The sequence below is a fragment of the Flavobacterium sp. 120 genome (genome assembly GCF_003633605.1).
GTDB lineage: Bacteria > Bacteroidota > Bacteroidia > Flavobacteriales > Flavobacteriaceae > Flavobacterium > Flavobacterium algoritolerans.
In genome coordinates, this window is the sequence record NZ_RBKZ01000001.1 from 2,018,505 (window position 1) to 2,076,175 (window position 57,671).

The 57,671-nt window shown below is 33.9% G+C and carries 54 protein-coding genes (2 of these 54 cut by a window edge); 37 read left to right on the forward strand and 17 right to left on the reverse strand.

All coding sequences use genetic code 11. The annotated features are described in order from the left end of the window. Nucleotides 1-2,050 carry the 5' portion of a TonB-dependent receptor gene (locus tag C8C87_RS08620; RefSeq protein WP_121342315.1) on the reverse strand. 902 nt of this gene lie to the left of the window's left edge, so only the first 2,050 of its 2,952 coding nucleotides appear in the window; the start codon lies at nt 2,048-2,050; the stop codon falls past the left edge of the window. Nucleotides 2,051-2,711: 661 nt separating this feature from the next. Here C8C87_RS08620 and C8C87_RS08625 point away from each other — a divergent pair. The 4 genes from C8C87_RS08625 to C8C87_RS08640 all read left to right on the forward strand — a co-directional run bounded on the left by C8C87_RS08625 (nt 2,712) and on the right by C8C87_RS08640 (nt 8,149). Continuing rightward, nucleotides 2,712-4,496 carry a DUF885 family protein gene (locus C8C87_RS08625; protein WP_121342316.1) on the forward strand — a complete coding sequence of 595 codons (1,785 nt, stop codon included), beginning with the start codon at nt 2,712-2,714 and terminating at the stop codon, nt 4,494-4,496. Between the two features lie 167 nt (nt 4,497-4,663). After that, a complete protein-coding gene (locus C8C87_RS08630; RefSeq protein WP_121342317.1) occupies nt 4,664-6,823 on the forward strand; it encodes a S9 family peptidase in 2,160 nt (719 codons plus the stop codon). Between the two features lie 223 nt (nt 6,824-7,046). Continuing rightward, entirely contained in the window at nt 7,047-7,481 is a 435-nt protein-coding gene (locus C8C87_RS08635) for a DUF6526 family protein (protein WP_121342318.1), read from the forward strand. A 98-nt stretch (nt 7,482-7,579) separates the two neighbouring features. After that, nucleotides 7,580-8,149: a pentapeptide repeat-containing protein gene (locus tag C8C87_RS08640; RefSeq protein WP_121342319.1), complete on the forward strand. Its 570-nt coding sequence runs from the start codon at nt 7,580-7,582 to the stop codon at nt 8,147-8,149. 158 nt (nt 8,150-8,307) lie between these two features. On the opposite strand, the gene C8C87_RS08645 is transcribed toward C8C87_RS08640, so the two are convergent. From C8C87_RS08645 to glyA, 6 genes are all read right to left on the reverse strand, one after another. Next, nucleotides 8,308-8,805, reverse strand: a complete 498-nt coding sequence (locus C8C87_RS08645; protein ID WP_121342320.1) for a GNAT family N-acetyltransferase — start codon at nt 8,803-8,805, stop codon at nt 8,308-8,310. 18 nt (nt 8,806-8,823) lie between these two features. Beyond that, the gene (locus tag C8C87_RS08650; protein ID WP_121342321.1) at nt 8,824-10,620 is read right to left on the reverse strand and encodes an ATP-binding protein; all 1,797 of its coding nucleotides are present in this window, start codon (nt 10,618-10,620) and stop codon (nt 8,824-8,826) included. Nucleotides 10,621-10,630: 10 nt separating this feature from the next. Continuing rightward, nucleotides 10,631-11,083, reverse strand: coding sequence for a response regulator (locus C8C87_RS08655; protein ID WP_233206883.1), 453 nt, complete (start codon nt 11,081-11,083; stop codon nt 10,631-10,633). Nucleotides 11,084-11,112: 29 nt separating this feature from the next. Next, nucleotides 11,113-11,673 carry an AraC family transcriptional regulator gene (locus C8C87_RS08660; RefSeq protein WP_121342322.1) on the reverse strand — a complete coding sequence of 187 codons (561 nt, stop codon included), beginning with the start codon at nt 11,671-11,673 and terminating at the stop codon, nt 11,113-11,115. Nucleotides 11,674-11,871: 198 nt separating this feature from the next. Beyond that, nucleotides 11,872-12,465 (reverse strand): tRNA-(ms[2]io[6]A)-hydroxylase, encoded by a 594-nt coding sequence (locus tag C8C87_RS08665; protein WP_099715146.1) that lies wholly within the window; start codon nt 12,463-12,465, stop codon nt 11,872-11,874. A 124-nt stretch (nt 12,466-12,589) separates the two neighbouring features. Continuing rightward, the gene (gene glyA, locus C8C87_RS08670) at nt 12,590-13,864 is read right to left on the reverse strand and encodes a serine hydroxymethyltransferase (protein ID WP_121342323.1); all 1,275 of its coding nucleotides are present in this window, start codon (nt 13,862-13,864) and stop codon (nt 12,590-12,592) included. Nucleotides 13,865-13,972: 108 nt separating this feature from the next. On the opposite strand from glyA, the gene fahA reads away from it, so the two are divergent. The 12 genes from fahA to argH all read left to right on the forward strand — a co-directional run bounded on the left by fahA (nt 13,973) and on the right by argH (nt 27,466). After that, entirely contained in the window at nt 13,973-15,256 is a 1,284-nt protein-coding gene (fahA, locus tag C8C87_RS08675; RefSeq protein WP_099715144.1) for a fumarylacetoacetase, read from the forward strand. A gap of 155 nt (nt 15,257-15,411) precedes the next feature. Further along, nucleotides 15,412-16,596, forward strand: a complete 1,185-nt coding sequence (locus tag C8C87_RS08680) for a hypothetical protein (RefSeq protein ID WP_121342324.1) — start codon at nt 15,412-15,414, stop codon at nt 16,594-16,596. A gap of 470 nt (nt 16,597-17,066) precedes the next feature. Then, entirely contained in the window at nt 17,067-17,684 is a 618-nt protein-coding gene (locus C8C87_RS08685) for a GNAT family N-acetyltransferase (protein WP_121342325.1), read from the forward strand. A 4-nt stretch (nt 17,685-17,688) separates the two neighbouring features. Beyond that, nucleotides 17,689-18,882, forward strand: a complete 1,194-nt coding sequence (locus C8C87_RS08690) for an argininosuccinate synthase (RefSeq protein WP_121342326.1) — start codon at nt 17,689-17,691, stop codon at nt 18,880-18,882. Then, nucleotides 18,875-19,852 (forward strand): N-acetyl-gamma-glutamyl-phosphate reductase, encoded by a 978-nt coding sequence (gene argC, locus C8C87_RS08695; RefSeq protein WP_121342327.1) that lies wholly within the window; start codon nt 18,875-18,877, stop codon nt 19,850-19,852. Before C8C87_RS08690 ends, argC begins: the two co-directional genes overlap by 8 nt. A gap of 75 nt (nt 19,853-19,927) precedes the next feature. After that, nucleotides 19,928-21,064: an aspartate aminotransferase family protein gene (locus C8C87_RS08700; protein WP_121343334.1), complete on the forward strand. Its 1,137-nt coding sequence runs from the start codon at nt 19,928-19,930 to the stop codon at nt 21,062-21,064. 88 nt (nt 21,065-21,152) lie between these two features. Beyond that, nucleotides 21,153-22,349, forward strand: a complete 1,197-nt coding sequence (locus C8C87_RS08705; RefSeq protein ID WP_121342328.1) for a glutamate-5-semialdehyde dehydrogenase — start codon at nt 21,153-21,155, stop codon at nt 22,347-22,349. A gap of 150 nt (nt 22,350-22,499) precedes the next feature. Further along, on the forward strand, nt 22,500-23,261 hold the full coding sequence (proB, locus tag C8C87_RS08710) for a glutamate 5-kinase (RefSeq protein ID WP_099715138.1): 762 nt from the start codon (nt 22,500-22,502) through the stop codon (nt 23,259-23,261). 69 nt (nt 23,262-23,330) lie between these two features. Then, nucleotides 23,331-24,278, forward strand: a complete 948-nt coding sequence (locus C8C87_RS08715) for an N-acetylornithine carbamoyltransferase (protein ID WP_121342329.1) — start codon at nt 23,331-23,333, stop codon at nt 24,276-24,278. After that, nucleotides 24,268-25,053, forward strand: a complete 786-nt coding sequence (gene argB, locus C8C87_RS08720; protein ID WP_121342330.1) for an acetylglutamate kinase — start codon at nt 24,268-24,270, stop codon at nt 25,051-25,053. Before C8C87_RS08715 ends, argB begins: the two co-directional genes overlap by 11 nt. Continuing rightward, nucleotides 25,050-26,126: a M20 family metallo-hydrolase gene (locus C8C87_RS08725; RefSeq protein WP_121342331.1), complete on the forward strand. Its 1,077-nt coding sequence runs from the start codon at nt 25,050-25,052 to the stop codon at nt 26,124-26,126. Before argB ends, C8C87_RS08725 begins: the two co-directional genes overlap by 4 nt. A 59-nt stretch (nt 26,127-26,185) precedes the next feature. Continuing rightward, nucleotides 26,186-27,466: an argininosuccinate lyase gene (argH, locus tag C8C87_RS08730; protein ID WP_121342332.1), complete on the forward strand. Its 1,281-nt coding sequence runs from the start codon at nt 26,186-26,188 to the stop codon at nt 27,464-27,466. Between the two features lie 85 nt (nt 27,467-27,551). Here the strand turns inward: argH and ytxJ are convergent, their stop codons facing one another. Then, entirely contained in the window at nt 27,552-27,941 is a 390-nt protein-coding gene (gene ytxJ, locus C8C87_RS08735) for a bacillithiol system redox-active protein YtxJ (protein ID WP_121342333.1), read from the reverse strand. A gap of 143 nt (nt 27,942-28,084) precedes the next feature. Here ytxJ and clpB point away from each other — a divergent pair, with 143 nt between their 5' ends. Continuing rightward, entirely contained in the window at nt 28,085-30,688 is a 2,604-nt protein-coding gene (gene clpB, locus C8C87_RS08740; protein WP_121342334.1) for an ATP-dependent chaperone ClpB, read from the forward strand. A 130-nt stretch (nt 30,689-30,818) separates the two neighbouring features. Here the strand turns inward: clpB and C8C87_RS08745 are convergent, their stop codons facing one another. Continuing rightward, on the reverse strand, nt 30,819-31,286 hold the full coding sequence (locus tag C8C87_RS08745; RefSeq protein WP_121342335.1) for an OsmC family protein: 468 nt from the start codon (nt 31,284-31,286) through the stop codon (nt 30,819-30,821). A 203-nt stretch (nt 31,287-31,489) separates the two neighbouring features. On the opposite strand from C8C87_RS08745, the gene C8C87_RS08750 reads away from it, so the two are divergent. From C8C87_RS08750 to C8C87_RS08765, 4 genes are all read left to right on the forward strand, one after another. Beyond that, nucleotides 31,490-32,359, forward strand: a complete 870-nt coding sequence (locus C8C87_RS08750) for a DUF808 domain-containing protein (RefSeq protein ID WP_121342336.1) — start codon at nt 31,490-31,492, stop codon at nt 32,357-32,359. Nucleotides 32,360-32,822: 463 nt separating this feature from the next. Beyond that, nucleotides 32,823-33,566, forward strand: a complete 744-nt coding sequence (locus tag C8C87_RS08755) for an FRG domain-containing protein (protein WP_121342337.1) — start codon at nt 32,823-32,825, stop codon at nt 33,564-33,566. Nucleotides 33,567-33,737: 171 nt separating this feature from the next. Continuing rightward, nucleotides 33,738-34,262 (forward strand): hypothetical protein, encoded by a 525-nt coding sequence (locus C8C87_RS08760; protein ID WP_121342338.1) that lies wholly within the window; start codon nt 33,738-33,740, stop codon nt 34,260-34,262. Nucleotides 34,263-34,415: 153 nt separating this feature from the next. After that, nucleotides 34,416-34,820, forward strand: a complete 405-nt coding sequence (locus C8C87_RS08765) for a putative quinol monooxygenase (RefSeq protein ID WP_121342339.1) — start codon at nt 34,416-34,418, stop codon at nt 34,818-34,820. A gap of 74 nt (nt 34,821-34,894) precedes the next feature. Here the strand turns inward: C8C87_RS08765 and C8C87_RS08770 are convergent, their stop codons facing one another. Further along, the gene (locus tag C8C87_RS08770; RefSeq protein ID WP_121342340.1) at nt 34,895-35,176 is read right to left on the reverse strand and encodes a hypothetical protein; all 282 of its coding nucleotides are present in this window, start codon (nt 35,174-35,176) and stop codon (nt 34,895-34,897) included. A gap of 318 nt (nt 35,177-35,494) precedes the next feature. Here C8C87_RS08770 and C8C87_RS08775 point away from each other — a divergent pair, with 318 nt between their 5' ends. Beyond that, nucleotides 35,495-36,382: a carbon-nitrogen hydrolase gene (locus tag C8C87_RS08775; RefSeq protein ID WP_091170395.1), complete on the forward strand. Its 888-nt coding sequence runs from the start codon at nt 35,495-35,497 to the stop codon at nt 36,380-36,382. A gap of 76 nt (nt 36,383-36,458) precedes the next feature. Here C8C87_RS08775 and C8C87_RS08780 read toward each other — a convergent pair whose 3' ends face one another. Continuing rightward, on the reverse strand, nt 36,459-37,985 hold the full coding sequence (locus C8C87_RS08780; protein ID WP_121342341.1) for a choice-of-anchor I family protein: 1,527 nt from the start codon (nt 37,983-37,985) through the stop codon (nt 36,459-36,461). A 186-nt stretch (nt 37,986-38,171) separates the two neighbouring features. Here C8C87_RS08780 and C8C87_RS08785 point away from each other — a divergent pair, with 186 nt between their 5' ends. Then, complete coding sequence (locus C8C87_RS08785) at nt 38,172-39,212, forward strand: agmatine/peptidylarginine deiminase (RefSeq protein ID WP_121342342.1); 1,041 nt, start codon at nt 38,172-38,174, stop codon at nt 39,210-39,212. An 86-nt stretch (nt 39,213-39,298) separates the two neighbouring features. On the opposite strand, the gene C8C87_RS08790 is transcribed toward C8C87_RS08785, so the two are convergent. Then, nucleotides 39,299-41,566, reverse strand: coding sequence for a M1 family metallopeptidase (locus C8C87_RS08790; protein ID WP_121342343.1), 2,268 nt, complete (start codon nt 41,564-41,566; stop codon nt 39,299-39,301). 172 nt (nt 41,567-41,738) lie between these two features. Between C8C87_RS08790 and C8C87_RS08795 the strand changes: the two genes are divergently transcribed. The 3 genes from C8C87_RS08795 (at nt 41,739) to C8C87_RS08805 (ending at nt 43,853) form a co-directional block, all read left to right on the forward strand. Then, complete coding sequence (locus C8C87_RS08795; protein ID WP_121342344.1) at nt 41,739-42,590, forward strand: aldose 1-epimerase family protein; 852 nt, start codon at nt 41,739-41,741, stop codon at nt 42,588-42,590. 15 nt (nt 42,591-42,605) lie between these two features. Beyond that, a complete protein-coding gene (locus C8C87_RS08800) occupies nt 42,606-43,154 on the forward strand; it encodes a GNAT family N-acetyltransferase (RefSeq protein WP_099715120.1) in 549 nt (182 codons plus the stop codon). A gap of 147 nt (nt 43,155-43,301) precedes the next feature. Further along, nucleotides 43,302-43,853, forward strand: coding sequence for a DUF3575 domain-containing protein (locus C8C87_RS08805; protein WP_099715119.1), 552 nt, complete (start codon nt 43,302-43,304; stop codon nt 43,851-43,853). A gap of 2 nt (nt 43,854-43,855) precedes the next feature. Here C8C87_RS08805 and C8C87_RS08810 read toward each other — a convergent pair whose 3' ends face one another. Beyond that, nucleotides 43,856-44,086 (reverse strand): VF530 family DNA-binding protein, encoded by a 231-nt coding sequence (locus C8C87_RS08810; RefSeq protein ID WP_121342345.1) that lies wholly within the window; start codon nt 44,084-44,086, stop codon nt 43,856-43,858. A 48-nt stretch (nt 44,087-44,134) separates the two neighbouring features. Between C8C87_RS08810 and C8C87_RS08815 the strand changes: the two genes are divergently transcribed. The 3 genes from C8C87_RS08815 to C8C87_RS08825 all read left to right on the forward strand — a co-directional run bounded on the left by C8C87_RS08815 (nt 44,135) and on the right by C8C87_RS08825 (nt 46,242). Further along, nucleotides 44,135-44,620 carry a phosphoglycerate mutase family protein gene (locus C8C87_RS08815; RefSeq protein ID WP_121342346.1) on the forward strand — a complete coding sequence of 162 codons (486 nt, stop codon included), beginning with the start codon at nt 44,135-44,137 and terminating at the stop codon, nt 44,618-44,620. Between the two features lie 38 nt (nt 44,621-44,658). Further along, a complete protein-coding gene (gene smpB, locus C8C87_RS08820) occupies nt 44,659-45,111 on the forward strand; it encodes an SsrA-binding protein SmpB (protein WP_099715116.1) in 453 nt (150 codons plus the stop codon). A gap of 81 nt (nt 45,112-45,192) precedes the next feature. Further along, nucleotides 45,193-46,242 carry a Fic family protein gene (locus C8C87_RS08825; protein WP_121342347.1) on the forward strand — a complete coding sequence of 350 codons (1,050 nt, stop codon included), beginning with the start codon at nt 45,193-45,195 and terminating at the stop codon, nt 46,240-46,242. Between the two features lie 39 nt (nt 46,243-46,281). On the opposite strand, the gene C8C87_RS08830 is transcribed toward C8C87_RS08825, so the two are convergent. Beyond that, nucleotides 46,282-46,923 carry a protein-L-isoaspartate(D-aspartate) O-methyltransferase gene (locus tag C8C87_RS08830; RefSeq protein WP_099715114.1) on the reverse strand — a complete coding sequence of 214 codons (642 nt, stop codon included), beginning with the start codon at nt 46,921-46,923 and terminating at the stop codon, nt 46,282-46,284. A gap of 144 nt (nt 46,924-47,067) precedes the next feature. On the opposite strand from C8C87_RS08830, the gene C8C87_RS08835 reads away from it, so the two are divergent. The 8 genes from C8C87_RS08835 (at nt 47,068) to C8C87_RS08870 (ending at nt 55,174) form a co-directional block, all read left to right on the forward strand. Continuing rightward, nucleotides 47,068-48,033 (forward strand): Gfo/Idh/MocA family protein, encoded by a 966-nt coding sequence (locus C8C87_RS08835; RefSeq protein ID WP_121342348.1) that lies wholly within the window; start codon nt 47,068-47,070, stop codon nt 48,031-48,033. Nucleotides 48,034-48,121: 88 nt separating this feature from the next. Next, nucleotides 48,122-49,009 (forward strand): 3-hydroxyacyl-CoA dehydrogenase family protein, encoded by an 888-nt coding sequence (locus tag C8C87_RS08840; RefSeq protein ID WP_099715112.1) that lies wholly within the window; start codon nt 48,122-48,124, stop codon nt 49,007-49,009. Between the two features lie 79 nt (nt 49,010-49,088). Beyond that, nucleotides 49,089-50,309, forward strand: a complete 1,221-nt coding sequence (locus C8C87_RS08845) for a DUF1015 domain-containing protein (RefSeq protein WP_121342349.1) — start codon at nt 49,089-49,091, stop codon at nt 50,307-50,309. 33 nt (nt 50,310-50,342) lie between these two features. Next, nucleotides 50,343-50,993 (forward strand): YggS family pyridoxal phosphate-dependent enzyme, encoded by a 651-nt coding sequence (locus tag C8C87_RS08850; protein ID WP_121342350.1) that lies wholly within the window; start codon nt 50,343-50,345, stop codon nt 50,991-50,993. Nucleotides 50,994-51,072: 79 nt separating this feature from the next. Next, entirely contained in the window at nt 51,073-52,434 is a 1,362-nt protein-coding gene (locus C8C87_RS08855; RefSeq protein WP_099715109.1) for an exonuclease domain-containing protein, read from the forward strand. Between the two features lie 27 nt (nt 52,435-52,461). Then, nucleotides 52,462-53,295: an ion transporter gene (locus C8C87_RS08860; protein WP_121342351.1), complete on the forward strand. Its 834-nt coding sequence runs from the start codon at nt 52,462-52,464 to the stop codon at nt 53,293-53,295. A 168-nt stretch (nt 53,296-53,463) separates the two neighbouring features. Further along, nucleotides 53,464-54,381 carry a tRNA (adenosine(37)-N6)-dimethylallyltransferase MiaA gene (gene miaA, locus C8C87_RS08865; RefSeq protein WP_121342352.1) on the forward strand — a complete coding sequence of 306 codons (918 nt, stop codon included), beginning with the start codon at nt 53,464-53,466 and terminating at the stop codon, nt 54,379-54,381. Between the two features lie 52 nt (nt 54,382-54,433). Further along, on the forward strand, nt 54,434-55,174 hold the full coding sequence (locus tag C8C87_RS08870; protein WP_121342353.1) for an acyl-[acyl-carrier-protein] thioesterase: 741 nt from the start codon (nt 54,434-54,436) through the stop codon (nt 55,172-55,174). Between the two features lie 55 nt (nt 55,175-55,229). Here the strand turns inward: C8C87_RS08870 and C8C87_RS08875 are convergent, their stop codons facing one another. The 3 genes in view from C8C87_RS08875 to coaE are tightly spaced (at most 59 nt apart) and all read right to left on the reverse strand, a layout consistent with a single transcriptional unit that may run on beyond the window. Beyond that, nucleotides 55,230-55,946 (reverse strand): response regulator transcription factor, encoded by a 717-nt coding sequence (locus C8C87_RS08875; protein WP_099715105.1) that lies wholly within the window; start codon nt 55,944-55,946, stop codon nt 55,230-55,232. A gap of 3 nt (nt 55,947-55,949) precedes the next feature. Next, on the reverse strand, nt 55,950-57,533 hold the full coding sequence (locus tag C8C87_RS08880) for a sensor histidine kinase KdpD (protein WP_099715104.1): 1,584 nt from the start codon (nt 57,531-57,533) through the stop codon (nt 55,950-55,952). A 59-nt stretch (nt 57,534-57,592) separates the two neighbouring features. Further along, a protein-coding gene (gene coaE, locus C8C87_RS08885; RefSeq protein WP_099715103.1) for a dephospho-CoA kinase crosses the window boundary here: on the reverse strand, nt 57,593-57,671 show its end. 518 nt of this gene lie beyond the right edge of the window; 79 of the gene's 597 nt are visible here — the last part of the coding sequence; the start codon falls outside the window, past its right edge; it ends in the stop codon at nt 57,593-57,595.

Here is a 57,671-nt window from a genome sequence, read left to right on the forward strand (position 1 = left end):
CTACCGTTCCCGATAAAGCGCCATTAAACAATCCGAAATCTAAACCAACATTGGTTTGTGTAGATACTTCCCACTGGATATCTGGATTAGCTAAACGCGCATAAGTAGTTCCTCCAGAAAAAATATCTGTTGGATAAAGCGGATAACTTGTACTTCCTGTCACTGATGTTGTAGACGAAGCTTGTGTAATTTTGGATGGAATTTCCTGATTTCCTGTTCGTCCCCAACCAGCTCTAAGTTTTAGGTTGCTAAATGGTGATGATTTCATAAATTCTTCTTCTGAAATTCTCCAACCGGCAGCAAATGAAGGAAAGTTTCCGTACTTATTGTTACTTCCAAATTTTGAAGAACCATCTCTACGGAACGTAGCAGTCAATAAGTAGCGGTCTTTAAGGCTATACCCTACTCTTCCAAAAAAGGATTGCAGTTCATTTTTAATAGCCGATCCTGATGGTAAATTATCTATTAAATCCAATTCTTGTCCCAAACCAGGATTGTACTTTGGGTCGATACCATTATCTTTAAATTTATCAATACTCCAATGTCTGTATTGCACAAATGTCTTTTGGTACGAATGACCTGCCAAAAGAGAAAAATTATGCTCTTTTAAATCAAAGTTGTAAGTGATATAGTTTTCAATCAGATTATTTTTATTACTGATATAATACGAATCCAGTCTTCCATCCTGTTGCGGTAAAGTACTTGGACGATTTTGTATGTCTCGGTCAGAATTAGAGTTATCAACACCTAAATTTAACTTATAATCCAATCCTTTGATAATTTCAAACGAAGGAGAAATATTCGCAATTATTCGGTTTGTATTTGTCAAGTCTTCATACAAATCAAGACGTATCAACGGATTAAAAACATCTGCAAATATGGAAGGAGCACCATTTTCATCATACGCAGGATACGTTGGATTCAAACTCAATGCAGTACCTATCAAACTTTCTATAGCCGGTCTCTCACTTTTAGTATTGGTAGCATTCAAGTTCAAATCAATCTTAAGCCTGTTGTTTAACAGTTTTTGGGTTAGATTAATTCTACCGGAAATCTTTTTCAGTTCACTGTTTTTCAAAATACCTTGTTGATCTTGGTGACCAATAGAAGCAAAATACGTTAGATTATCAGCACCACCACTTAAATTTAAGTTATGGTTTTGAGAAAATGCTGTTCGTGTTATTTCTTTTTGCCAATTAGTAGATCCACCCAAATCAATTAGCTGCCCACCGATTTCAACTACTTTTGCTCTAAAAGCATCTGCACTATAAACAGGGATTTCTTTGGCCATATTTGAGGTTCCAAGACTTGTTGAATACGTTACTTTAGATTGTCCTTTTTTACCTCTTTTTGTGGTAATCAAGATAACTCCATTAGCTCCCCTTGAACCATAAATAGCTGTAGCAGAAGCATCTTTCAACACATCGATAGATTCTATATCGTCAGCATTAATAAAACTAAGCGGATTTGTTGCTCCGCCTGTACTTGAATTATCAAGAGCAAATCCATCAATAACAAATAAAGGTGTACTTCCGGTACGAACTCCACCTTGACCACGTATGCTTATGGCTTGGTTACTACCTGGTTCTCCACTTGCAGAAGTGATGTTTACCCCAGAAACCTTACCTTGTATTAATTGCTCCGGCGAGGTAACTATACCTCGGTTAAACGCATCACTTTTAACTGAAGTAACTGCACCTGTAACATCTCTTTTTCGTTTTGAACCATATCCCACTACTACCAAATCTTCAAGTTGCATGGCGCTTGCTTGCAATTTTATATCTAATTTGTTATAGTTTTTAATCGTTACTTCTTGTGTTTCTAATCCTATATAAGAAAACTCTATAACATCACCAACAGATGCTTTAATACTAAAACGACCATCAAGATCTGTAACTATTCCTTTTTTATTTCCCTTTACTAACACATTAACTCCTGGTAACGGAAAATTGGCATCATCTAATACTACTCCTGTCACTTCTGTTTGAGCCCAAGCAGCAACAGAGAAAACGGTTAAAAAGAATAGCATCAAAAATCTAATTTTTTTCATCTTTTATCAATTTATTTATAATGGACAAATAGAATCGATATTTGCTAAACTTATGTTAATTACGAAATAACAAAAAGTAAATTTTTCAAAAACAAAAAAGTGTATAACAGTAAAAAAATAAAAAATAAAAGAGGTACAATCACAACTAAACCACATAGAAATTAAGTATTTAAAAAGCATACTAACCGCGATTTTTTTATTATCAAAAGTAGTTGCTACCGCTATTCCCGATTACGAACTCAACGAACGTAAAATCAAATTACATTCACCAATAAACAACTGAAATAAAGGATGTTTGTCATGAATTTCGTTATGATTTTTTAGGTATTGAAGAAGTCTTCAAAAGCTGCTTTTATTCTATTATTTGCATCTAAAAAAAAATGTTCAAACAAAGTACGTCATTAATAATTCTTAGGCACAATTTGTTAAAATCAAATTTAAAACAACAGTAAGACCAAACCTTTTTTAAATAACAGATAGTTAACATTTGTATAATATACCATCCATTTTTGAAGGAAAAAATTGTTATAGTTCATAAAATAAAGCATAAATTAGCGCATACTAAGAACGTTTTTTTTAAGCATACTCACCACACTATCAGATTTTTATAAAAATTAAAATCTAATACACATCATTTAATCATTTTTTAAACAATTCTTACATGAATCTAGTAAAAAGCCTTTTTAGAAAAACGACAGTAATCCTGTTCGTTTTATGCAGTACTTTTCTATTGGCACAAAAACCAGCCAACAATGCTACATTCAATAAATTCCTGGATGATTATTACGAAGAAGGATTGCTATTTGACCCTATTTCTGCCACGTCAAGAGGCGACAACAGATACAACGATTTATTGCCAAACGATATCGCAGAATCGTATCTGAAAAAGAAACACGACTTCACCATAAAATATCAAAAACGGTTAGAAACTTTTGATAGAAAAAGCCTCAATTCCTTTGATAAAATTGCTTTCGATATCGCGAGCCTTCAATTAAAAAAAGCCCTGGAAAGAGAAAAATTCCATTTTGAATACATGCCCTTTAGCCATTATAGGTCACTACCAAATTCATTACCATCTCTTGGTTCAGGAAAAAGTGCTCAACCTTTTAAAACAGTCAAAGATTACGAAAACTGGCTCAAACGAATAGAGAGTTTTACGATATGGGCCGATACTGCCATAGCCAATTTTAATAAAGGTATTGCAATTAAAATGGTGCTTCCAAAAGCATTAGTTGTTAAAATGATTCCACAACTGGAAGCGCAAACTACTACAGATACCCTTAAGAATATTTTTTATGAACCCGCCCGAAATATGCCAACCTCTTTTTCTGCAAAAGAAAAAAAAGCGATACAACTGGCCTATCAAAATGCTATCACCACTAAAATAATTCCTACTTACCGAAAACTGGCTGATTATTTAAAAAATGTTTATTTGCCAAAAGCCAGGACTACGTCAGGCTATAATGATTTGCCCAATGGGAAAGCAATGTATGAATATTTGGTTAGCGTAGGTACCACTACTAATAAAACACCGGATGAAATTTACCAAACGGGACTTAGGGAAGTGGAACGAATTACCAAAGAAATTGATGACCTCCAGATAAAAATTGGCTTTCAGGGAGACAGAACCGCATTTTTCAATCATGCCTTAACCGATCCTTCCTTTTTTCCTTTTACCACTGACGAACAAATATTAGAAAGTTACAGAGCTATCCTTCCCATAATAGAACCCAACCTGAAAAAATTATTCAATATTGTACCCAAAACAGCATTTGAGGTAAGGGCAATTGAAAAGTTTAAAGCGGCTACTTCTGCAGCCAATTATGAAAGAGGCACTACGGACGGCAGCAGACCCGGTTATTTTAATGTTCCCATCGTTGACGCTGCTAAATTCAATAAATTAGGTATGGATAATCTTTTTATGCATGAAGCCATTCCTGGACACCATTTTCAATTGTCCCTTCAACAAGAGAATCAATCGATGCCTAAAATTAGGAAATTTGCTGGCTATTCCGTTTTTTCTGAAGGATGGGCTTTATATACGGAATCACTAGGCGAAGAATTAGGATTGTACACTGATCCTTATCAAAAATTGGCGGCATACAAATCAGAACTATTTAGAGCGATACGATTAGTAACAGACGTTGGATTGCATACCGGAATCATGACAAGGGAAGAATCAATCCAATACATGATGGAAAAAGGAGGAAGAGAGAAAAATGCTTCTGTTTCTGAAACAGAAAGATATATGGCACAACCGGGACAGGCACTTTCCTATAAAACAGGAGAATTGAAAATAACGGAATTGAAAAACAAATATATTAAAAGCTTGGGTCCAAAGTTTGAAATCAAAAAATTTCATGATGCCATTTTACAGGTTGGTTCAGTACCTTTAAGCGTGTTTGAAACGTATATGGATAATTGGGAAAATGAACAAATTAAATAATAACTTGTCCATTTACCTATAAATACTGTTGAGTAGAAATTATACAGATAACCGATTATTATTTTATATTTTTACTAAATAGTTAACCTATCAAACCATTATATAAAAACACATTAGGCTCAATTGGGTTTAAATGAAAATAAACCAATACTTATAAAATCCTATCTATGAGAAAATTTTCAATCGTACTATTTTTTTTAATACAATTACAATCTTCAATCGCTCAAAATGGAACAGAAGCTGTTGCCATTACTGATATGTTAAAAATTAAAACTGTTGGTAACATAACGCTTACAAAAGATGGAAAACGAGCTGCTTTTACGGTGACTTCTATTGAAGCCGATGAAAATAATAAATTAGATTACAAATACCGCACACAGATTTTCACTACCAATACTTTAAACAATTCCGTACCTGTACAACTGACCACAAATAAAGATGGAGCGACAAGACCGGCATGGAGCCCAGACGGTAAACAAATTGCTTTTACGCGTTCTGTAGAGGACAAAACACAAATTTTTATATTATCTATGGAAGGTGGTGAACCCATGCAATTGACAAAACATAAATACGGCGCATCCAATCCAAAATGGTCGCCAGACGGTAAAAGAATACTTTTTTCATCAAGCATCCCGTTACGAGAGTTACTTCAGGATTCTATTTTAAATAAATCGAACGCAATTCCTACTTGGAAAATGGAAAAGCCCGGTTTTGACAAAAATGAACATTTACTAGCGAACAAAGAGAAACCGAATCCTAACGGAAGTTTATCTGAAATAAGAGCTTATTTAGATAAAAATGCAATAGACAAAAAAGCAATTGTCTTGAATAAATTAAACTTCCAAAGTGAATCGAATGTCTCTTCAGAAATGAATTTCAATCACTTCTTTGAAATAAATGTCTCCAAAGATGCTGAACCGCGCTTGCTCACTAAAGGATTTTATAGTTTTAACAATGCAGACTACACGCCAAACGGAAAACAAATAATTGTATCTGGAGATGTAGACACTGAAGAAAATCAGGACCGATCATTAGAAGGTGAGATTTTTATAATGGATACCAATGGCGAGAATTTTAAAATGCTACTAGGGGAAAATGGAAAAAGATACAATGGCGCCACAATATCGCCTTCAGGGAAATGGCTCGCATTCTTGTCCGGCAACACATCTTTTATTAGTGTTCCTTCAGTATCAATAATGCCATTGAACGGCACGGAGAAAGATATTGTAACAATCCCTTTTGATCGTAATAAAACAAATTTTATCTGGAGTAAAGATGATAAATACCTGTACTTTACTTCTCAAATGAACGGTGGCAATGTTTTGCACAGAATTAACCGATTAACAAAAAAAATAGAGGCTTTGTCAAGCGTTGATACTGGTATTTCAAGTTTCGACATTGTAAACAATACGATTGTATTTTCAAAAACTCAAGTATCAAATCCTTCCGAATTATATTTTGCTGATGCTAATCTAAAAAATGAAAAAAAAGTAAGTAATTTTAATGATTGGGTTATCAATAAAAAACTATCCTTTCCAGAAAAGAAAACGTTTATCAACGATTTAGGAATGACTGTAGAATATTGGATCATGAAGCCATCCAACTACACGCAAGGAGAAAAATATCCATTATTGTTAGAAATTCATGGTGGCCCATCAGCAATGTGGGGTCCCGGTGAAGAAAGTATGTGGCATGAGTACCAATATTTTTGCAGTAAAGGATATGGCGTTGTTTATAGTAATCCAAGAGGTTCTGGCGGATATGGATTGGATTTTTTAAGAGGTAATATCAACGATTGGGGCAAAGGTCCGGCTAGTGATGTACTGACAGCACTAGATAAAACCGTTGAAGAAGGCTGGGCAGACAAATCCAAGTTACTCATTACGGGAGGTTCGTATGCAGGTTACCTGACAGCTTGGATTATAAGTCATGATAACAGTTTCAAAGCGGCTTGCGCCCAACGCGGTGTCTATGATCTTACAACCTTTTTTGGAGAAGGAAATGCATGGAGATTAGTTCCAAATTATTTTGGTGGGTATCCTTGGGAACCAAAAGTGAAGGAAATTCTAACTCGTGAATCACCAATAAGCTATGTTCAAAATATCACAACACCTTTCATTATTTTTCATGGTGGCAACGACCGTCGTACCGGTTTTATTCAGGCAGAAATGATGTTTCGCAGTTTAAAAGTATTGAATCGTCCAGTAGAATTTGTAGTACATCCCGGTGCAACTCATGAAATTACCAGAAATGGTGACAACCGTCAACGAATGGATCAAATGCTGCGAACGTATGAGTTTTTTGAAAGATCGATTGAAAAAAAATAAAGCAACTAATTTGTATCTATTACAGTATGAGGATTTAAATCCTAAAAATATAAAAGCCCTGTGCATTATAAAATGACAGGGCTTTTTTGTGATAATCAAGGCTGCTTTTTTATTATCAGACACTGCCAAAACATCTATAATTTTGGGATTTTCATAATTAAAAAACCTGCTGCCTTCAAAATAAGCTGTTTTGACTATCTTTAAAAAACTTTAAAATAAAATCATGGAAACACAATCCTATAAAAATCATATTCGGTATTACCCACCCCATCATTTTGTTTATTATCCCATAATAATGACATTTCTGGCATTCAGCATATATTTTAGTTGCACCACCGAAGATTCATTAATTTGGTCATTTATAAGTGGAATTTTCGTTGTTCTGTTTTGTCTGGCTTTCATGCTACGCCAACATTATGCCTTGACTTTGCAAAACCGAATCGTGCGTCTGGAACTTCGATACCGCTATTTTTCGATTACAGGAAAAAGATTGGAGGATTTTGAGCATCGATTAAATGACGACCAATTATTTGCCTTGCGGTTTGCACCAGATGATGAATTTCCAGCACTTACGCAAAGAGTGCTTAATGAAAACCTTTCGGGAAAGGAAATTAAAAAAGTGATTCAGCACTGGAAAGGTGACTATGAAAGAGTTTAAATTCCAAAATAATACTCTAATTTATCCAATATAACGATTCAGAATTTTGTTTCTTTGTTCCGAAAAACAGCACTAAAAGCTGAATTTAAAACCCATAAATGGCAGAATATTTTCTAGATATTGAGTATAATGATATCACGTACCAAGAGGAAGAAGTCAATTTCAAGGAATTTGAGTGCTGTACGTTTACCAATTGTAATTTCTCTCAATGTGCTTTTGTAGCGGTTACTTTCATTGATTGCATCTTCAATGATTGTACTTTCAGTAACGCCAAAATAAATTATGTAGCCTTTAGAACTGTGACTTTCAATCGATGTGAAATCAAAGATGTCAATTTTGCTATGTGCGATAAATTAATTTTCGAAATTACTTTTAATAATTGCATTTTGGATTTCTCCAAATTTTATACTCTAAAGATGAAAGGAACTTCATTTACCAATTGTAGTATTATTGCAGTTGATTTTATGAGCACTGATTTAACCGAAGTTATTTTTGACAATTGCGATTTATACCGTTCAGAATTTGCGAAAGCAATTGCTAACAAAGCTGATTTCAAAACAAGCTATAACTATACGATTGATCCAAAAACAACAAAGTTAAAAAAAGCAGTCTTTGCTTTAGAAGGATTAAAAGGATTGCTTTATAAACATGAAATTATAGTGCAATAATAGTATTTACTACTTAGAATAGTAGTTTTTTGAGTGCCTGAATTAAGTTCAACAGCTATGCAGACTGCTTCAAAAAATGTATGGAAATATAGGTTTTAAAAGATCCGAAGATTTAGATTTCACGCAATTTTGGATTCAGATTGCTTTAACCAAAGGAATTAAAGCTTCTTTTCCATTTTATAATCTTCCATTTTGTAGCCATGTTCCAATAAAATCTCTTCTTCTGAAACCACTTCAAATCCTATTTTTTTATAAAACGAAATGGCTTTATTGAATTTATTTACATTCAATGAAACTACAACCGATTGATTTTCCTTGGCTAAGTTTTCTACAGCATTAATCAGTAGCTTCCCCGCTCCTTTTCCTTGCGCCTCAGGCAACATATAGATTTTGTGAAGGCGAGTGCATTTTTCGTTTAAATAATTGTGTTCATACGAAGCAAAACCAAGACATACTTCTCCCTCATTTACCAAGAGAAAACGATGTCCTTTTTCGTTTAAATTTTTAAGTAAGGTTTTCTCTGAATAGAACAAATCGAGCATATAATCAATTTGTTCTTTCGATAAAATAGAACCGTAAGCAATTGGCCAGGATTTATAGGCAATTTCTCGAATAGTTTTAAAGTCGTGTATGGCGGCGTCAGCTAGTATTAACATTGTGATTTATTATTGAAATTAAAGCAAATCTCCTTTTGGAATAAAAATATAAAATTTAGCACCTACACCCGGTTTTGCTTTTACTTTTATAAATCCTTTGTGATTATCTACAATTCTACTGCAAATAGCCAGACCAAGTCCCGTTCCTGAATATTTAGGATCCGTTTCCAATCGCTTGAACAATAGGAATATTTTATCTGAATACTCTTGTTTGAAACCAATTCCGTTATCAGAAATTACAATTTTATGGTAATCTTTTTTATTGGCGATTTTATAATCAAGCATTTCTTTTTCTGTAATTTTTTTAGAAGCAATACTGATTTCTGGAGCAATATCTTCTTTACTGTATTTAAGGGAATTTGAAATTAAATTTATAAAAAGCTGCTTCACCTGAAAAGGTATCGCTTTAATTGTAGGCAAATTTCCAATTGTGATAATGGCTTTTTTATCTTCAATATTAGACGATAAATCTTGAAGTATTTCTTCAATAATTTTATTGACATCCGTTTTTACAAAAACCTTATCCCCTTTTATTGTTCTGGAATAATTCACTAAATCAATTAATAAGGTCTGCATTCTATTTGCAGTTACGCGAATTTTTGAGAAATATTCTTTCCCTTGAGAGGTAAGCAAGTCCGATTCCTTTCCTTCTAATCTGGAGATAAACATTTGAATCTTGCGAAGTGGCTCCTGCAAATCATGACTTACAATATTGTTAAAAGCCTCGAGTTCCGTATTTATATATTTTAGTTCTTTATTATTATTTTCAAGCTCGAGTGTTTTATTATACTGGCTTGTAATATCATAATTAACGCCTATTTTAATCAAATCTCCATTACCGTTTTTAGTAAAACTACCAACGCCCATAATATATTTTATATCACCGTTTGGAGTCAAAAATCGGAAAATCGTTGAGGTAGATTGATGGTTAACCAAAGAATCAGTATGTACTTTAGTCACATATTCTAAATCATCCGGATGAATATATTTAATTGAATTTTCTAAATTTGGTTCAAAAGAATTAGGTTCAACTCCCATCAATCGAAATAAATTATCTGAAAATGTATAGGTATTAGTTTCTAAATTAGTCATCCAATGCCCAAAACTGGCTGTCATTTCAGCAGAATTATAGGACTCATTCAGTAGCTTTAGTTGATCATTCGCCTTTTTGAGTTCATCAATATCAACATTCATTTTTTGGAACGAAAGTAATAATATCATTAGCGAAAGAATAACTAATAAAAAAGCGGTAATGATTGAATCTTGTAATTCAAACTGATGATTATTGTTTTCAAATTCCGTTTTTGCACTTTCAGAAAATATAATTTTAGTGACAAAGGATTTCATCATTTCAGTAACATTACTGTTCTCCAATAACATCGCATTTATCGCTACAGGACCAGAATTTTTACTTTGTGCAAGAAGTAAGGTCTTCCTGAATATTTTGAATCTAAGATCAATAAGTCTTTTTAATCGGTCTATATCATTGTATCTGGCAGTATCATTTGCAGTTAACAACCTAAGCTTTGTAATGCTTTCTTCAATTTTACCCCTGCTCAAAAAACGATCTTGTATATAAGCAGCATCTTTTGTGATAATATAACTTCGCAGGCTCGTTTCGTAATTACTCATTACGGATAACAGTTTTTCTAATTCGAGTTGCGTTTCATTTGAATTTGCTATTAATTCAACCGTTGAATCAAGCTTTTTCATTTGGGAATAAAACATCGAGGCTATATAACAAACAACAACAATTGCAATAGCTAAAGCTATTTTAAACACTTGTGAGTTTTTATATAGTCCAAGAATTTTCATTTATTCCTTATTATATGCTAAAGAAAAAAGTCTCGATATTTAAACCTGAGGTATGAAATTGCCAATTCATATTTACAACCTCCTTGATTACTTTTTTTAGTTTAGAAAAATCATTGGGTTTTTTAATGTAGATATTTGCTCCTTCAATAAAGGTGTCTTCAATATCTTTTTCTGATGAAGAGGTAGAATATATGGCAATCGAAACATCTTTAAAACGAGTGTTCGATCTAATTTCTTTCAGACAGTCAATTCCTGTTTTTCCTGGCATATTCAAATCGAGAAATAAAACATGAGGCAACTTAATTTCAGGATGCACTAAATAATCCATTAGATCATTACCATCTTTAAATAGAGTCAACTTATTATTCATTTTAAGCTCTTGTATAGCTTCACTAAAAAAAGTGCGATCATCTTCGTCATCGTCAGCTAAAAGAATATGCATTGAATCTTGGTGTGTAATCATAAAATATAGGGTATATTTTTAATTTTTATTTAATCATTATTAGATAACTCTCTCTTTTTACCTACTATCCTTTTAAACATTGAGGGTGTTAGTCCTGTTACTTTTTTAAATTGAGTTGATAAGTAAGCTACGCTACTATAGTTTAACTCATGAGAAATTTCGGTTAACGTAAGTTTCTCTTCAATTATAAGTTTTTTGGCTCTTTCAATCTTTTGAATAATAATAAAATTCTCAATAGATGTAAATGTATATTCCGAAAAAACATTAGTAATGTAACCGTATCTAAAATTCAGTTTATCCGATAAATATTGAGAAATCGTTATGTTTGGAAATTTCTCTTTTTTATAGACAATCTCAATTATAGCGTCTTTAATTTTTTGGATTAATTGTCCTTTTGGATTATCAATAATCTGAATGCCATACTTTGTTAAACCTACTTGAAGTTCTGCCAAAACATCTTCAGAAACACTATCTCCAATTTCAATTTGTCCTAAATCCAACAGCTGATATTTAATATCGAATTTTTCTAATTGATCTTGTAATATTGCCTTACAAGCAATATTTCCATCATAATTAAAATTGAGTTTCATATCAATAAACAAGTGTTAAGGTTAAAATTAAATCATAAATGTAAATCAAAAAATATTAATCTGGTAACAAATAATTTATTTTAAATACAAAACATTGTCTTCTTTTAAACGCAATAAATATAAATAACTGATTATTAAGCTTCTTAAATCGTTCATTATTTACTAAAAATTAGAACTAAAATCGGCTATAATAAAAAACTACCCATGAATTGTTTCATTTTTACCGTAATTTGTTATAATATTTTCTTCAAATTCGAGCCATTCTCTCCAACGCTTTTCAACGTCAATTCCTACTCCATATTTTCTTGCATAAGTAATAAAAGTAGTGTAATGTCCCGCTTCACTCTCCATTAAATCTCTGTAAAAAACAGATAATTCTTCATCTTGAATGTTTTCCGAAAGTACTTTGAAACGCTCACAACTTCTGGCTTCTATCATTGCTGAAAACAATAACCGTTCCACTAAACTGGAAACTCTGCTTCCATCGCTGCTTTTTTTCATGTACAAATACAATTCGTTCACATATTCATCTTTGCGTTCACGCCCCAATTTCAAGCCACGCTTAATAATGATATTGTGAACTTGCTCAAAATGATCGATTTCTTCTTTGGCCAAAGCCAATAAATCCTTCACTAAATCTTGATGCTCTGAATTGTTTGTGATAATGGTAATGGCATTTGTAGCAGCTTTTTGTTCACACCAAGCGTGATCTGTCAAGATTTCCTCAATGTTTTTTTCTACAATATTGACCCATCTTGGATCCGTTGGTAATTTTAATCTTAGTACAGACATTTATACAATTTGTTTAAAGTTTAAAGTTACATTAAAATAAAAAAAGTTTAAAGTTTAAAAAATTGCGATCACTTTCCGTAAACACAAAACCTTAAACCTTAAACTTTAAACTTTTTTGAACTTTTTAGTATACGAAAATAGCTCTTTCGCTCATCATTTCGTTTACTTCATTTGCTACCGCTTCGATAACATCTTCGTTAGTGTGGTCTACCAATACTCTGTCAATAAGAGCAACAATAGTTTCCATATCTTCTTCAACTAGACCACGAGTGGTAATAGCAGCAGTTCCTACACGAATACCTGAAGTTACAAATGGTGATTTATCATCAAATGGAACCATATTTTTATTTACGGTAATTTCTGCTTTTACCAATGCATTTTCAGCATCTTTTCCAGAAATATTCTTGTTTCTTAAATCAATCAACATCATGTGATTATCCGTTCCGCCAGAAATGATTTCATATCCTCTTTTTACAAAAGCATCCGCCATAGCGTTAGCATTTTTTTGTAATTGTAAAGCATATGTAAAAAATTCATCTTTCAAAGCTTCACCAAAAGCTACTGCTTTTGCAGCAATAATGTGCATTAAAGGACCTCCTTGATTTCCAGGGAAAACAGCCAAGTCTAATAAAGAAGACATCATTCTGATTTCTCCTTTTGGAGTAGTTAAACCAAATGGATTTTCGAAATCTTTACCCATCATAATCAAACCACCACGAGGACCACGTAACGTTTTGTGCGTTGTAGTAGTTACAATATGGCAATGAGGCAATGGATCATTCATCAATCCTTTTGCAATAAGTCCGGCAGGATGAGAAATATCAGCTAATAAAATAGCACCAACACTGTCTGCAATTACTCTGAAACGCTCAAAATCCATATCACGAGAATAAGCCGAAGCTCCTGCTATGATTAATTTTGGTTGTTCTTTAGTTGCAATTTCTTGAATTTTATCATAATCTAATCTTCCTGTTTCCTTATCTACACCATAAAATGAAGGTGTGTATAAACGTCCCGAAAAATTAACTGGTGAACCGTGGGTTAAGTGTCCTCCATGAGACAAATCAAAACCTAAAATTTTATCACCTGGTTTGATACAAGCGTGATAAACCGCTGTATTAGCTTGTGAACCAGAGTGCGGCTGTACATTTGCATATTCAGCTCCAAATAATTCTTTGGCTCTGTCAATAGCAATTTGTTCAACAACATCAACTACTTCACAACCGCCGTAGTATCTTTTGCCAGGATATCCTTCAGCATATTTGTTAGTTAAAACAGAACCAGCTGCTTCCATTACTTCGTCACTTACGAAGTTTTCCGAAGCAATAAGTTCTAATCCGTGAATTTGTCTTTCTTGTTCTTCTAGAATAAGGTCAAAAATTTGTTCGTCGCGTTGCATTTTTTTGATTTTCGTTAATTTGATGCAAAAATACAAAAAAACGTTTGGTTAATAGTTAGATTATAATATATTTGATGAGTAATTTTTTAACAAAATAATTAACAAAATATGCCAATAACAGCTAACGATACCAATAGAAAATCATGGCTAGAAGTACCTGTCAACAGTGATTTCCCTATTCAAAATATTCCTTTTGGAGTTTTCCTTACCAAAGAAAACATTGTAACCGTAGGGACAAGAATTGGAGATTTCGCAATCGATTTGGGAGCTTTACAACAATTAAATTATTTTGAAGGTATTGAACTGACGGATGATATGTTCATGCAGGATACTTTGAATGATTTTATTTCTGATGGTCAAAAAACATGGCGTTTGGTTCGAAACCGAATTGCTGAACTTTTTGATGTGACAAATTCGAAACTACAAGATAATGCAAAAGACAGAGATATAATAATTTTCAAAATGGAAGATGTTGAAATGCAATTACCGGTACTCATTGGTGATTACACTGACTTCTATTCCAGTAAAGAACACGCAACTAATGTAGGAAAAATGTTCCGTGACCCTGAAAATGCATTATTACCAAACTGGCTTCATATCCCTGTAGGATATCATGGTAGAAGTTCTACTATCGTTCCATCAGGAATTCCGGTTCACAGACCAATGGGACAAACGTTACCAAACGGAGAAACCACACCAGTTTTTGGACCTTCACGTTCAGTCGATTTTGAACTTGAAACTGCTTTTATTACTACGGATGTAAATATAATGGGAGAAAACATTGCTGTAACTGAAGCTGAAGATTATATTTTTGGGATGGTTTTATTGAATGACTGGAGTGCCCGCGACATTCAAAAATGGGAATATGTACCATTAGGACCATTCTTGGCAAAAAACTTTGCAACTTCAATTTCCCCTTGGATAGTTACTATGGATGCTTTGGAACCTTTTAGAACCAAAGGACCAAAACAAGAACCTACTCCGCTTCCTTATTTGCAACAAAAAGGAAAACATTCTTTTGACATCAATTTAGAGGTGGCAATTCAGCCTGAAAATGCAAAACCAACAGTAGTTTCGCACTCTAATTTTAAATACTTATACTGGTCAATGTGCCAACAATTAGCACATCATACTTCTAATGGATGTCGTGTAAATTCTGGTGATATGATGGGCTCAGGAACTATTTCCGGCCCAACTGAAGATAGCTTTGGTTCCATGTTAGAATTAACTTGGGGCGGAAAAAATCCAATAAAAATGGGCGACGGAACAGAGCGTAAATTTATCAATGACAATGACACCGTAATCATGAAAGGTTTTTGCCAAAATGGTCAGGTCCGAATTGGTTTTGGTGAAGTTTCCAGCAAATTACTGCCTCCTTTTGTGAGACAATAAAAAATTAGAAATACACTTTTTAAAACCTAACATTTATTCTATTTTTGTTAGGTTTTTTTATGGCATTATTTTTGGATTTTAAAATTCAAAACCCGTAAAACTGCTTAAAAACAGTAGAAACAATTTCGAAAAATCATTTACTTAACTGTAAGCTTATGAAAAAAATTACTCTTTTATTATCCCTGTTTCTTCTTATTTCCTCTTGTGGCGTGAAACAAACCCAAAATTTATTAAGCTCTGGAAATTACGACCAAGCAATTGACAATGCCGTTTCAAATTTGCGAACCAATAAAGATAAAAAAGGCAAACAAGATTATGTTTACTTGCTGGAAGAGGCTTTCGCCAAAGCAAAAGAACGCGATTTAAATGCCATTAATTTATTAGCAAAAGATGCTAATCCTGCTCAATTGGAAAAAATGTACAACACGTATTTACAATTGAATTCCCGTCAGGAAAAAATCAAACCGTTACTTCCTTTGAAACTACTTAAAGAAGGACGAAATGCTATTTTCCCATTTGACAATTATAACGACCAAATCATTGACAGCAAAAATGCCTTATCAGCTTATTTGTATGCTAATGCCAAAAAATTAATGGGAACTTCAGACAAAATGAATTACCGAAAAGCGTATGATGATATGGAATATCTAAACCAAATAACTCCAAATTATAAAAACGTTTTACAACTCATGGATGAAGCTAAATTCAAAGGTTCTGATTATGTTTCGGTTTACACCAAAAACGAAACGAATATGATTATCCCGGTTCGTCTTCAAAATGACTTATTGGACTTTAGCACCTATGGATTGAACGACAAATGGACTGTCTACCACAGCAACAAACAAAAAGGAATTGATTATGATTACGGAATGGTAATTAACTTTAGACATATTTATATTTCGCCTGAGCAAATAAAAGAAAGAGAGTTTGTAAAAGACCGCATTATAAAAGATGGTGTCAAAAAACTGATTGACGCCAACGGAAAAGAAGTTCTAGACGAAAAAGGCAAAGTGGTGATGGTGGATGATATGAGAAATGCAACAGTACGCATTTATGAATTCAGACAGCTTAAATCCTGTCAAATTACTGCCAAAGTAGATTACATCAACTTTAAAAGCAATCAATTATTACAATCTTTCCCAATAGCCAGTGAGTTTATTTTCGAAAATATTTATGCAACATATAAAGGAGACCGACACGCTTCTGACGATAATTATTACTCTTATTTTGACAAAAGAGCGGTAGCTTTTCCTAGCAACGAACAAATGGTTTATGATACCGGAGAAGATTTAAAAGCCAAAATAAAAGATGTAATCAGCAGAAACAGGTTTAGAAACTAATATTTTAAATTAATACTATTACATAAAACTCCTTGATAATTAAGCCTATCAAGGAGTTTTTCAATTTAAAAAATCAACAATACATTAAAATTTTGTTACAAAATACAAATTTAGTGTTGTGTTTTAAAAATATGTGTACTTTTGCACCAATGAATAAAACAAGTTTACATATAACTTCTTTGTCACGGACAAACAGACCCACTACTTCTCCCGAAGTACGGATACTATCCCTATAGTACCCAAAAGCTGTTTCGTATCTTTATTCATTTTTCATTTTTTCCGTTTTGAAATTACCGCTATTTTCCATTGGATTAATATATCCAAAAATTAATACTTATTTATCACTATCGTATTGTAGTTCAATTTATTGCACAACAATCGACTGTTTTAGTATTATATTTGAATTTGGCAAAAATGCATTTCAAAAACAAATACACGAATCATTTTTTAACTCAAAATAATCGCTTGAAATGAAAATTTCTATCATTGTAACTCAGGAAGAACATTATAAGTATTCGCAAGAAATATGCGATACTATTGAATCGTCCGCCTTATTGAGAGGTACTGGGATTGCAAAAAGAACTCCTGAATACATCCAAAAAAAGATGGAAAGTAAAGATGCCGTTATCGCATTAGATAATGGGAAATTTGCCGGTTTTTGCTATATCGAAAGTTGGCAACACGGAAAATTTGTAGCACATTCTGGATTGATTGTACATCCTGATTACAGAAATTTAGGTTTAGCAAAAAAAATCAAATCATTTGTTTTTGACTATTCATTAGAGAAATATCCAGACGCTAAGGTTTTTGGAATCACTACTGGTTTAGCGGTAATGAAAATAAATTCCGATTTGGGGTACAAACCTGTTCCTTTTTCAGAATTGACCAGCGACCCAAGTTTTTGGAAAGGGTGCCAAACGTGCACCAATTATGAAATCCTAAAAAGCAAAGACAATAAAATGTGTTTGTGTACCGGAATGCTTTATGACCCAAAAGAAAAACCTAAAGATCCGCCTAAACACCCATTTAATATCAGAGTATTAAACAGATTAAAATCAATTAAAGAAGCCTTGTTCTTAAAAAAATAATATCATGAAAAAAGTTGTATTAGCTTATAGTGGAGGATTAGATACCTCATATTGCCTGAAATATTTAAAAAACGAAAAAGGATATGAAGTTCATACCGTTCTTATAAATACTGGAGGATTTGATGAAGCTGAACTAGCCGCTATCGAAGAAAGAGCTTACGAATTAGGAAGTGCGCAACATGCAAATCTTACCATTGTAGATAAATATTATGACAAAGCCATTAAATATTTGATTTATGGGAATGTATTAAAAAACAATACCTATCCATTATCCGTAAGTGCAGAACGTGTTTTTCAAGCTATCGAAGCGATTAAATATGCAAAATCTGTTGGTGCTGAAGCAATCGCCCACGGAAGTACTGGTGCAGGAAATGACCAAATTCGTTTTGATTTAATTTTTCAAACCATCGCTCCCGAAATTGAAATCATCACTCCTATTCGTGATTTAAAACTATCAAGACAGGAAGAAGTTGATTATTTATCTAAAAACGGCGTTCATTATTCTTGGGAAAAAGCACAATATTCCATTAATAAAGGATTGTGGGGAACAAGCGTAGGTGGTAAAGAAACATTGACATCAAATCAAACTTTACCAAGTGAAGCGTATCCTTCTCAATTGCAAAAAACAGGTGAAGAGAAAGTAACACTACAATTTGAAAAAGGACAATTAGTAGGCATCAACGGAACTTTGGACACACCAACAAAAAATATTGTTGCTCTTGAAAAATTAGCCAGCACGTATGCAATTGGTAGAGATATTCACGTTGGCGATACTATAATCGGAATTAAAGGAAGAGTTGGTTTTGAAGCAGCAGCACCTTTAATCATCATCAAAGCACACCATTTATTAGAGAAACATACGCTGGGTAAATGGCAACAATACTGGAAAGAACAACTAGGAAACTGGTACGGAATGTTGTTTCATGAAGGACAATTTCTAGATCCTGTAATGAGAAACATCGAGGCTTTCCTAGAAGACACTCAAACGACTGTAAACGGAACCGTTATCGTTTCGCTAAAACCATATCACTTTACATTGGACGGAATTGAATCTGAAAATGATTTAATGAATACCGGTTTTGGACAATATGGAGAAATGAACAACGCTTGGACGTCTGATGATGCCAAAGGATTTATCAAAATTCTTGGGAATGCCCAAAACATATTTTCATCTGTAAATAAACTGACACATGATTAATATTGGAATAATTGGCGGTTCAGGTTACACAGCGGGGGAACTCATCAGAATATTGATGTTTCATCCCAATGCTACACTTGATTTTGTTTACAGCACAACAAACGCTGGAAAACCACTTTCAGTTGCGCATCATGATTTGATGGGCGATATCGAAATGAATTTTACCGATACTGTAAATCCAAATGTGAATGTTGTTTTCTTGTGTTTAGGTCATGGAAAATCAAAATCGTTTTTAGAGCAAAATCAATTTGCAAGCCATACCAAAATCATCGATTTAGGAAATGATTTCAGATTGACAAAAGACAAAGACTTCGATAATAAATCTTTCGTTTACGGTTTACCTGAATTGAATAAATCGGTTATCAAAAACGCTCAGTTTATTGCAAATCCAGGTTGTTTTGCAACAGCAATTCAATTAGCATTATTGCCATTGGCTAAAAATGAAATGCTTACGACTGACGTTCATATCAATGCCACAACAGGAAGTACAGGAGCTGGAGTTTCGCCTTCGGAAACGACGCATTTTAGCTGGAGATCGAACAATATGTCACATTATAAAGCTTTTGAACACCAACATTTGGGCGAAATAAACCAAAGTGTCAACCAATTGCAAGCGGATTATACAAACGAATTGATTTTTGTACCCAACAGAGGTGATTTTGCTAGAGGAATTTTTGCCACATTATACACAACAATCGAAGAAAACTTGGAAGATGTAGTAGCTAAATATGAGGCTTTTTACAAAGACCAGCCTTTCGTAACGGTTACGACAACCGGAATCAACATGAAACAAGTGGTACAAACGAATAAATGCATCATCAGTTTAATGAAAAAAGGAAACCGGCTATTGATTACTTCAGTAATTGATAATTTAACAAAAGGAGCCTCAGGACAAGCCATACAAAACATGAATTTAATGTTTGGATTGGATGAAACCACAGGATTACATTTGAAACCAAGCGGGTTTTAGATGTTTATTTGGTTAATCGTTAATTCGGTTAATCGATTAAACAAACAACCCATTAACCGATTAAACTTTAAAAAAATGAACTTATTTGACGTTTACCCATTATACAACATCACTCCTGTAAAAGCACTGGATTGTACTATTACAGATGAAAAAGGAGTGGAATATTTAGATTTATATGGTGGTCATGGAGTAATTTCCATTGGACACACCCAACCGGATTATGTAGCCAAATTAAAAAATCAATTGGATAATATTGGTTTTTATTCGAATGCGATTCAGAATCCATTGCAAGTAGAACTGGCAGAAAAATTAGGAAAACTTTCCGGATTGGAAGACTATACTTTATTCTTGTGCAGTTCTGGAGCTGAAGCCAATGAAAATGCCTTGAAATTAGCCTCTTTTCACAACAATAAATCGCGTGTAATTGCTTTTGATAATTCCTTTCATGGAAGAACATCGGCGGCAGTTGCAGTTACAGATAACAAAAAAATTGTTGCGCCAATCAATGCGCAACAAATCGTTACTTTTTTACCATTGAATAATATCGAGTTGGTAGAAAACGAACTAAAAAAAGGAGATGTTTCTTCTGTTATAATTGAAGGAATTCAAGGAGTTGGTGGTTTAGACCAAGGAACAACTGAATTTTTTCAGGCATTAGAAAAACTATGTGAGGCTTATGATGCCGTTTTGATTTTGGACGAAGTGCAGTCAGGATACGGAAGAAGCGGAAAGTTTTTTGCACACCAACACCATAACATCAAAGCAGATATTATTTGTCTGGCAAAAGGAATGGGTAATGGATTTCCTATTGGCGGAATCTTGATTTCTCCAAAATTCACAGCGAGTTATGGATTATTGGGAACTACTTTTGGTGGAAACCATTTGGCATGTGCCGCTGGAATTGCAGTTTTGGATGTGATTGAAAGCCAAAAATTAATGGATAACGTAAATGACGTTTACGCTTATTTTTTAGAAGCAATTAAACAAGTTCCGGAAGTTATCCAAGTAAAAGGAAGAGGATTAATGCTCGGTGTAGAATTTGATTTTGACGTAAGTACACTTCGTAAAAAAATGATTATCGACAAACATATTTTTACAGGAAATGCAAATAATAAAAACTTATTAAGAATCCTTCCTCCATTGACAATCAAGAAGGAAGCGATTGATACCTTTATTATCGCTTTAAAAGAAACATTGGCAGAATTGAAATGATTTTTTTAAACATATAAGTCATACAAGCACTTAAACTTGTGACTTATATGTTTAGATTTTTTTTTCTAAAATAGTAAAACCAAAAACAATGAACCACTTATTACCAATAGAAAAGCGAAACGCAGTTTTAAGTCGCATGGCCGAACTTCTTGAAGAAGAAAGAGCTAACCTTAAAACGGTTAATCAACAGGATATCAATAATTATTCTGGAGATGACTTGGCCATGGAAAAACGTTTATTGGTTGATGATACCAAAATTGACGGCATGATTTTATCCATGCAACAATTAGCCAGTCAAGAAGATCCTATTGGCGTGGAGCGTTTTAATTTCGACCATGAAAACGGAATGAAGATCATCAATAAAACAGCAGCTTTTGGAACCATAATGATTATTTATGAATCTAGACCTGATGTTACTGTTGAAGCTGGTGGAATCGCCTTTAAATCCGGAAATAAAATTCTATTGAAAGGCGGAAAAGAATCGGTACTGTCAAACTTGAAAATTGTGGAATTGTGGCATCAAGCCTTAAAAGAAAACAATGTTGCTACAGAATGGGTGGAATACTTGAATTACAATCGAGAAGAAACGCAGGCATTTTTGGAGAAACCAACACAAAAAGTGGACTTAATCGTTCCTCGTGGTGGTGAAAAATTAATTGCTTTTGTAAAAAAACATGCCACTTGCCCAGTGATTATAAGTGGTCGAGGAAATAATTTTGCTTATGTAAATAAGGAAGCTGATTTAGATCAAGCACTTGCCATTATTATTAACGGAAAGACCTCAAATATATCTGTTTGCAATGCTTTAGATAAAGTTTTAATTGATACAAATCTTGACAATTGGGAAGCTTTTGCAAAGAAAGTAATTACCGAATTACAACAAAGAAACGTAACCGTTTTAGGAGATGAAAGCATTTCCAGAGCAACAAATATTCCTCAGATTGAATCCGATTTAATTTGGTACGAAGAGTTTTTAGATTACAAAATTGTTATCGGAATAACAAATTCGGATCAAGAAGCGATTGACAAAATAAATAAATATTGTGGCGGACATTCGGCTTCGATAATCACAAAGAATGATGCAATTGCCCGGGAATTCATGGAAAATGTTGATACGGCAGCCGTATATCAAAACGCCTCTACCCGATTTACTGATGGAGGACAATTTGGTTTAGGAGGAGAATTGGCGATAAGCACAGACAAATTACACCAACGTGGACCAATTGGTTTGCAACATTTAGTTACTAATAAGTGGTATATTTACGGAAATGGACAAATCAGGTAAAGGATTTTTGATTGAAGATTAACGATTTTTGATTGAAGATTGAAGATTGAAAAAAGTAAGAATTCAGAATATTAACACAACAATTTGCGAACTTTGCGTTTGTCAACGTTTAGTTTAAAAATTAACTTTGCGCACTTTGCGGTTAAAAAAATGGCTAAAAAAAGAATTTTATTAAAGTTAGGAAGCAATACGTTAACCAAAGAAACCAATCACATTTCGAGAGGAAAGATTGAAGATATTGGGATGCAAATAGCCGCTTTACAAGACGATTACGAGTTCATCATTGTAAGCTCTGGTGCGATTGCCGCAGCCAAACAATTTGTAAAACTGGAAAATCAAGACAAAGATGTTTTTGTGAAACAAGCATTGGCTTCTATTGGTCAGCCCCATTTAATGCGGATTTATCATGAAAACTTCAGCGATTTAGGATTGCTGATTTCGCAGTGTTTGCTTTCTTATTCTGATTTCGAAAAAGAACAATCCAAAGTAAATATCGTGAACACCATCAATGTGTTGGTCAAAAATAATTACATTCCGATTATCAATGAAAATGATACGGTGGCTACGGATGAGATTCGGTTTGGTGATAATGACAAATTAGCCGCTTTAACGGCCGTTTTATTAAATGTTGACATTCTGATCATCGCTACTAATACGAACGGGATTTACACCAAAGCATCCATTAATGATGCCGTTCCTGAAACGATTTCTCTAGTAACCGATTTGAAAGTATTGGAAAAAGAGATTGGTGATTCTAAATCCTCGCACGGAACCGGCGGAATGCAATCTAAAATAGAAGCCTCGGCAATTGCCAAAGACGCCACTATCGAAACTTGGATTGTCAATGGATTAGAAGACAATTTTATTTTGAAAGCTTTAAAAAACGAAATACCTTTTACTAAAATTCTATAAAATGTTGATACGGTTAATCGTTAATTCGGTTAATCGATTAAACAAATAACCGATTAAACAAATAAGACAATGAACTACATCTCCATACAAAACATAGATTCACTTGATAAATGGGTGCAACAAGCATTGAAAATCAAGAAAAAACCACTCAAAAACAAAAAACTGGGTAAAAACAAAACCTTAGGAATGTTGTTTTTTAATTCCAGTTTGAGAACGCGTTTAAGTACTCAAAAAGCAGCTTTAAACTTGGGGATGAACGTCATGGTAATGAATTTTACCAGTGAAGGTTGGACACTTGAATTTGAAGACGGAGCCATCATGAACTCTGGTGCTTCAGAACACATTAAAGAAGCTGCTGCAGTAGTTTCTCAATATTGCGATATTGTTGCTATCAGGGCTTTTGCCGGATTAGCAGACAAAGAAAAAGACAATGCCGAAATCGTACTTTCCGGCTTCCTAAAATATGCCACAGTGCCTGTTGTCAATATGGAAAGCGCTACGGGACATCCGTTACAATCGCTTGCAGATGCCATAACTATGGCGGAATACAAAACAGAACACAAGCCAAAAGTAGTTTTGACTTGGGCGCCACACCCTAAAGCGTTACCTCAAGCAGTTGCCAATTCTTTCGTGCAAATGATGCAGTTACAAGATGCTGACTTTGTTATTACACATCCCGAAGGCTACGAATTAAATCCTGAAATCACGAAAGATTCCAAGATTGAATACGACCAAGACAAAGCTTTTGAAAATGCCGATTTTATCTATGCCAAAAACTGGAGCAATTATAACGAGTATGGTCAGATTACAAATTCTGACCCAAATTGGACTGTAACTGCCGATAAAATGAAACTAACCAACAATGCTAAATTCATGCACTGTTTGCCGGTAAGACGTAACGTAATTGTTACTGATGAAGTGATTGACAGCGAAAATTCAATTGTTATTGAGCAAGCCAACAATAGAACGTATGCCGCACAATTAGTGTTGCAAAAAATATTGGAAAATGGAAAATAAAAAACCGGTAAGCCTAATAAAAATTGGTGGAAACATAATTGATAATCCAACGGAATTAAAACAATTTTTATCTGATTTTTCTAAGATTGAAGGCTATAAAATACTCGTTCATGGTGGTGGAAAATCAGCTACCAAAATGGCCGAAAGCATAGGTTTAGCACCTCAAATGATTGATGGAAGACGCATCACCGATGCCGCTATGCTTGATGTAGTTGTGATGATTTATGCAGGTCAAATCAACAAAAATATTGTGGCTCAATTGCAAGCAAATTCAACCAATGCAATGGGTTTTTCTGGGGCTGATGGGAATTTAATTCAATCGGACAAAAGAAACCACCCAACCATCAATTATGGTTTTGTAGGCGATGTGAAAAAAGTGAATACAAACTTATTGGAAACGTTGCTTTCTAATGGTATTGTTCCTGTATTCTGCGCAATAACACACGATGGAAAAGGACAATTATTAAATACCAATGCAGATACCATTGCTAGTGAATTGGCAATTGCTTTATCGGAAGTTTTTGATGTCACTTTGAATTATTGCTTTGAAAAACCGGGCGTTTTATATGATGCCGAAGACGATTCTTCCGTAATTGAGAACATCAATCAAGAATTATATTCCAAATTAAAAGCAGAAAAAGCAATACATTCTGGTATGATTCCAAAATTAGACAACTGTTTCAACAGTTTGTCCAAAGGAGTTCAAAAAATAAAAATTGGTCATCACAGGATGTTACAAGATAAAACGGCATTGTACACTACAATTACACTATGAAGAGTATAGAAATCCTTACACAAGAAGCCATTGCGCTATTAAAAGCACTGATTGAAACGCCTTCCTTTTCAAGTGAAGAGGACCAAACAGCACTTTTAATCGAAAATTGGTTTAGACAAAATAGTATCCCTTTCGAAAGAGAGAATAACAATGTTTGGGCTTTCAATAAATATTTTGACAAAGCCAAACCAACACTTTTACTGAATTCACACCACGATACTGTAAAACCAAATCAAGGCTATACCAACGATCCATTTGAAGCCATCGTAAAAGACGGTAAATTATTTGGATTAGGAAGTAATGATGCGGGAGGTTGTTTGGTTTCGCTTTTAGCCACTTTTGTACATTTTTATTCGAATGAAAATCTGCCATACAATATTGTGATGGTCGCTTCAGCCGAAGAAGAAAGCAGCGGAAAAAATGGATTAAACAGCGTTTTAAAACATTTACCAGAACTGGAATGTGCGATTGTGGGAGAACCCACTTTGATGCAATTGGCCGTAGCCGAAAAAGGGTTATTGGTACTCGATGTCATCGTAAAAGGTACTGCCAGTCACGCTGCACACAACAATCCTGACAATCCTATTTACAATGCGATTCCCGTTATGGAATGGTTTAACAGCTATCAATTCGAAAAAACATCGGAGGTTTTAGGTCCCGTAAAAATGACCGTAACACAGATATCTGCTGGGAAACAACATAATGTAGTTCCCGCGGAATGTCATTTGGTTGTCGATATCCGAGTGAATGATTGTTACAGCAATCAAGAAATTTTAGATACCGTGAGAAAGCATTTAACTGCCGAAGTCAATCCGCGTTCGATGCATTTAAACGCATCTTCAATTCCTGTTGCACACGGATTAGTACAAGCCGGAATTGCTCTGGGAAGAACCACGTATGGCTCGCCTACCCTTTCGGATCAATCGGTTTTGAGTTGTCAATCCTTGAAATTAGGACCAGGAGAAACCCTGCGGTCACACTCGGCAGACGAATTTATATTTATAAACGAAATAGAAGAAGGAATTCAATTGTATATCAAAATACTTTCAGACTTCTTTATTCAGACTTCTTAGATTTTTAGACTCCTTAGAAGTCTAAAAATCTAATTGTCTAAAAATCTAAAAATCTAATTATGAAACTTTGGGAAAAAGGAATACCAACCGATAAGCAAATTGAACATTTCACCGTTGGAAACGACAGGGAACTGGATTTAGTTCTGGCAAAATATGATGCTTTAGGTTCTATTGCACATGCAAAAATGCTGGGACAAATCGGTCTTTTAACAGACTCCGAAACCGTTTCTTTGGTTTTGGCTTTGGAAGAAATAATAAAAGACGTTGCAAACGGAAAATTCGAAATCGAAGACAGCTTTGAAGACGTGCATTCCAAAATTGAATATTTACTAACAGTAAAATTGGGTGACGCCGGAAAAAAAATTCACACGGCCCGTTCCCGTAATGACCAAGTTCTGGTTGATGTTAATTTATACCTCAAAGATGTCGTTAAAGAACTGAAAGAGCAAGTAAAAAGCCTTTTTGATTTACTGATGGAATCCGCAGATAAACACCAAAATGTGTTGTTGCCAGGATACACACACCTTCAAATTGCAATGCCTTCTTCTTTCGGAATGTGGTTTTCTGCTTACGCCGAAACTTTGATTGATGATATAACGATGTTGAATGCCGCTTTGAAAATTGTAGACCAAAACCCATTAGGCTCGGCTGCAGGTTACGGAAGCTCGTTTCCTATCAACAGAATATTCACGACACAAGAATTAGGTTTTGAAACTTTAAAATTCAATTCGGTAGCCGCTCAAATGAGCCGTGGAAAATCAGAGAAAACAGTCGCTTTTGCCATGAGCAGTGTGGCAGCAACTTTGGCTAAATTCTCGATGGATATTTGCTTGTATATGAGTCAGAATTTTGATTTCATCACTTTGCCTTCGCATCTTACAACCGGTTCGAGCATCATGCCACACAAGAAAAATCCAGATGTTTTTGAGTTGATTCGTGGAAAATGCAACAAAATTCAAGCCTTACCATACGAAATCACTTTAATCACCAACAACCTTCCAAGTGGCTATCACAGGGATTTGCAATTGTTGAAAGAAGGATTGTTTCCAGCGATTCAAAACCTGAAAGCCTGTTTGGATATTGCGATTTTTGCTATCAAGGACATTAAAGTAAAAGAGCATATCTTAGACGATAAAAAATACGACTATTTATTTACGGTAGATTCCTTAAACGAAATGGTGGTTGCAGGAAAGCCTTTTAGAGATGCTTATAAAGCCGTTGCTGAGCAATTAGAAAATGGGACTTTTCAATCTCCAAAAGAAACCAAACATACACACGAAGGAAGTATCAACAACCTTTGTTTGGATGCCATAAAAAAGAAAATGGACGATTCTTATTAATTCAGGACCAAAATAATTGTTACAAAAAAATCCATCAGCCGCGACTGATGGATTTTTTTATATTCCAAATTTAAACTGTTGGTTCTTATACCTTTCTACTTAATTCTTCCGCATCAATATCACTGTGCGAAACATTATAAATGGCTTTTCCTTCTTTAATTAAAATCAATTGTGGGGACTGATGCGTTACACCAAATTGATCCGCAATGGCATTAGAAATAGCTCTATATGCTATTAAATCTAAAAAATAAGGCGTAACTTTATCTGAGCTATTAAACTCATTTTCAAACTGTTTCAGTGCCATCCTACTTACACTGCATCGTGTACTGTGTTTAAAAATTGCTACTGGTTTTTCATTCGAAATAGCAATAATTTCATTCAGTTGCCCTAAATCGGTTAGTTCATTCCAATTGATTTTATTTTCATTTAAATCCTTGTCATCTGAACTATTGAACATATTTTTAAAAAAACTCATAATTGTCTTATTTTAAGACATTTTGACTTTAAAATATGATAAAAATCATGAAATTTCTGTCAATTTGTCGGTAATATTGTATTGGAATATAAATTGAATATTGATTCGCAAAGTTAGGTAAATAACACAAACAATATAAAGTCATGAACATAAATAAATTTACAATCAAATCCCAGGAAGCCATCCAGCTTTCCCAACAATTGGCGCAAAGCCATGGGCAACAACAAATAGAAAACGAACATATTTTTAAGGCGATTTTTGAAGTAGATGAAAATGTGGCTCCTTTTCTGCTTAAAAAACTCAATGTAAATGTGAGTTTATTGGAACAAATAATAGACAGCACGATACAAAGCTTCCCTAAAGTTTCCGGTGGTGAAATTATGCTTTCCAGAACTGCAAATTCAACGCTGAACGAAGCCGAGATTATTGCAAAAAAAATGAATGATGAATTCGTTTCTGTGGAGCATTTAATTTTAGCCATATTTGGTTCTAAAAGTAAAGTCGCCCAAATCCTAAAAGACCAAGGCGTTACCGAAAAAGGACTAAAAGCAGCAATTGATGAATTGAGAAAAGGAGAACGAGTAACTTCGGCATCTGCTGAGGAAACCTATAATTCTTTAAATAAATACGCCAAAAACCTCAACGAATTAGCCCGTACCGGGAAACTCGATCCTGTTATTGGCCGTGATGAAGAAATTCGCAGAGTGTTACAAATTCTAACCCGTAGAACCAAAAACAATCCAATGTTGGTTGGTGAACCCGGAGTGGGAAAAACCGCCATTGCGGAAGGATTGGCGCACCGAATTGTTGACGGAGACGTTCCTGAAAACCTGAAAGATAAAATCGTGTATTCCCTTGATATGGGAGCGCTGATTGCCGGTGCAAAATACAAAGGGGAATTTGAAGAACGATTGAAATCCGTGGTGAAAGAGGTAACTTCTGCCGAAGGCGATATTGTTTTATTTATTGACGAAATCCATACGCTTGTGGGAGCTGGCGGTGGCGAAGGCGCTATGGATGCGGCAAATATTCTGAAACCGGCGTTGGCTCGTGGAGAACTTCGCGCTATTGGAGCAACCACATTAGACGAATACCAAAAATACTTTGAAAAAGACAAAGCACTCGAAAGACGTTTCCAAAAAATAATGGTCGAAGAACCAGATACTGAAAGTGCCATTTCTATTTTGCGTGGAATCAAGGAAAAATACGAGACACATCATAAAGTCCAAATTAAAGATGATGCCATTATTGCCGCTGTCGAATTATCGCAACGGTATATTACAAACCGTTTTCTTCCGGATAAAGCTATTGATTTAATGGATGAAGCAGCTTCAAAACTGCGCATGGAAATCAATTCAAAACCAGAGGAACTGGATGTTTTGGATCGAAAAATCATGCAGTTGGAAATTGAAATAGAAGCCATTAAACGAGAAAAAGACGAAAGCAAACTTAAAGTTTTAGGAATGGATTTGGCCAATCTCAAAGAAGATCGCAACGAAATTTACGCCAAATGGAAATCGGAGAAAGATGTCGTTGACAACATCCAAACGGTAAAAACGGAAATTGAGGATTTCAAATATGAAGCGGAACGTGCCGAACGTGATGGTGATTATGGAAAAGTAGCCGAAATTCGTTATGGAAAAATCAAGGAAGCCCAAGAACGTTTAGCCATTTTACTGAAGGAATTACAAGAAAACCAATCTGGAACTTCGTTGATAAAAGAAGAAGTTACCCGCGAAGATATTGCCGAAGTCGTGGCCAAATGGACTGGAATTCCAGTGATGAAAATGCTTCAGGGCGAACGAGAAAAACTATTAAAACTGGAAGACGAACTGCATCACAGAGTTGTAGGACAGGAAGAAGCGATTCAAGCCGTGAGCGATGCCGTGCGCAGAAGCCGTGCCGGATTGCAGGATATGAAAAAACCGGTGGGGACGTTTCTTTTCCTTGGAACAACGGGAGTTGGAAAAACGGAATTGGCGAAAGCCTTAGCGGAGTATCTGTTTGACGATGAAAATGCGATGACGCGTATTGACATGAGCGAATACCAAGAACGCCACAGCGTAAGCCGTTTGGTGGGTGCGCCTCCGGGATATGTAGGTTATGATGAAGGCGGACAATTGACCGAAGCCGTTCGTAGAAAACCGTATTCCGTAATCTTATTGGATGAGATTGAAAAAGCGCATCCGGACACGTTTAATATCTTGCTACAAGTTTTGGACGAAGGACGTTTGACAGATAACAAAGGACGTTTGGCAGATTTTAAAAACACGATTATCATCATGACTTCAAATATGGGAAGCCAGATTATACAGGAGAAATTTGAAAATCTAAAAGGAAGTGTGGAAGCTGCTACCGAATTAGCTAAAGTAGAAGTGTTGGGATTATTGAAACAAACGGTTCGCCCAGAATTCATCAATCGTATTGATGAAATTGTAATGTTCACGCCATTAACCAATGAAAATATTGCTCAAATCGTAGGGTTGCAACTGAAAAATGTAACCAAAATGCTGGCACAACAAGGCATCACTATGGACGCTACTCCGGAAGCTATTGCCTATTTATCTGAGAAAGGATACGATCCTCAATTTGGAGCGAGACCCGTGAAAAGAGTGATTCAACGAGACGTTCTCAATGAATTATCCAAAGAAATTTTATCCGGAAAAATAACGACAGACAGCATCGTTTTGATTGATGCGTTTGATGGAAAATTGGTTTTTAGAAATCAAACCGAGTTAGTTTCCTAAGAATCTTGAACATTTAAACTTATGAAAACACTAGTCGAAAGGCTGGTGTTTTTTTATATCATTCTGTTTTTAGGAGTAAACCAGCTCTGATTTAATTACTGTTTTAGGATCAATTTAATGCGAAACCACTTTAATCTATAGCTTCAATTTCACAAGTTGGAAAGTGTAGAATTGGAAAATTACACGAATTGGCTATAAAACAAAGTTTATTCGCTTTTTTGTGCAAGCTAAGTGCCTCCTCTATTTTTTCTTTGTTAGCAATCCGAACTTTCGGATTCAGTTTAATGGCAATAAAACGACCGCTACCGTCAGCTGAAACCTCCAGAGTTGCCTCCGCTTCGTCTGTATAATACACCACATCGATATCATTTTGTTTACAAACATACAAGTAAGACATCATGTGACAGGAAACCACACTACTCAATAACAGGTCTTCAGGATTGTACAAAGCGGGATCTCCTTTAAAAGCTTTAGCAGCCGAAACGTTTAAAACAGCCTTACCATCAATCGTTATGGTATGACTTTTAGTATACGTTGCGGCTTCCTTTTTGGAAAAAAACCAATCTAATTTAGCTTTAAATACATGTTTGAATCCCATAATTATTTTTATTTCAAAAGTAATTAAAAACAGTATCGCTACTACAGAAAGGTTTTGGGTGAATATTAACTAAAAATTCACCCGTTTTATAAATAGAGTAAATAAAAAAAGTTTTAGATTCGCATCAATAAACAATCAAAACGCGCAGATTAGATTTTGGCAAAGCAAATACCAAAATCAACGCAGTTTCTAAAACAATAAAAATGGCATCAGGTTTTTTCGCACTATTAGATGATATCGCAGCAATTATGGATGATGTTGCAGTAATGAGTAAATTTGCCGCCAAAAAAACGGCTGGTATTTTAGGCGATGATTTAGCCGTAAATGCCGAAAAAGCTTCCGGATTTATCTCCTCAAGAGAACTTCCCGTATTATGGGCAATTGCAAAAGGTTCTTTCATTAATAAAGTAATCATTTTACCCATCGCCTTTCTGCTGAGTGCTTTTTTACCGGTGGCTGTTATCATAATCTTAGTACTCGGCGGACTTTATATAGCCTACGAAGGCGCCGAAAAAATATACGAATACTTCTTTCCGCACGAACATGCAAAACACGAAATTTCGTTGGAACCGATGACCGAAGAACAAATTTTAGCTTTCGAAAAAGAAAAAATAAAATCAGCCATCGTAACCGATTTTATTTTATCCGTAGAAATCGTAATTATTGCGCTGGGCACCGTTATTGGAAAACCTATTTTATCACAGATTCTGGTTGTCTCCATCATTGCAATAATAGCAACCGTGGGTGTTTACGGGATTGTAGCCCTAATTGTAAGAATGGATGAAGCAGGTTTAAAACTGATTCAACTGAGTTCCAAAGAAGGAAGTTTTACAAAAACGTTAGGTAATATTCTGGTACAAGCACTGCCAAAGGTCATCAAAAGTTTATCCTTTATAGGTACCATCGCCTTACTGTTAGTAGCAGGTGGCATATTTGTACACAACATCGGTTTTTTACATGGCGTATTACCCCAATTACCTTCCATCCTAACTGAATTTTTAATAGGACTTGTATTTGGTGGAATTGTTTTGGGAATTGTAACCCTGTTCAAAAAGATTATTGGCAAAAAGTAAGCAGCAATTGAATACATTTTAGCCGCATACATAATTTAAAAACAAGGAGAGCATCAGTCGAAAGGCTGGTGTTTTTTTTATGCTTTTTTTAGGAGCAGAACATTTTTAATTTTTCAACACGAGTTGTCCCGCTGTCCACAGTATCTTTTTATAAACGCAACCCTATCGGGTTACATTTATAAAAAGGATACTTGCTCCCATCGGGGCTATTTGACCACGCGTTTTTTTCATAATAAAATTTTGAAAAAAGTGTTTTATTAAAGTTAGATTGTGTTATAAATCATATTAGAATAAAAAAGTTGACTACTAATTTGTAAGAAAATTTTAATATATTTGAGAAAATATAAAGCGAAACAAACCTTTGCCAATCTACTTATTTTTGGGTGTATATAAGAAGGTCTATTTCTTCTATATGCAAGTTAGCAGCCATTATCAACCAAACTGCAATAAATAAAACAATCAAATGAATCAAAACTGGATTAATTTTTTGGTTAAAGTAAATGAGATAATTGAATCACATACCAACACTGATTTGTTATTTTTTAGAGGTCATTCTAAAGGTTCTTGGAATTTAACTCCAACATTACTCCGAAATACAAGTGATCCGAAAAAACTAACATATTTAGAATCAACATTGTTTTATGATTTTATTTCTAACGGAGGTTCATTATTAGGCAAATTTGACAAGAAATCTTGGGAATTACTATTTTTAATGCAACATCATGGACTTCCTACTAGATTACTTGATTGGACAGAGAGTTTTGCTACGGCTTTATTCTTTGCGTTAGAAAGCGACGACATTGAAGAACCTGAAATATGGATACTTAATCCTTATAATTTAAATAAAAAAACCAAAGAAATAGGAGAAGTAATAATTAACCCTGATTTGGATTTAATTGACAGTTATTATGAAAGACATATAACTCAAGAGATTACTAATAAATACAAACTTCCCATTGCAATATATCCGTTAAGACAAAACCAAAGGTTATTTAGTCAAAGAGGACTTTTTACGCTACACGGAGAATCATTAGAACCTCTTGAAAAGCTAGCTCCTAAATGTGTACATCGGTTAAAAATACCTGTCGACTCATTAGATGATGCCAGAAAATTTTTGGAGCTCGCAGGTGTCAATTCATACTCAATATTTAACGATTTAGAGTCTCTCGGAAGACATTTAAAGAAACGATTAAACTTTAAATCATAACGGCTGCTAACAGCCGTTTCTAGCAATTGCGAATTTTGTGGTAAGTTCACGTTTACGTTTCACAAGAATTTTTATCTTTAACAAACAATAATCAGTTCAGAAGTTCGCAACTGACGAGAAGCGACAGAACGTTAACATTACGCTTTCCACAAGAATAACTAATCGTTGTATATGAACTCAGAATTAAATAGAATCGTTGAATTAGAAGAAAAAAAAGAGTTTGATTTAGCTTTCAAATCTTACGAAAATTTATACGCTACAAATAGCGATGATTTTGATGTTTGGAAGCACTTTTACTTTTTTCTTTGGATTATTATCGAAGATATGCCGAATGAGTTTATTGAAAAAATAAATAGAGAAAACCGTTTGCAGAAAATGTTTGTTGAAGGAAAAGCAAATTTTGACGGTAATGCCGAATTTAATTTTATTGTTGGATATACAATGTCAATCTTTCCATATGAATTTGGAAATTATGAAGTTTATGAAAAACTAAGTAAAGAATTGATAACTAATGCCATTAACATCGATTCAGAAAATCCAATATATAAAATGGCTTATTTTGGTGATTTACAAGATAAGCCTTCAGAATATGAAGAATTGAAATTAAAATCTTTGGCAATAATTTTGAAAAAATATAATGGAATCGGGTTATTAAATAAATATTTTAGACAAGTATTAAACAGAGTGAAAAAATAAGTCCGGAGTCGTCATGAGGAAACCCAAATAAGAAATATCCGCAGATTATTTAAAACCTAAAAACCGCTCCTGAACAAACAAAAACAAGCAGCTTATTGACAACTATCAAAAAGGACTCTTGACTATTATAATTTAAACTTCAACACAATAAATATGAAAACATTTAAACCAACCCATACATTATTGACTGTTTTAGTCACTTTGTTTATATTTTCCTTTAGTACAAATACTGTAGCTCAGGAGAAAATTCAAATGGTACGATTGGCAAAAATTAAAGTTGATCCATTGCAATTGGACAAGTACAATAGTGCGCTAAAAGAACAAATGACTACTGCAGTTCGTCTTGAACCTGGTGTATTAACGTATTACGCCGTTGCAGACAAAACCGAACCATCACACATCACCATACTTGAAATATATGCTGATACAACGGCATACAAATCACACATAGAAACAACTCATTTTAAGAGATATAAGGAGACTGTTAAAGATATGGTCAAATCTTTGGAACTGGTAGATGTAACTCTAATTGGCTCGGCAAATAAAATGGATAAATAATCCGTAAAAAAACAACTCTTAGCGATACCGCTAATTGTGAAAAAAACCGCTCCAAATAAGTAAAGAATACGATACTAAAACAACTTGTATATTCGGTGAATTGGAATCATCACACCTTGCTTTAGCATCACATTTTTATCTGTAACACCCCAAACCGTAGTATCTACTATTTTTTTGGATTCGCTATCTTCAAAGAAAATTTTAATTTTTGAATGCTCTAAATTACCCAATGACAAAGCCCTATTGATATCGCTTATTCTCGTTTTTATTTCGTCCACATCGTCAAGAACATCTGTTGTCGGAAATTTAAGAAGAGCGATGTCTTCTTTATCGATGATTTTGAATTCTTCTGTCATAATTGTAAAATTTAATGAATTATAAATTACACTATTGTAGCAGAGCAAAAACTTAACCTGTTTTGTTAACTATAATACAAGATACAAAAATAAAACCTCCAGATTTTCTTAATGCCAATTTTATATTAATTTTTCTCCGGCACAAAGTATTGCTCGTATCGGCAATTATTCGCTATACCCTTTAGATAACTTCTCCCAACTTCATTGAAGTTCTTAAAACATAATAGGTCCAAAGATTATTTAAAACCTAAAAAACACATTACCCCTATTTTCTACTCTTTATAAAATTCACTATTTTTGCAGTCTAAAATTTTAGTCATGCCAAACAAGAAATACAAAATAGCGGTCATTCAATTGAATCTTAATGATATTGCCGAAAACAACTTGAAAAAATGTATCAGTTGGGTTCGTGATGCCGCCAACCTTGGTGCCGAAGTGATTTCGTTGCCGGAATTATACAGCAGTCATTATTTTTGTCAAAGCGAAGATGTAGATAATTTTGCTTTGGCAGAACCATTGTACAGTACTTCGTTTATTGCTTTTAGCGCTTTGGCAAAAGAATTAGGTGTGGTGATTATTGTTCCTTTCTTCGAAAAAAGAATGGCTGGAATTTACCATAATAGTGCATACATCATTGACACAGACGGTTCAGAAGCAGGATTGTATCGTAAAATGCACATTCCGGACGATCCTCATTTTTATGAAAAATTCTATTTTACTCCTGGAGATTTGGGTTTCAAAACAATTCCAACTAAAAAAGGAAAAATAGGAACCTTAATTTGTTGGGATCAATGGTATCCTGAAGCAGCTCGTTTGACTGCTTTACAAGGTGCTGAAGTGTTGTTTTACCCAACAGCAATTGGATGGCATCCACAAGAAAAAGAGCAATACGGTGAAAACCAACATGGCGCTTGGATGAGTGTCATGAAAGGTCACGCAGTTGCGAATGGTGTTTATGTTGCTGCAGCAAATAGAATTGGTTTAGAACAATACTTGCCTGATACGGCGGGAATTCAGTTTTGGGGATCTTCGTTTATTGCGGGACCACAAGGCGAAATTTTGGCGCAAGCCTCACACGACAAAGAAGAAATCCTGATTGCCGAAGTAGACTTAGACTTACAAGAAAATGTACGTCAGAACTGGCCATTTTTCAGAGACAGAAGAATAGATGCTTTTGGTGATATTACTAAAAGAGCGATTGACTAAATTGTCTTTATATAATTAAAAAAATCCCTGCTGAGAAATAATTCTTAGCAGGGATTTTTATTTAAAAAACAAACCTCTAATTCAAATCTGGTTGGAATATTTTAACCACACCATCCCCTTCACTACTTACCACGACTAAACTTCTTTTGGTAGGACTTTTGGAAGCTGGAATAAAAAGCAATCCTTCTGGAGCATCACCGGTTTTAAAAGTCTGTAAAAATTTTGGAGCAGCTGGATTCGTAACATCATACACCATAACGGCATCCACTCTCTCCAATCCAACAAAAAGAATCGTTTTATCGCCCATTTTAGTAACCACAACTGATTCTGGTTCTACTGATTTATCATCACTTCTGGTGTCATCATACACACCAAATTCTTGTGCTTTCTTGTCTAATTCATTTTTACTGTCGAATACCATTTCCCCTGTATTTCCATTCCAAATGGAGAAAGAACGGGCTCCAAAAGAAACTAATTCATCAAAATCACCATCGCCGTCCGTATCACCCATTTTGGTATTGATATTCAATCTTCCCATGCTTGCCTCAACTTTTAAAGCAGCCGCGTTTGGAAATGCAATTGGATCCAAAATAACAGACGAACTGCTAATTCTTTTTACATCAACAAAAGCAGAATATTCTCTGGCATCACCTTCATTTGCAGTAACAAAATAAGGGATTTTATTAATTTCAAAACTACTGATAGCATCCGGTTGAAACATTCCTTTCGCTTTCCATGTATTAGCCAAAACACCACCATCTTTATCGCTGATATCTATAGCATTTTCGGCAAGATTGTAATCTTTGTAGCCTAATGGAAATACATTTGTGATTGTTTTAGTTGCCAAATCAATTTTAGCCACTCCATTATTCTCCTGTAAAGTCACCCAAGCCGTTTTTGAATCAGCAGAAATCGTGATATATTCCGGTTCAATATCGGAAGCGAAATTATTTGTTGGACTTGCAATTCGGAATCCTTTTGTTTTCAACGTACTCAATTGACTGCTAAAACTTCCGAAATTTAAAGTCGTCACCGCATAATTATTGTTGACCGCAATAATAGAAACAGAACCATCCGGATCTATCGAATACGTATCATTTGGCTCTCCTTCATTAGCGGTCATGATATAATTCCCATCAGGAGAAAATGTAATCATGTCGGGCAAAGCACCAACCGTAATTTCTTTGATTACACTGTAATTAGCTGTATCAAAAACAACCACTTTTCCTGCATCTTGTTTATTTGGTTTTGCTTCTAATGCCACTGCTAACTTTCCATTATAGGTAGCAACACTGTTTGAAGCTCCGTTAAATGGGGTTAAATCAATACTTGTTAGAAAAACCGGACTGGATGGATTAGACAAATCAATAACATCAATTCTGTTTGTATTACTGTTGTTTACGGTAAATAACTTTTTAGAAACTTCATCATACGCGCTTATTTCAGCAGCTCCGGCACCACCAATCGTAATGGAACCAATTTCTTTGAAAGTGGCTACATTTTCATTCACAACTAACTCTGGAGAATCCTCCTTGTTAGAGTCATTTTCGCAACTTGAAAATATCATAATTGCCGCGAGTAGTGTAATACCATATTTTTTCATAACTGTAATTTTTAAATTTTTTCAAAAATAACTAGCTGAAACCCGACTAGAATTAACTAAATATTATATAATCATTACCAAAACTATTCTTATAAATTTATGAGTTGGCAAAAATGAATGGTTGCTAACTATTTTAAAATCCTACTGAATGTTTATATTTGCAGTCTTTAAAATTAGAAACGCTGTATGACTACAAATAATAGAAGATTTCCTGCCGAATGGGAAAAACAACAAGGGATTTTACTGTGTTTTCCTCACAACGGTAAGGATTGGCCAGGGAAATACGAAGCAGTTCAATGGGCTTTTGTGGAGTTCATTAAAAAAGTGGCTACTTTCGAACAAGTCTTTTTAGTTGTTGCCGATGATAACCAAAAAGATAAAGTCAATACGATGCTGGAAACAGCTCATGTTGTGCTAACAAATGTTTCCTACATCATTCATAAAACCAATAGAAGTTGGATGCGTGATTCAGGTCCGATAATCGTTAAAAACGGAACCGAAAGAGAAGCGTTAAACTTTAATTTTAATGGTTGGGCAAAATATAAAAACATTCAGTTGGACAAGTTTGTTCCTGCGAAAGTGGGCGAATTTCTAAATATTCCTGTGACTCAGGTCATGTACAAAGGAAAACCGGTAATTGTAGAAGGTGGTGCTATTGATACCAATGGACGCGGTACTTTACTGACTTCCGAAGAATGTTTGATGCATCCTGATATTCAGGTTCGGAATCCAAATTTCACCAAAGCAGATTACGAAGCCGTTTTCAAGGAATACCTTGGAATTACGAATGTGATTTGGTTAGGCGATGGAATTGAAGGTGATGATACACACGGTCATATTGATGATTTATGCCGATTTGTAAACGAAGATACAATTGTGACTATTGTGGAAACTGATCCAACGGATAATAACTACAAACCATTACAAGACAATTTAAAACGCTTGCAAAACGCCAAACTGGAAAATGGTAAATCTCCAGTAATTGTAGTTCTACCAATGCCAAAACGCTTGGAATTTGACGGCTTGCGATTGCCAGCGAGTTATGCCAATTTCTTGATTTTAAACAATTGTGTTTTGGTCCCTACTTTTAACGACAGTAACGACAGAGTAGCTTTAAACATACTTTCAGAATGTTTTCCAGATAGAGAAATCATTGGGATTAGCGCTACTGATTTTATTTGGGGTTTTGGAACATTACATTGCCTAAGTCAGCAAATTCCAGAGTAAATTTAGAATAGAAAATAGAGTAAATAAAAAAAAGACTTGTAGCATTAATTGCTACAAGTCTTTTTTATTTTATTAAAACCAAAATACTATTTGTCTTTGGTAAATGGTATTTTTTGTCCTTCAGGTATCAACATATCAAATCCGTTTAGGCTGTCATTAAATTCAAATTTAAGTCCTGCTTGTTTCGATTCGAAACTGTTTTTCCCAATTGGTTCCACCGTAAAACTTGGATAATTAGTTATCAAAACATTTAGTACCCCGTTTTTCTCTGAAAAAGTAATTTTTAGCGGCGCCATTTTAGTTGAATACGTTCCTAAATAACCATCCAGAATAACATCTTTTTCAATCAAACCTTTGCTTGCTGTCCAAGAGTTGTTTGCTGTATTTGTATCTGGTAAAACATGATCCGGATCCAGTGTGATGCTTTCAATTTCTTCTGTCGAATTGTGTTTGAATGACCACGCTTTGTTTCTTTGCCAAACTTCAACCGGCAATTTAACACGTGTTGTTTTTCCGCTTTTCGTTTTTACGTCTAAACTTACTGGCATAGCCATTTTTTCGAAGTTTTCAATCGAAATCACAACTCCTTGTTTAGGATCGTTTTTCACATATTTTATCGAATTAATTCCTTGGTCTAATCGCCAATTGTATTGGAACCAACCTCTCCAAAACCAACTCAAATCTTCCCCTGCAACATTTTCGATTGTTCTAAAGAAATCGTCCGGTTGCGGATGTTTGTATGCCCAACGCTCTACATAAGTTTTCAAAGCTAAATCGAAACGCTCCGGTCCAAGAACTTGTTCACGCAAAATCACTAATCCAGAACTTGGTTTTGAATACGCCAAAAGACCAATATTAGCTTCTTTCATGTTGTCTGGAGAACTCATTATGGTTTCAAGATTCGGACTTGTATACACTTCAGCTCTTTGATGCATATCAACCGGCTTATCTTTGTACTCGCCATTATTAAAATCTACTGAACTCAATGAATTAATAAAAGTATTAAAACCTTCATCCATCCAAGCAAACATTCTTTCGTTTGAACCAACAATCATAGGAAACCAAATGTGTCCGAATTCATGATCTGTAACGCCCCATAAATCTTCTCCTTTGGATTCCCAGCTACAAAAAACAATTCCTGGATATTCCATTCCGCCTTCGTTTCCGGCAACATTTGTAGCCACTGGATACGGATATTCCAACCATCTTTTAGAATAATTTTCTATGGAAGCTTTTGTATATTCTGTTGAACGTCCCCAAGCGGCATCACCTGCACTTTCTACAGGATAAACTGAGATAGCCAATGATTTCTTTCCGCTTGGTAAATTGATTTTTGCTGCGTCTAAAATAAATGCCGCTGATGATGACCAAGAAAAATCTCGGGCATTTTTGATTTTATAATTCCAAGTTTTAGTAGCTGTAGCAACTGTTTTTGATGAATTTTCAACTTCGGCAGCAGTACGGATAAAAACCGTTTTATCACTTTGTTTAGCTTCTGCCAATCTGTTTTGTTCTACAGTAGAATAAACCGCTGTAGGATTTAGTAATTCACCAGAAGCTACCACAATATGATTGGATGGCGCTGTAATGCTCACATCAAAATCACCGTATTCCAAGTAAAATTCAGAAGCTCCTAAATACGGATTAGTATTCCAGCCTCGTACATCATCATACACACACATACGCGGATACCACTGCGCTATGGTGAAAACTTTTCCGTTTTTAGTTTCCAATACTCCCATTCTGTCCGAACCTTCAAAAGGAGCTATAAAAGAAAAATCCATTTTAATTTTAACGGAACCGCCTTTAGCATTTAATTCCTGCGGAAGAAAAACCTGCATTCTGGTATCAGTAATTACATATTTTGCTTCTTTTTCAGTAGCTACACCTTTTACAGTAGTGATAACTTTCACCGATTTTATTTTATGACCGCCATCAAAAATTTGGCCTTGAGCCCCATTTCGACTACCAGTCAAAGGCACAACTGCATTTCCACGGGAATCTGCTTTGAACAAATTCTGGTCTAAGTTCATCCAAACAAAAGCCAATTTATCAGGACTGTTGTTCGTATACGTGATGATTCCTGTTCCGGAAATTTCATTGTTTTTTTCATCCAATTTTGCCGTTAATTTATAATCAGCACTGTTTTGCCAATATTCAGCTCCTGGCTGACCACTAGCTGAACGCGTGCTTGTTCCATTCTTTGAATAAAAAAATGGAGCAAAAGCATCATGATAATCATACTTTGAGATTGGGTTACTTGATACATTTACAGGGGTTTGTTGCGCCCAAGTAGACGTAACTCCTAATAATAAAGCCAAATGTAGCATGACTCTGAAGCGACTGTTTTTCATTTTTCTTATAGTTTATATCACAAATTAATGAAAAAAAAGAGGATTTTAAACTATTTTAAAAGGATAGATTCCATTTTAAATAAATAAAATCCAGCTTAAACGTCATCAGAATTAAAAATTATAAAATATATTTACCATACAAAATCAATTTTTAAATTAACGAAGAACAATTTTGACTACTTTAATAAAAAACTCCGTTCTAACCGCTGAAATCAAACATTTCGGTGCCGAATTAATTTCCTTAAAAACAAATCTGAATAAAGAATACATTTGGGAAGGAAATCCTGATTTTTGGGGCAAGCACTCTCCTATTTTGTTTCCAATTGTTGGAACATTAAAAAACAATTCCTTTCATCATAATGGAATGGAATATCATTTGTCTCGACATGGATTTGCCAGAAACATGGAGTTTGAATTAACTGATGCAACAGAAAATAGTGCTACTTTCTCCATACAATCTTCTGACGAGACCTTAAAAGTATATCCTTTTGAATTTGAATTACAACTGATTTACACATTAGACAAAAACAATTTATTCATTGCATATAAAGTCATTAACAAAGGAAAATCTACGATGCCATTTGCTATTGGAGCGCATCCCGCTTTTGCTTTACCAAATCAATTCGAAAATTATGCTATTGCTTTTGAAAAAGAAGAACCGCTGGAATATTATCTTTTGGAGGATGATTTAATTTCAAATAATACGAAGCAATTAGAAGTACATAATAAACAGATTCCACTAACGTATGACTTATTCGAAAACGACGCTTTAATTTTCAAAACATTGCAATCTGATTCATTGACGATTTTAGAGAATGAAAATCCAATTTTGAGAGTACATTTTAAAGATTTTCCAAGTTTAGGAATTTGGACCAAAATGAATGCACCCTTTCTTTGTATCGAACCTTGGTTTGGTTATTCGGATACCAATGAGAATTCCGGAAATCTATTGGAGAAAGAAGGTATTCAAATTTTAAAAGCCGATGAAACTTTCCATTCAAAATTCAGTATCGAAGTCCTTTAATTAAAAAAATAAAATATGTTAACTATAAATTTCAGTCCATTCCCAAATTTAGAAACTGAACGTTTGCTTTTAAGAAGAGTGGATTCTAATGATGTAAAGGAGATTTTCGCATTGCGATCTAATCCCGAAACGATGAAATATATTCCAAGACCTTTAGTGAAAACTGATGAAGACGCCTTGGAACATATTGCAATGATTGATACTAAAATAGAAACTAATGAAGGTATAAATTGGGCGATTACGTTGAAAGACAATCCAAAATTAATTGGAATAATTGGTCATTACAGAATAAAACCAGAACATTATCGAGCCGAAATTGGATATATGTTACTTCCAGAATACAATGGAAAAGGAATTATTTCAGAAGCGGTGAGCGAAGCTGTAAATTATGGTTTTAAAATAATGAAATTGCATTCTATTGAAGCAATTATAGCTCCTGAAAATCATGGATCTGCAAAAGTTTTAGAAAAAAATGGCTTTGTTAAAGAAGCACATTTAAAAGAAAATGAATTTTTTGAAGGACGATTTTTGGATACCGTTATTTATTCTATTTTAAACAAATAGTCTTTAATGATATCTTATTTTATAACGTTAAAATACGTTTAAACTGACAATATTTACTTTAAACATAAAAGACAATCAAACATTAATAGCTATATTTGTCGCTGTTTTTAGTCAACTTTTGACCAAAAAAAGTAGAATCCACTCTTTATGAAAAAATTATTTATTGCCACATTTCTGTTCTTTTCGTTTTTATCACAAAGTCAAACTTACATAAAAGCAAATGCTTTTACTACTTTATTGACAGTTCCAAATGTTGGTATTGAAACCAGTATTGGAGAAAAATCAACTTTACAATTTGATGTTTTAGCATCTTTTTGGAAATCAGTAAATGGCAATCCTAGAGAATTTTATACCTTCACACCAGAATACAGATATCATTTTAAAGAGAAATACAATGGTTTTTATGCAGGTGTGCATATTGGTGCTAGTATTTTTAATTTTCAAAAATGGAATTATATAAACACTGACAACTATGAAAAAGGTTTTGGATATTTCATAGGTTCAACTATTGGATATCAAGTAAAAATCAATGATAAATTTATGATTGATTGTTATCTAGGTGGCGGTTGGCATCAAGGTTTTTACAAAGGCTACTTAATAAGTACAGGTGAACGTTATGATGGGGCAAAAGACTACAATAAAAGTGGTGAATGGTTGCCTTATAGAGGTGGAATTATGGTTTCTTATAAGCTCAACTAGATTTATTTGGGGAATTTAGCTACTGATTTTATATATAAATCTTCCACTTGTTTTCTTGCCCAATCCGTTTTTCTCAAAAAAGTCAAACTGGATTTTATACTTGGATTATCTGTAAAACATTTAATTTTTACTAATTCTCCAAGAGTATCGAACCCATAATAATCAACTAATTGTTCTACGATTTTTTGAAGCGTAATTCCGTGAAGCGGGTCTTTCGATTTTGAGTTTTCCATTTTGCAAATATATAAAATCGGTAAATACTAATTTTTAAATTTATTCATATGAAAAAGTATCTATTAATAATCGCTCTATTTGTTTTACAGATTAGTTTTGGACAACAAAGCACAACTACTTATTACTTCATACGCCACGCTGAAAAAGTTGATAATTCTCAAAATCCTGATTTATCAGAAATTGGTCTTCAAAGAGCTAATCTTTGGAGTAAAATATTCTCAGAAGTTGGTTTTGATGAAATCTACTCAACGGATTATAAAAGAACAACACAAACCGCAAGTCCTACTGCTACAGCCAAGAATATCCAAATTAAACTATACAATCCTAAAACAGTAGTAATAGAATCTTTCAAAAAAGAAACGCTCGGCAAAAAAGTTTTGATTGTAGGCCATAGTAACACCACACCTAATTTTGTTAATCAAATTATTAATCAAAAGATATATGCAGATATAGAAGATACACGTTTTGGTAATCTTTATATAGTAACTGTAAATGGTGATACAATTACTCACCAACTTCTGAAATTGCCATAAGTTATTGCTAAACCTTTAATTTTTGCTACATTTGCACCATGCTAAAAACAATAAACATATTAAACAAAAGAGCTCGATTTGACTATGAAATAATCGAAACTTTCACTGCTGGAATTGTTTTAGCCGGAACCGAAATCAAATCCATTCGATTAGGAAAAGCAAATATTACTGAAAGTTTTTGTGAATTTAGCAATAATGAACTTTTTGCGATAAATACTTACATTGAAGAGTATACTTTTGGTAATCAGTTTAACCACAAAGCCAGAAGCGAACGTAAATTACTTTTAAATAAAAGAGAGCTAAAAAGCTTAGCAAGAAGCGTTCAAGCAAAAGGATTAACAATAATTCCTTTGAAATTGTTTACCAATGAAAAAGGAATGGCTAAACTACAAATCGGTCTTTGTAAAGGGAAAAAAACCTATGACAAGCGTGAATCTCTTAAAGAACAAGATACCAAACGCGATCTAGACAGAATCAAAAAATCATTTTAAATTAAAAAAATATTGAAATAAAATATTTTTCCTTTTAAAAATGACTAAATTTGTCAAGACAATAAAAAACATTTTTAAGAAATGAAAACACTACTCAAAAACGCAAGAGAACAAAAAGGACTCAAAACCAGAGAAGTGGCTCAACTTTTAGGAATTGACCAAGCCTTAATAAGTAAATTTGAAAGCGGGGCCAGAAAACCTACCAGAGAACAAGTTGTAAAACTAGCATCATTGCTGGAGATAGATTTAGAAACAATAATGGTCGTTTGGCTTAAAGAAAAAATTCTTTATGAAATTGGCGAAGACGAATTTGCATTAAAAGCATTATTGGTTGCAGAAGAAGAAATTAGATATCAAAGGAAACCTTCCAAGAAAAAATTATCTACTACACTTCAGAAAATTTTAGATGAAATAGATACTCTGAAGATAAAACTAGATGGATTTCGTCAATTTGACAGCTATCGCATTGCACAAGCTTTAGAGCTAGAATATACTTTTGAAAGTAACCGTATCGAAGGAAATACCATGACTTTGCGTGAAACAGATTTGGTTATCAATGAAGGTTTAACTATTTCTGGGAAAAGTATGCGGGAACACCTTGAAGTAATAAATCATCAAGAAGCGATTGCCTACATCAAAGATTTAATGCAAAGAAATAGTTCCATAAATGAACGTGAAATATTATCCATTCATAATCTTATTTTGAGAGGGATTCACCCTGAAGATGCAGGTCGGTATAGAAAAGTGCAGGTGATGATTCAAGGAAGCAGCCATATGCCACCGCAACCGTTTCTGGTTGCCAAAGAAATGGAAGATTTTTTTATTTGGTATGAAAGCAATAAATCAATCCTTCATCCTATTATATTGGCGGCTGAAATACACGAACGATTAGTCACGATTCATCCATTTATTGATGGAAATGGCAGAACTTCGCGTTTGGTCATGAACTTGGTTTTATTACAGCACGGCTACATTATTGCTAATATAAAAGGTGATTATGATAGTAGAATGCAATATTACCAAGCATTGGAAACAGCTCAAACTAAAAATAATAAAGAAGATTTTTTATTGTTCATTGCGCAAATGGAAAAAGAAAGCTTAGAACGATATTTAAACATTATTGGTCAATAAAAAACCCGTCTCGTTATTTAAGCGAGACGGGTTTCTGTTTTAATTTTTATCTTCTAATAAAGGAACGAATCGAAATTCACCAAACTCATGTTTTTCGAATTGTGTTTCATTTTTTCTGATTAGTAAAGTCATAATTTGTACCTCTTCCCCTAATGGAATAACCAGTCTTCCCCCTATTTTTAGCTGTGCCATCAAAGGCTGGGGAATAAACGGAGCACCAGCAGTAACAATAATACTATCAAAAGGTGCATAACCTGGTAATCCTTTATAACCATCTCCAAAAGAGAGATGTTTAGGACGGATACTCAATTTTGGAAATAATACAGAAGTTTGCTTGAACAATTCTTTCTGTCTTTCAACACTAAAAACCTTGGCTCCTAACATGCATAAAACTGCTGTTTGATATCCTGAACCTGTTCCTATTTCTAAAATTTTATGTTCTTTTTTTACTTCTAATAATTGGGATTGAAAAGCTACAGTGTAGGGTTGTGATATCGTTTGACCAGCTCCAATGGGAAATGCTTTATCTTGATAGGCATAATCTTCAAAACTGGAATTTAAAAATAAATGTCTTGGAATCTTTTTTATCGCATCCAAAACACTTTTATCAGTAATCCCTTTTTGCTCTAAAACGCTTACTAATTGATTCCGAAGTCCTTGATGCTTGGCTGTGTCTTTCAAAATTTATTATTTTATTTTGGTAAAAATAGAAAAGAATTTCTGAATTCAAATGTTGGATTTTAAATTTTAAATTAACTGAATAATTGTCCCACATCAATAATAGATTAATCATTTTATTGCTATTTTTGTAAAAATTACATCGTTATGCTGAAAATTGGAGTATTAGGTGCTGGTCATCTAGGAAAAATACATTTGCGTTTATTACAACAATCTGATAAATATGAATTAGTTGGTTTTTATGACCCAAATCAAGAGAATGCCGAGAAGGTTTCTAAAGAATTTGGATATAAACATTTTAGCACAATTGCAACTCTTATTCATGCAGTTGATGTAATTGACATTGTAACACCAACTCTTTCTCACTACAAATGTGCTAAAGTAGCCATCAAATCCGGCAAGCATGTTTTTATTGAAAAACCCATTTCAAATACGGTTGAAGAAGCCGAAGAAATTATCGCTTTGGCAAAAGAATACAATGTAAAAGGTCAAGTTGGACATGTGGAGCGTTTCAATCCAGCCTTCATTGCTACCAAAAACATGATTGAAAATCCCATGTTTATAGAAACCCATCGTCTTGCTGAATTTAATCCTCGTGGAACCGATGTTCCCGTAGTCTTGGATTTGATGATTCATGATATTGATGCTATTTTGAGCGTTGTAAAATCTAAAGTGAAAAATATAAATGCCAGTGGCGTTTCGGTTATCAGTGATACACCGGATATTGCCAATGCAAGAATACAATTCGAAAACGGTTGTGTTGCCAATTTAACGGCGAGCAGAATTTCTATGAAAAACATGCGTAAATCTCGTTTTTTCCAAAAAGACGCTTATATCTCGGTGGATTTCTTAGAAAAGAAATGTGAAGTGGTAAAAATGAAAGATGCCCCTGAAGTTCCCGGCGATTTCGATATGATTTTACAAAATGCCGAAGGTGTAAAAAAACAAATCTACTTCTCTAATCCAGATGTAGAACAAAACAACGCAATTCTTGATGAATTAGAATCATTTGCAGATGCTATAATCAATGATACAGAACCTGTGGTAACATTGGAGCAAGCAACTGAAGCCTTAAGAGTGGCGTATCAAATTATAAATTGTTTTAAAAAGTAAATAAAATTTGTTTAAAGTTTAAGGTTTAAAGTTGCTCGAGAGAACTTTAAACTTTAAACTTTAAACTTTTAAACTTTAAAATAAAAATATGAAAACAATAGCCGTAATCGGAGCAGGAACAATGGGGAATGGAATCGCCCACACCTTTGCACAAAGTGGTTTTACCGTAAAATTAATAGATGTTTCAGAGAAATCTTTGGATAAAGGAATGGCAACTATCGCCGCAAATTTAGACCGAATGATTGCAAAAGGTAGCATCACCCAAGAAGATAAAGCCAAAACGATTACCAATATTATCACGTACACAGATATCAAAGATGGTGTTGTAGGTGTAGATTTAGTGGTTGAAGCTGCAACTGAAAATGTAGAACTAAAACTAAATATCTTCAAACAATTAAACGAGGCTTGTTCTCACAATACGATTCTAGCAACCAATACTTCTTCGATTTCAATTACTCAAATTGGAGCAGTTGTGGCACATCCAGAACGTGTTATCGGTATGCATTTTATGAATCCGGTGCCAATTATGAAATTGGTGGAAATCATCCGCGGTTACAACACTAGCGATGAAGTGACTAAAATCATCATGAATCTTTCTGAGAAATTAGGAAAAACTCCTGTTGAAGTAAACGATTATCCTGGTTTTGTTGCCAATAGAATTTTGATGCCAATGATTAACGAAGCTATCGAAACATTATACAATAAAGTGGCGGGCGTTTATGAAATTGACACAGTTATGAAACTTGGTATGGGTCACCCAATGGGACCTTTACAATTAGCAGATTTTATTGGTCTTGATGTATGTTTAGCCATTTTAAATGTAATGTACGACGGTTTCAAAAATCCAAAATATGCTCCTTGCCCATTATTGGTAAATATGGTTCGTGCAGGAAAAATGGGTGTAAAATCCGGTGAAGGTTTCTACGATTATTCTGAAAGCAAAAAAGCAGAGAAAATTTCTAAACAATTTATATAGTCTCTATGTTTAAAAGTCGAGAGTCTGAAGTTAATTACTTTAAACTCTCGACTTTTGGCTTTTGACTTTTGACATAATTATGGCTAAAATAGTTCCTTTCAAAGCAGTTCGTCCTACTCGTGATAAGGTTTGCCTTGTTACTTGCCGTTCTTATGAAGAATATGTAAATGCTGAATTAGCGGCGCAATTGGATTTCAATCCGTTGTCTTTTTTGCATATTCTAAAACCCGCTTATACCAATCAGGAAAGCGTTTCTTTTGAAAAAAGATACCGACAAGTACATCAAAAATACGAGGATTTCAAAAATGAAATCATTTTAGTAAAAGATAAAAAACCTGCTATTTATATTCATAAGATTGTTACCAAAACACATTCATTCACAGGAATTATTGCGGGAACAAGTGTGGCAGATTATTGTAATAAAATCATCAAAAAACATGAAGATATTATTGCTTTCAGAGTCCGATTACTCAAAGACTACATGAAATATTCAGAGTTTAATACAGAACCGGTTTTAATGACCTATCCTGATAATAAAACAATCGAAAACTGGATTTTTAATTGTACCCAAAAATTAGCTGATTTTGAATTTTCAACTACAAAAAAAGAGATTCATTATTTGTGGAAAATTGAAGATGCATTAGAAATTAATTGGTTACAAAATATATTTAAAAAGACCGATAATCTTTACATTGCTGACGGTCATCATCGTACTGAAGCACTCAAATTACTATCCGAGGAAAATGATGATCCAGAAAACACCGCAAAAAATCACATTCTGAGCTATTTGATTTCCGAAAATAATGTCAAAATATATGAATTCAATCGTTTAGTAAAAGATTTAAACGGTTTTTCAAAAGAAGATTTCTTAAAGGAGTTAGAAAAGAATTTTATTCTTGAAAATAAATTTCAGCAACCATTTCAGCCTTCTCAAAAACATCAATTCGGAATGTATCTGGACAATGCGTTTTATAGCTTAATTTTACGGAAAGAAAATGAAGTTTTCCAGACAGCTTTGGATAGTTTAGACACACAAATTTTATACAAAAAAGTGTTGTTGCCTATTCTAGCCATTGAGGATTTACGCAATGATGAGCGAATAGAATACCTTTCAGGAAAACAATCAGTATTGGAAGTAAAGAACAAAATTGATCAAGGAGAATTTGAAATCGGTTTTATACTATTCCCCTCAAACATTGGAGAAATAAAAGCCTTGGCAGATGCCAATTTAATAATGCCTCCAAAAAGTACATATATTGAACCAAAATTTAGAAGCGGATTAGTCGTTTATGAACTTTAGGTTTTAGTAACGCTTTAAAATCAAAATATTAAAATGTCAATAAAAAATAATTTACTCCAAATAAAATCCACTTTACCGGAACATGTAACCTTGGTTGCGGTTTCAAAAACTAAACCAGTTTCGGATTTAATGGAAGCCTATGAAGCCGGTCAACGCATTTTTGGAGAAAACAAAATCCAGGAAATGTCCGAAAAATGGGAACAAATGCCCAAAGACATTCAATGGCACATGATAGGTCACGTTCAAACAAATAAAGTCAAATTTATGGCACAATTTGTGAGCTTGATTCATGGCGTCGATAGTTTGAAATTACTACAGGAAATCAACAAACAAGCACTAAAACACAACAGAATTATTGATTGTTTATTACAAATGCATATTGCCGAAGAAGAAACTAAATTTGGTCTTGACGAGCAAGAACTGGCTTCACTCCTATCCTCAAGTGAATTCGAGGAAATGAAAAATATTCGAATTGTTGGACTAATGGGAATGGCAACTTTTACAGACAATAAAGATCAAATCAAGAAAGAATTCTCTCATTTGAAATCGATTTTTGATCAACTCACAATTCATAATTCACAATTTACCATTCTTTCTATGGGAATGTCCGGCGATTATCAACTTGCAATTGAATGCGGAAGCACCATGGTTCGAATTGGAAGTAGTATCTTTGGAGGAAGATAATTTGATTTTTGATTTCAGATTAACGATTTTTAATTTCAGATGTTTCGTAACTTGAGACATTAAACATTAAACAAAAAATTTGTACGCAATACTAGACATAGAAACCACTGGAGGACAATTCAACGAAGAAGGTATCACTGAAATCGCTATCTATAAATTTGATGGTCATGAGGTGGTGGATCAATTTATCAGTTTGGTAAATCCTGAAATTCCAATTCAGCCATTTGTAGTGAAACTTACTGGTATTAATAACGCCATGCTGCAATCGGCACCCAAGTTTTTTGAAGTTGCGAAACGCATCATCGAAATGACAAACGACTGTGTTATTGTAGCCCATAATGCCTCTTTTGATTACAGAATACTACGAACTGAATTCAGACGATTAGGATACGATTTTGAAGCACGAACGCTTTGTACGGTTGAATTATCAAAAAAACTATTGCCTGAGCAACCTTCCCATAGTTTAGGGAAATTGGTCCGTGCGCTTGGAATCCCAATGGCAGATAGACACAGAGCAAGTGGAGATGCTTTGGCGACAGTGAAATTATTTAAAATTCTTTTAGAAAAAGATTTAGAGAAAGAAATTGTAAAAGATTTTATTAAGCTGGAAATCGAAAAAGGGATTGCACCAAAATTACTGGATATTGTTTCTAGTTTACCCGCTAAAACAGGTATCTATTACATTCACAATGAAAAAGGAAATCTGATTTATATTGGCAAAAGCCGAAACATAAAAAAACGTGTCAACCAGCATTTTACGGGAACTTCCACAAAATGCAAGAAAATACAAGCCCAAGTTTTCACGGTAACCTATGATGAAACCGGAAGTGAATTGATTGCTTTATTGAAAGAAAGTGAAGAAATAAAAATCAACAAACCCATCCATAACAGAGCGCAGCGAAAAAGTATTTTCCAATTGGCTTTATACGCAGAAAAAGATAAAAATGGATATCTCAACCTAAAACTTCAAAAAGCGGATGGTAGAAAGAAAGAAATCACCTCATTTACTTCTTTACAAGAAGGCAAAAATGCGTTGTTCAGAATAACTTCCCATTATAATTTGTGCCAAAAACTTACCGGTTTATATGTTTCTAAAACAAACTGTTTTCAGTACAGCATAAAAGAATGTGACGGGGCTTGCATTGGCGAGGTTTCTGCCGAAGAATATAACGCAAGAGTTCAGGGATTTATAGATAAAAACAGTTTCGAAAATCAAAATATGGTATTGGTTGACCGAGGGAGAACTATCAATGAACGCAGTGCTGTTTTGATTGAAAACGGAATCTATAAAGGCTATGCTTTCTATGACTTAAATTATCAAATCAACAACATCGAAATTCTTAAAAACATTATCATCCCTATGCAAAACAATAGGGATGTACGCAATATTATTCAAGGTCATGTTCGAAAAAGCAAAACGTTGAAAATCGTAAAATTCTAATCGCATGCAAATAATTACAACATAATTATGCAAAGATTAAAGTCAAAATTTGACACTTTTAGACATAGAACTAATGTCGTAATTTACGGTACTAATACCGCTTCAGGAAGATTATTTGACCTTATTCTTTTAGGCGTTATTCTATTGAGTGTCATCATAGTTATGCTCGAAACAGTCAAAGGTTTTGATACAAAATACCATTATGAACTCATAGTATTAGAATGGATTATAACCATTTTCTTCACCTTAGAATACCTTCTTAGAATTATATCGATCAAAAAGCCATTGAAATACATCTTTAGTTTTTATGGAATAATTGATTTGATAGCAACATTACCCATGTATTTCTCTTTATTTATTGTTGGAACCAGCGTTTTAACCGTTGTCAGAGCTTTACGATTGTTGCGATTATTTAAGATTTTAAAACATCCAAAATTCTCAAGTCAATCCACACATCTAAAAGAAGCCTTAATTGCCAGCCGAGGAAAAATACTTATTTTCATTTATTTCATGTTAATCAGCAGCATCATAATAGGTTCTATAATGTACATCGTCGAAGGAAAAGAGGGGGGTTTCACCAGTATTCCCATCAGTATTTATTGGACCATCGTGACACTCACAACAGTAGGATATGGAGATATTTCGCCCATAACCCCGCTAGGACAGGCCATTGCCTCGATAGTAATGATTATGGGTTACGGCATCATTGCGGTTCCTACAGGAATTGTTTCTGCTGAATTTGCAAACAACAATCGCAAAAAACCAACAGAAGAAAGAATTGATCCGTGTGCTAATTGTGGTACCGAAGGACATGAACATAATGCAAAATACTGCTATCATTGCGGTAAGGATTTAAAATAATATTAATTTGAAGCAATTCCAGCTGTACACTTTAACTCCTCGTTATTCCAGTTGTTTTTCTAAGGCATAAAAGGAGCTTATCCCGAGACTTCGGGAGTCGCTCTTTTATACCAAGAAAAACTAACTTTCATAACTCCGGGGTTTTCGTTTCCATCTGGGCTAAAAAACATGAAATACTTAATCACCATTATCGGACCCACGGCCATAGGCAAAACTTCCTTGAGTATTGTATTAGCTAACTATTTTAAATGTGATATTATTTCCTGTGACAGCCGACAGTTTTTCAAGGAAATGACCATTGGAACAGCTGTACCAAACAAAGCCGAATTAGCAGCGGCTACCCATCATTTTATACAAAACAAATCCGTATTCGAGAATTATACTGTTGGTGATTTCGAGAAAGAAGCTATTGCTAAACTTGACGAATTATTTTTGACCAATGATTACGCCATTTTAGTTGGTGGTTCCGGATTATATGTTGATGCAATTCTAAAAGGTTTTGATGAATTTCCAGAAATAGACACTGCAGTTCGTAGTGAAATAAATACGAATTATGAAAAGCTGGGAATTGGATATTTGCAACAAAAACTCGAAGTTTTAGATCCAGATTATTATAAAAGCTTGACTATCGAAAATCCACAAACCTTGCAAAACCCACAACGAATGATGCGTTTCGTGGAAGTGTGTATTGGTACCGGGAAACCGTATTCTTCTTTTTTAAACCTGAAAAAAAGCAGCCGAAACTTCACTCCTATTTTAATTGGTCTTGAAGCTGACAGAAAAATCATTTACAACCGAATCAATCAACGCGTTGATATTATGATGAATGAAGGACTTCAGGCTGAAGCAAAAAAGTTATTCCCAAATAAAGAGTTGAATGCACTGCAAACCGTTGGTTACAGAGAATTATTCAGCTATTTTGACAGAGAAATTTCATTGGAATTTGCCATCGAAGAAATAAAGAAAAACACGCGACGATTTTCAAAACGACAATTGACTTGGTTCAAAAGAAATGAAAATACCAAATGGTTTGATTTTGAAACTCCTTATGAAACTATTGTGGATTACATCAATTCAAAAAAATAAAACAATACATCTTATATCTAAGAATACAAATTCATAATTCATAATTATTTATATGCCTATCTCTCCAAATTTCACTTCAGTTTTAAGCAAAGATTGGGAAATCAATTTTACACAATGCGCGCCAAATGGATTTTTAAAATACACTGATTTGTGTAATATCTTGCAGTTAACTGCTGCTGCACATTCAGAAACTGGTGGCATTAGTTTTACTGATATGCAGGAGTTCGACCAAGCATGGGTTTTGAGCAGAATGCGTGTTGAAGTCACTAAATTACCAAAATGGGGAGATACTGTAACCGTAAAAACCTGGATCAATTCCTTAGAAAACTCACGTTCAGTACGAGCACTTGAAATGCACGTAAATGGAGAAAAAATTGTGGGTTCTGAGACTTTCTGGGCTGTATTTAACACTAAAAAACGTCGTCCGGAAGGATTGGCTTTGCCGTTTGAACATTTTGAATTATATCCCGAAAAAAGAGCTACGCTAGAGGGTTTTTCTAAAATCAATTTCAACCATGAGAAAGAAATAGTTTTCGAAAAAAGTGTGTTTTTATCTGATTTAGACATTGTGAATCATGTCAATAATGTCAAATATCTGGAATGGTGCTTGGATTTGGTAGATGAACAATTAATCCTGAATCAAAAAATTAAAAGTTTTGAAATGAATTTCTTAAAGGAATTATCATTAAAAGATAAAGTGATTATTCATGAAAGCATTTCTGAAAGTGAAACTGTTTTTAGTATTACAAAAGAAGACAAAACGAGTTTTGCTTTACAATTGAACTGGAAATAGAACACCTACTTTTGCTCCAAAAAAAAAGCCTCAATTTCTTGAGGCTTATATCTATTTATTCTGCTACTTTATTCTTAACCACTAATCTGAATCCTTCTCCGTGGATGTTTAAAATTTCAACATCTTCATCAAGTTTCAAATATTTTCTCAACTTAGCGATGTACACATCCATACTTCTTGAAGTAAAATAGTTATCATCTCTCCAAATTTTTGTCAAGGCCAATTCTCTTGGCATCAAGTCATTTTCGTGAAGAATCAACATTTTCAATAATTCATTTTCTTTTGGAGATAACTTTATTGGTTCATCATTATTAAAAGTTAAAAAACGAAGTTTTGAATTCAAATGAAATTTACCAATATTAAATTCAAATTGTACTTGTTCTGCTTTAGTATCCGATGATTTTCTTTGGATTATTGCCTTGATTTTCATCAACAATACTTCAGAATCAAAAGGTTTATTCAAGTAATCGTCAGCACCTGCTTTATACCCTTTCAACACATCTTCTTTCATAGATTTTGCTGTCAAGAATATAATTGGCACTTCATTATTTTTTTCTCTGATTTCTTTCGCCAAAGTATAACCATCTTTGTAAGGCATCATTACATCCAGAATACATAAATCATAAGTATCCTTTTTGAATTTTTCGAATCCTTCCATTCCGTTTTTGGCTAAAGTAACATCAAAATCATTTAGCATTAAATAATCTTTTAAAACTGCACCAAAATTAAGGTCATCTTCGACTAGAAGTATTTTTTTATTTACATTTTCCATATTCTAATTTATTAATGGTAATTTTATTATGAAGGTACTCCCTTTTCCCTTTTCACTTTCAACATATACTTGACCGTTATGGTCGTCAACAATTCTTTTTACGTAAGCTAATCCTAAACCGTGTCCTTTGACATTATGAATGTCTCCGGTATGTTCTCTGTAGAATTTTTCGAAAATTCTTTTTTGAGCTATTTTACTCATTCCCAAACCACTATCTTTCACTTTAATAATGACCATATCTTTGATATTTTCAGTGAAAATTTCAATTTCAGGAACATTAGGCGAATATTTTATCGCGTTTTCTAAAATATTCACAATGACATTGGTAAAATGAACATCATTGATTAAAACGGTGGTTCTAATGGCTTTAAAATGGCAGGTAATTGTTCCTTGCCTGTCTTCTAAAATCAAATTCACATGATCTATTGCATCTTCAATAATTTCATGAATATTATTTGATTCCTTAGTAATATCTAATTCTTTCTTTTCTAATTTAGAAATTCGAAGCACATTTTCTACTTGTGCATGCATGCGTTTATTTTCATCCTTAATCATTTGAAGGTATCGCAAAACCTTCTCTTTGTCATCTATTATTTTTGGATTTCTAATCGCATCCAAAGCTAAATTGATAGTTGCAATTGGCGTTTTAAATTCATGTGTCATATTATTAATGAAATCATTTTTGATTTCAGAAATTTGACGTTGACGTATCAATTGATTCAATGCACTTGTATACGCAATTAAAATAATCAGCGTAAAAACAATAGAGAGAACTGTTATACTAACGAGTTCTGACAATAAAAATTTCTTTTTGAGCGGAAATGTAACAAGCAATTGGTATTTACTATTTCCTTCATTATCTGTAAAAATAGGAATTGAATACGTTGCTTCTTTATCATATTTAAAGGCATTTGATTTAATTTTGGTCGCTAAATTATTGCTGTAAATACCAAACTCAAATCTTGTTTCAATACCATATTCTCCTAATTCTTTTTTAATCAGTTTCTGTAAAACATCACTGGTAACGCGTTCTTCGAGCGGCATTGCAGACAAAACATCCTTCGCGGAAATTTCAAAAAGAGCATCATCCAAAATATCAAGGTTACCTGATTTTTCAATTCTAACATCAGGAATCAAACTTTGACTCACTCCTGATTTATCCATCGAATTATTATTATAAACTTCAGTTACCCTTTTGGAACTAAAGCTTTTAAATTTTTCACTATCAAATTTTTTATCAAAGAACGTTGGTGAAATATTATAATCTTCAGAAATTATACTGTTAGAATATATAATTGTTTTATTTGTTCTTGGATTTTTTTGAACATAATAAAATTCTAATATATCATCCTTTTCAGGCACTTTTCCGGTACTGTCTTTATAATGATTTATTTTATCATAAAAACTATATGTTTCTTGCTTTTGAATCTTATCTGCCACATTACCAATTACTTGCTTAACATGGAATTTAAACTGCTCATCATTGTTTTTGAATGAAGTATTAAACCAATACACTTGAACAAGAATTATCCCTATTAAGGACAGGCTCATCAATAAAACAAGTAATCTAAAAAAAAGTTTATTCATCGAAACAAATTTAGTATTTTAACAATATATTAAATAATAGATTAACCAAACATTAACACCTATACCACATTTTGTTTAATCTTTAAAATTTTAAGAATTTTAACAACTTCTAATTTTGTAGTTTCCATAGAAGTATTT

Coding starts and splice junctions, on each gene's coding strand:
- C8C87_RS08625 (WP_121342316.1), top strand. CDS start 2,712: ATGAATCTAGTAAAAAGCCTTTTTAGAAAAACGACAGTAATCCTGTTC.
- C8C87_RS08630 (WP_121342317.1), top strand. CDS start 4,664: ATGAGAAAATTTTCAATCGTACTATTTTTTTTAATACAATTACAATCT.
- C8C87_RS08635 (WP_121342318.1), top strand. CDS start 7,047: ATGGAAACACAATCCTATAAAAATCATATTCGGTATTACCCACCCCAT.
- C8C87_RS08640 (WP_121342319.1), top strand. CDS start 7,580: ATGGCAGAATATTTTCTAGATATTGAGTATAATGATATCACGTACCAA.
- C8C87_RS08645 (WP_121342320.1), bottom strand. CDS start 8,805: ATGTTAATACTAGCTGACGCCGCCATACACGACTTTAAAACTATTCGA.
- C8C87_RS08650 (WP_121342321.1), bottom strand. CDS start 10,620: ATGAAAATTCTTGGACTATATAAAAACTCACAAGTGTTTAAAATAGCT.
- C8C87_RS08655 (WP_233206883.1), bottom strand. CDS start 11,083: ATGATTACACACCAAGATTCAATGCATATTCTTTTAGCTGACGATGAC.
- C8C87_RS08660 (WP_121342322.1), bottom strand. CDS start 11,673: ATGAAACTCAATTTTAATTATGATGGAAATATTGCTTGTAAGGCAATA.
- C8C87_RS08665 (WP_099715146.1), bottom strand. CDS start 12,465: ATGTCTGTACTAAGATTAAAATTACCAACGGATCCAAGATGGGTCAAT.
- glyA (WP_121342323.1), bottom strand. CDS start 13,864: ATGCAACGCGACGAACAAATTTTTGACCTTATTCTAGAAGAACAAGAA.
- fahA (WP_099715144.1), top strand. CDS start 13,973: ATGCCAATAACAGCTAACGATACCAATAGAAAATCATGGCTAGAAGTA.
- C8C87_RS08680 (WP_121342324.1), top strand. CDS start 15,412: ATGAAAAAAATTACTCTTTTATTATCCCTGTTTCTTCTTATTTCCTCT.
- C8C87_RS08685 (WP_121342325.1), top strand. CDS start 17,067: ATGAAAATTTCTATCATTGTAACTCAGGAAGAACATTATAAGTATTCG.
- C8C87_RS08690 (WP_121342326.1), top strand. CDS start 17,689: ATGAAAAAAGTTGTATTAGCTTATAGTGGAGGATTAGATACCTCATAT.
- argC (WP_121342327.1), top strand. CDS start 18,875: ATGATTAATATTGGAATAATTGGCGGTTCAGGTTACACAGCGGGGGAA.
- C8C87_RS08700 (WP_121343334.1), top strand. CDS start 19,928: ATGAACTTATTTGACGTTTACCCATTATACAACATCACTCCTGTAAAA.
- C8C87_RS08705 (WP_121342328.1), top strand. CDS start 21,153: ATGAACCACTTATTACCAATAGAAAAGCGAAACGCAGTTTTAAGTCGC.
- proB (WP_099715138.1), top strand. CDS start 22,500: ATGGCTAAAAAAAGAATTTTATTAAAGTTAGGAAGCAATACGTTAACC.
- C8C87_RS08715 (WP_121342329.1), top strand. CDS start 23,331: ATGAACTACATCTCCATACAAAACATAGATTCACTTGATAAATGGGTG.
- argB (WP_121342330.1), top strand. CDS start 24,268: ATGGAAAATAAAAAACCGGTAAGCCTAATAAAAATTGGTGGAAACATA.
- C8C87_RS08725 (WP_121342331.1), top strand. CDS start 25,050: ATGAAGAGTATAGAAATCCTTACACAAGAAGCCATTGCGCTATTAAAA.
- argH (WP_121342332.1), top strand. CDS start 26,186: ATGAAACTTTGGGAAAAAGGAATACCAACCGATAAGCAAATTGAACAT.
- ytxJ (WP_121342333.1), bottom strand. CDS start 27,941: ATGAGTTTTTTTAAAAATATGTTCAATAGTTCAGATGACAAGGATTTA.
- clpB (WP_121342334.1), top strand. CDS start 28,085: ATGAACATAAATAAATTTACAATCAAATCCCAGGAAGCCATCCAGCTT.
- C8C87_RS08745 (WP_121342335.1), bottom strand. CDS start 31,286: ATGGGATTCAAACATGTATTTAAAGCTAAATTAGATTGGTTTTTTTCC.
- C8C87_RS08750 (WP_121342336.1), top strand. CDS start 31,490: ATGGCATCAGGTTTTTTCGCACTATTAGATGATATCGCAGCAATTATG.
- C8C87_RS08755 (WP_121342337.1), top strand. CDS start 32,823: ATGAATCAAAACTGGATTAATTTTTTGGTTAAAGTAAATGAGATAATT.
- C8C87_RS08760 (WP_121342338.1), top strand. CDS start 33,738: ATGAACTCAGAATTAAATAGAATCGTTGAATTAGAAGAAAAAAAAGAG.
- C8C87_RS08765 (WP_121342339.1), top strand. CDS start 34,416: ATGAAAACATTTAAACCAACCCATACATTATTGACTGTTTTAGTCACT.
- C8C87_RS08770 (WP_121342340.1), bottom strand. CDS start 35,176: ATGACAGAAGAATTCAAAATCATCGATAAAGAAGACATCGCTCTTCTT.
- C8C87_RS08775 (WP_091170395.1), top strand. CDS start 35,495: ATGCCAAACAAGAAATACAAAATAGCGGTCATTCAATTGAATCTTAAT.
- C8C87_RS08780 (WP_121342341.1), bottom strand. CDS start 37,985: ATGAAAAAATATGGTATTACACTACTCGCGGCAATTATGATATTTTCA.
- C8C87_RS08785 (WP_121342342.1), top strand. CDS start 38,172: ATGACTACAAATAATAGAAGATTTCCTGCCGAATGGGAAAAACAACAA.
- C8C87_RS08790 (WP_121342343.1), bottom strand. CDS start 41,566: ATGAAAAACAGTCGCTTCAGAGTCATGCTACATTTGGCTTTATTATTA.
- C8C87_RS08800 (WP_099715120.1), top strand. CDS start 42,606: ATGTTAACTATAAATTTCAGTCCATTCCCAAATTTAGAAACTGAACGT.
- C8C87_RS08805 (WP_099715119.1), top strand. CDS start 43,302: ATGAAAAAATTATTTATTGCCACATTTCTGTTCTTTTCGTTTTTATCA.
- C8C87_RS08810 (WP_121342345.1), bottom strand. CDS start 44,086: ATGGAAAACTCAAAATCGAAAGACCCGCTTCACGGAATTACGCTTCAA.
- C8C87_RS08815 (WP_121342346.1), top strand. CDS start 44,135: ATGAAAAAGTATCTATTAATAATCGCTCTATTTGTTTTACAGATTAGT.
- smpB (WP_099715116.1), top strand. CDS start 44,659: ATGCTAAAAACAATAAACATATTAAACAAAAGAGCTCGATTTGACTAT.
- C8C87_RS08825 (WP_121342347.1), top strand. CDS start 45,193: ATGAAAACACTACTCAAAAACGCAAGAGAACAAAAAGGACTCAAAACC.
- C8C87_RS08835 (WP_121342348.1), top strand. CDS start 47,068: ATGCTGAAAATTGGAGTATTAGGTGCTGGTCATCTAGGAAAAATACAT.
- C8C87_RS08840 (WP_099715112.1), top strand. CDS start 48,122: ATGAAAACAATAGCCGTAATCGGAGCAGGAACAATGGGGAATGGAATC.
- C8C87_RS08845 (WP_121342349.1), top strand. CDS start 49,089: ATGGCTAAAATAGTTCCTTTCAAAGCAGTTCGTCCTACTCGTGATAAG.
- C8C87_RS08850 (WP_121342350.1), top strand. CDS start 50,343: ATGTCAATAAAAAATAATTTACTCCAAATAAAATCCACTTTACCGGAA.
- C8C87_RS08860 (WP_121342351.1), top strand. CDS start 52,462: ATGCAAAGATTAAAGTCAAAATTTGACACTTTTAGACATAGAACTAAT.
- miaA (WP_121342352.1), top strand. CDS start 53,464: ATGAAATACTTAATCACCATTATCGGACCCACGGCCATAGGCAAAACT.
- C8C87_RS08870 (WP_121342353.1), top strand. CDS start 54,434: ATGCCTATCTCTCCAAATTTCACTTCAGTTTTAAGCAAAGATTGGGAA.
- C8C87_RS08875 (WP_099715105.1), bottom strand. CDS start 55,946: ATGGAAAATGTAAATAAAAAAATACTTCTAGTCGAAGATGACCTTAAT.
- C8C87_RS08880 (WP_099715104.1), bottom strand. CDS start 57,533: ATGAATAAACTTTTTTTTAGATTACTTGTTTTATTGATGAGCCTGTCC.